This is a genomic window from Streptomyces sp. NPDC032198 (genome assembly GCF_040636975.1).
In the GTDB taxonomy this organism is placed as follows: Bacteria; Actinomycetota; Actinomycetes; order Streptomycetales; family Streptomycetaceae; genus Streptomyces.
Genome location: NZ_JBEZVL010000012.1, coordinates 228844 through 286514 on the forward strand (window position 1 = coordinate 228844; position 57671 = coordinate 286514).

General features: G+C 71.0%; 45 protein-coding genes and 1 pseudogene (2 of these 46 only partly in view). 24 read left to right on the plus strand and 22 right to left on the minus strand.

Annotated elements, in window-relative coordinates:
* Positions 1–392, plus strand: the 3' portion of a protein-coding gene (locus AB0E78_RS30285) for an SRPBCC family protein (protein WP_361838983.1). It extends 67 nt beyond the left edge of the window; the window shows 392 of its 459 coding nt (coding positions 68–459); its start codon lies beyond the left edge, outside the window; it ends in the stop codon at positions 390–392.
* Between the two features lie 57 nt (positions 393–449).
* On the opposite strand, the gene AB0E78_RS30290 is transcribed toward AB0E78_RS30285, so the two are convergent.
* The 6 genes from AB0E78_RS30290 to AB0E78_RS30315 all read right to left on the minus strand — a co-directional run bounded on the left by AB0E78_RS30290 (position 450) and on the right by AB0E78_RS30315 (position 8594).
* A complete protein-coding gene (locus AB0E78_RS30290) occupies positions 450–1670 on the minus strand; it encodes an FAD-dependent monooxygenase (RefSeq protein ID WP_361838986.1) in 1221 nt (406 codons plus the stop codon).
* Between the two features lie 93 nt (positions 1671–1763).
* Positions 1764–2921, minus strand: coding sequence for an XdhC/CoxI family protein (locus AB0E78_RS30295; RefSeq protein WP_361838989.1), 1158 nt, complete (start codon positions 2919–2921; stop codon positions 1764–1766).
* A gap of 40 nt (positions 2922–2961) precedes the next feature.
* The gene (locus AB0E78_RS30300; RefSeq protein WP_361838991.1) at positions 2962–4440 is read right to left on the minus strand and encodes an NCS2 family permease; all 1479 of its coding nucleotides are present in this window, start codon (positions 4438–4440) and stop codon (positions 2962–2964) included.
* A gap of 277 nt (positions 4441–4717) precedes the next feature.
* On the minus strand, positions 4718–7108 hold the full coding sequence (locus AB0E78_RS30305; RefSeq protein WP_361838993.1) for a molybdopterin cofactor-binding domain-containing protein: 2391 nt from the start codon (positions 7106–7108) through the stop codon (positions 4718–4720).
* 2 nt (positions 7109–7110) lie between these two features.
* A complete protein-coding gene (locus tag AB0E78_RS30310; protein WP_361838996.1) occupies positions 7111–7704 on the minus strand; it encodes a (2Fe-2S)-binding protein in 594 nt (197 codons plus the stop codon).
* The gene (locus AB0E78_RS30315) at positions 7704–8594 is read right to left on the minus strand and encodes an FAD binding domain-containing protein (RefSeq protein WP_361838999.1); all 891 of its coding nucleotides are present in this window, start codon (positions 8592–8594) and stop codon (positions 7704–7706) included. Before AB0E78_RS30315 ends, AB0E78_RS30310 begins: the two co-directional genes overlap by 1 nt.
* Positions 8595–8965: 371 nt before the next feature.
* On the opposite strand from AB0E78_RS30315, the gene AB0E78_RS30320 reads away from it, so the two are divergent.
* The gene (locus tag AB0E78_RS30320) at positions 8966–10666 is read left to right on the plus strand and encodes a PucR family transcriptional regulator ligand-binding domain-containing protein (protein ID WP_361839002.1); all 1701 of its coding nucleotides are present in this window, start codon (positions 8966–8968) and stop codon (positions 10664–10666) included.
* A gap of 154 nt (positions 10667–10820) precedes the next feature.
* Positions 10821–11582: a hypothetical protein gene (locus tag AB0E78_RS30325; protein WP_361839005.1), complete on the plus strand. Its 762-nt coding sequence runs from the start codon at positions 10821–10823 to the stop codon at positions 11580–11582.
* A 47-nt stretch (positions 11583–11629) separates the two neighbouring features.
* On the opposite strand, the gene AB0E78_RS30330 is transcribed toward AB0E78_RS30325, so the two are convergent.
* Positions 11630–12385, minus strand: a complete 756-nt coding sequence (locus tag AB0E78_RS30330; protein ID WP_361839208.1) for a GntR family transcriptional regulator — start codon at positions 12383–12385, stop codon at positions 11630–11632.
* 180 nt (positions 12386–12565) lie between these two features.
* On the opposite strand from AB0E78_RS30330, the gene AB0E78_RS30335 reads away from it, so the two are divergent.
* Both AB0E78_RS30335 and AB0E78_RS30340 read left to right on the plus strand, forming a co-directional pair.
* A complete protein-coding gene (locus AB0E78_RS30335; protein ID WP_361839007.1) occupies positions 12566–13417 on the plus strand; it encodes a (2Fe-2S)-binding protein in 852 nt (283 codons plus the stop codon).
* Between the two features lie 232 nt (positions 13418–13649).
* Entirely contained in the window at positions 13650–14714 is a 1065-nt protein-coding gene (locus AB0E78_RS30340) for a DUF2637 domain-containing protein (RefSeq protein WP_361839010.1), read from the plus strand.
* A gap of 39 nt (positions 14715–14753) precedes the next feature.
* Here AB0E78_RS30340 and AB0E78_RS30345 read toward each other — a convergent pair whose 3' ends face one another.
* Positions 14754–15236: an ATP-binding protein gene (locus AB0E78_RS30345; protein WP_361839012.1), complete on the minus strand. Its 483-nt coding sequence runs from the start codon at positions 15234–15236 to the stop codon at positions 14754–14756.
* A gap of 216 nt (positions 15237–15452) precedes the next feature.
* Between AB0E78_RS30345 and AB0E78_RS30350 the strand changes: the two genes are divergently transcribed.
* Positions 15453–18512 (plus strand): glycoside hydrolase family 38 C-terminal domain-containing protein, encoded by a 3060-nt coding sequence (locus AB0E78_RS30350; protein WP_361839016.1) that lies wholly within the window; start codon positions 15453–15455, stop codon positions 18510–18512.
* A 7-nt stretch (positions 18513–18519) separates the two neighbouring features.
* Here AB0E78_RS30350 and AB0E78_RS30355 read toward each other — a convergent pair whose 3' ends face one another.
* From AB0E78_RS30355 to AB0E78_RS30365, 3 genes are all read right to left on the minus strand, one after another.
* Positions 18520–20262: a pyruvate dehydrogenase gene (locus AB0E78_RS30355; RefSeq protein WP_361839019.1), complete on the minus strand. Its 1743-nt coding sequence runs from the start codon at positions 20260–20262 to the stop codon at positions 18520–18522.
* 63 nt (positions 20263–20325) lie between these two features.
* The gene (locus AB0E78_RS30360) at positions 20326–21996 is read right to left on the minus strand and encodes a protein phosphatase 2C domain-containing protein (protein ID WP_361839022.1); all 1671 of its coding nucleotides are present in this window, start codon (positions 21994–21996) and stop codon (positions 20326–20328) included.
* Positions 21997–22125: 129 nt separating this feature from the next.
* Complete coding sequence (locus AB0E78_RS30365; protein ID WP_361839025.1) at positions 22126–25887, minus strand: S8 family serine peptidase; 3762 nt, start codon at positions 25885–25887, stop codon at positions 22126–22128.
* Positions 25888–26093: 206 nt separating this feature from the next.
* Between AB0E78_RS30365 and AB0E78_RS30370 the strand changes: the two genes are divergently transcribed.
* The 4 genes and pseudogenes from AB0E78_RS30370 (at position 26094) to AB0E78_RS30385 (ending at position 28310) form a co-directional block, all read left to right on the plus strand.
* Entirely contained in the window at positions 26094–27077 is a 984-nt protein-coding gene (locus AB0E78_RS30370; protein WP_361839027.1) for a helix-turn-helix transcriptional regulator, read from the plus strand.
* A 69-nt stretch (positions 27078–27146) separates the two neighbouring features.
* Complete coding sequence (locus AB0E78_RS30375) at positions 27147–27629, plus strand: DUF456 domain-containing protein (RefSeq protein ID WP_361839030.1); 483 nt, start codon at positions 27147–27149, stop codon at positions 27627–27629.
* 56 nt (positions 27630–27685) lie between these two features.
* Positions 27686–27880: pseudogene (locus AB0E78_RS30380) on the plus strand (hypothetical protein); the annotation flags it as partial.
* A gap of 61 nt (positions 27881–27941) precedes the next feature.
* A complete protein-coding gene (locus AB0E78_RS30385) occupies positions 27942–28310 on the plus strand; it encodes a PPOX class F420-dependent oxidoreductase (protein ID WP_361839032.1) in 369 nt (122 codons plus the stop codon).
* Between the two features lie 144 nt (positions 28311–28454).
* Here the strand turns inward: AB0E78_RS30385 and AB0E78_RS30390 are convergent, their stop codons facing one another.
* The 3 genes from AB0E78_RS30390 to AB0E78_RS30400 form a co-directional block, all read right to left on the minus strand.
* Positions 28455–29807 (minus strand): AlkA N-terminal domain-containing protein, encoded by a 1353-nt coding sequence (locus AB0E78_RS30390; RefSeq protein ID WP_361839210.1) that lies wholly within the window; start codon positions 29805–29807, stop codon positions 28455–28457.
* 112 nt (positions 29808–29919) lie between these two features.
* Positions 29920–31044 carry a ribosome small subunit-dependent GTPase A gene (rsgA, locus tag AB0E78_RS30395; RefSeq protein ID WP_361839035.1) on the minus strand — a complete coding sequence of 375 codons (1125 nt, stop codon included), beginning with the start codon at positions 31042–31044 and terminating at the stop codon, positions 29920–29922.
* Between the two features lie 242 nt (positions 31045–31286).
* Positions 31287–32879, minus strand: coding sequence for an NAD(P)/FAD-dependent oxidoreductase (locus AB0E78_RS30400; protein WP_361839038.1), 1593 nt, complete (start codon positions 32877–32879; stop codon positions 31287–31289).
* A 69-nt stretch (positions 32880–32948) separates the two neighbouring features.
* Here AB0E78_RS30400 and AB0E78_RS30405 point away from each other — a divergent pair, with 69 nt between their 5' ends.
* From AB0E78_RS30405 to AB0E78_RS30420, 4 genes are all read left to right on the plus strand, one after another.
* Positions 32949–33983, plus strand: coding sequence for an AraC family transcriptional regulator (locus AB0E78_RS30405; protein ID WP_361839040.1), 1035 nt, complete (start codon positions 32949–32951; stop codon positions 33981–33983).
* Positions 33984–34055: 72 nt separating this feature from the next.
* On the plus strand, positions 34056–34553 hold the full coding sequence (locus tag AB0E78_RS30410) for a hypothetical protein (RefSeq protein WP_361839043.1): 498 nt from the start codon (positions 34056–34058) through the stop codon (positions 34551–34553).
* 214 nt (positions 34554–34767) lie between these two features.
* Positions 34768–35538, plus strand: a complete 771-nt coding sequence (locus AB0E78_RS30415; protein ID WP_361839046.1) for a serine protease — start codon at positions 34768–34770, stop codon at positions 35536–35538.
* Between the two features lie 43 nt (positions 35539–35581).
* A complete protein-coding gene (locus tag AB0E78_RS30420) occupies positions 35582–37279 on the plus strand; it encodes a hypothetical protein (protein ID WP_361839048.1) in 1698 nt (565 codons plus the stop codon).
* Here the strand turns inward: AB0E78_RS30420 and AB0E78_RS30425 are convergent.
* Entirely contained in the window at positions 37251–37661 is a 411-nt protein-coding gene (locus AB0E78_RS30425) for an NUDIX domain-containing protein (RefSeq protein ID WP_361839051.1), read from the minus strand. The two genes, AB0E78_RS30420 and AB0E78_RS30425, sit on opposite strands and share 29 nt — an antisense overlap.
* Before the next feature lie 25 nt (positions 37662–37686).
* Positions 37687–38565, minus strand: a complete 879-nt coding sequence (locus AB0E78_RS30430; protein ID WP_361839053.1) for a radical SAM protein — start codon at positions 38563–38565, stop codon at positions 37687–37689.
* A 251-nt stretch (positions 38566–38816) separates the two neighbouring features.
* Between AB0E78_RS30430 and AB0E78_RS30435 the strand changes: the two genes are divergently transcribed.
* Together AB0E78_RS30435 and AB0E78_RS30440 are read left to right on the plus strand one after the other, a co-directional pair.
* On the plus strand, positions 38817–40019 hold the full coding sequence (locus tag AB0E78_RS30435) for a cytochrome P450 (protein ID WP_361839055.1): 1203 nt from the start codon (positions 38817–38819) through the stop codon (positions 40017–40019).
* Between the two features lie 9 nt (positions 40020–40028).
* Complete coding sequence (locus tag AB0E78_RS30440) at positions 40029–40220, plus strand: ferredoxin (RefSeq protein ID WP_361839058.1); 192 nt, start codon at positions 40029–40031, stop codon at positions 40218–40220.
* Positions 40221–40256: 36 nt separating this feature from the next.
* On the opposite strand, the gene AB0E78_RS30445 is transcribed toward AB0E78_RS30440, so the two are convergent.
* Positions 40257–42800 (minus strand): polysaccharide lyase family 8 super-sandwich domain-containing protein, encoded by a 2544-nt coding sequence (locus AB0E78_RS30445; protein ID WP_361839061.1) that lies wholly within the window; start codon positions 42798–42800, stop codon positions 40257–40259.
* Positions 42801–42955: 155 nt separating this feature from the next.
* Between AB0E78_RS30445 and AB0E78_RS30450 the strand changes: the two genes are divergently transcribed.
* The 5 genes from AB0E78_RS30450 (at position 42956) to AB0E78_RS30470 (ending at position 49016) form a co-directional block, all read left to right on the plus strand.
* Entirely contained in the window at positions 42956–43552 is a 597-nt protein-coding gene (locus AB0E78_RS30450) for a chemotaxis protein CheB (RefSeq protein WP_361839064.1), read from the plus strand.
* On the plus strand, positions 43552–45474 hold the full coding sequence (locus AB0E78_RS30455) for a CheR family methyltransferase (RefSeq protein WP_361839067.1): 1923 nt from the start codon (positions 43552–43554) through the stop codon (positions 45472–45474). Before AB0E78_RS30450 ends, AB0E78_RS30455 begins: the two co-directional genes overlap by 1 nt.
* A 24-nt stretch (positions 45475–45498) precedes the next feature.
* Positions 45499–46389 (plus strand): ANTAR domain-containing protein, encoded by an 891-nt coding sequence (locus tag AB0E78_RS30460; protein ID WP_361839069.1) that lies wholly within the window; start codon positions 45499–45501, stop codon positions 46387–46389.
* Positions 46390–46521: 132 nt separating this feature from the next.
* Complete coding sequence (locus tag AB0E78_RS30465) at positions 46522–47757, plus strand: hypothetical protein (protein ID WP_361839072.1); 1236 nt, start codon at positions 46522–46524, stop codon at positions 47755–47757.
* Positions 47745–49016, plus strand: coding sequence for a hypothetical protein (locus tag AB0E78_RS30470; RefSeq protein WP_361839074.1), 1272 nt, complete (start codon positions 47745–47747; stop codon positions 49014–49016). The genes AB0E78_RS30465 and AB0E78_RS30470 overlap by 13 nt, the downstream gene beginning before the upstream one ends.
* Before the next feature lie 5 nt (positions 49017–49021).
* On the opposite strand, the gene AB0E78_RS30475 is transcribed toward AB0E78_RS30470, so the two are convergent.
* Positions 49022–49702: a pyridoxamine 5'-phosphate oxidase family protein gene (locus tag AB0E78_RS30475; protein ID WP_361839078.1), complete on the minus strand. Its 681-nt coding sequence runs from the start codon at positions 49700–49702 to the stop codon at positions 49022–49024.
* Positions 49703–49888: 186 nt separating this feature from the next.
* Here AB0E78_RS30475 and AB0E78_RS30480 point away from each other — a divergent pair, with 186 nt between their 5' ends.
* Positions 49889–52801, plus strand: coding sequence for a glycoside hydrolase family 2 TIM barrel-domain containing protein (locus AB0E78_RS30480; protein WP_361839081.1), 2913 nt, complete (start codon positions 49889–49891; stop codon positions 52799–52801).
* On the opposite strand, the gene AB0E78_RS30485 is transcribed toward AB0E78_RS30480, so the two are convergent.
* On the minus strand, positions 52762–53421 hold the full coding sequence (locus AB0E78_RS30485) for a DUF4389 domain-containing protein (protein ID WP_361839084.1): 660 nt from the start codon (positions 53419–53421) through the stop codon (positions 52762–52764). The genes AB0E78_RS30480 and AB0E78_RS30485 overlap by 40 nt on opposite strands.
* A 155-nt stretch (positions 53422–53576) precedes the next feature.
* Here AB0E78_RS30485 and AB0E78_RS30490 point away from each other — a divergent pair, with 155 nt between their 5' ends.
* On the plus strand, positions 53577–53984 hold the full coding sequence (locus tag AB0E78_RS30490; protein ID WP_361839213.1) for a VOC family protein: 408 nt from the start codon (positions 53577–53579) through the stop codon (positions 53982–53984).
* Here the strand turns inward: AB0E78_RS30490 and AB0E78_RS30495 are convergent.
* Positions 53965–54684, minus strand: coding sequence for a helix-turn-helix transcriptional regulator (locus AB0E78_RS30495; RefSeq protein WP_361839087.1), 720 nt, complete (start codon positions 54682–54684; stop codon positions 53965–53967). The genes AB0E78_RS30490 and AB0E78_RS30495 overlap by 20 nt on opposite strands.
* Before the next feature lie 26 nt (positions 54685–54710).
* Complete coding sequence (locus AB0E78_RS30500) at positions 54711–55646, minus strand: AraC family transcriptional regulator (protein WP_361839090.1); 936 nt, start codon at positions 55644–55646, stop codon at positions 54711–54713.
* Between the two features lie 80 nt (positions 55647–55726).
* Between AB0E78_RS30500 and AB0E78_RS30505 the strand changes: the two genes are divergently transcribed.
* On the plus strand, positions 55727–56584 hold the full coding sequence (locus AB0E78_RS30505; RefSeq protein WP_361839093.1) for an NAD(P)H-binding protein: 858 nt from the start codon (positions 55727–55729) through the stop codon (positions 56582–56584).
* Between the two features lie 118 nt (positions 56585–56702).
* Here the strand turns inward: AB0E78_RS30505 and AB0E78_RS30510 are convergent, their stop codons facing one another.
* On the minus strand, positions 56703–57671 hold the 3' portion of the coding sequence (locus AB0E78_RS30510; protein WP_361839095.1) for a YihY/virulence factor BrkB family protein. Its footprint extends 183 nt past the window's final position; only the last 969 of its 1152 coding nucleotides appear in the window; its start codon lies off the right edge, out of view; it ends in the stop codon at positions 56703–56705.

Below are 57671 nucleotides of genomic sequence, written 5' to 3' on the forward strand. Positions count from 1 at the left end.
CGTGGGAGCGGCACGCCGATGTCGTCCCGCTGACGCGGATTGTCATCCGCACGCCGCCGCCCAGCGGGGAGGGAACGGTGTTCGTCGCCCGCAGCGCCCTCGGCCCCGTCGGGTTCGACGACGTGATGGAGGTCGTGACCTGGCGCCCCGCCGCGGCGGGCGGGGGCCTGTGCCGGCTGGAGAAGCGGGGGTCGTTCGTGACCGGGTGGGCGGAGATCCAGGTGTCCGCCCGGCCAGGGGCGGACGGTTCGGTGGTCGCCTGGCGGGAGGATCTGCGCGTGCGATGGCTGCCGAAGGCCTTCGACCGGGTGCTCGTGGCCGCGGCGCGCCGGATGTTCGGCCGGGCGGTGGACGGGCTGCTCACCTCTCCCCCGCCCCGCCCCCACGCGTGAGCGGACTGCCCGCCGCCCGCAGGACGGGCGAAGCCGCCCGTCCTGGACCACGGAGACCTACGAGGTCGGCACACCCCGCTGAGAGCGCCCGTGCAGGGTCCGCGCCACCCGCGGGCCCAGCCACCGCTTCATCCTCCGCAGCGGCTCCAACTGCTCGGCGGCGCGGTCGATCCGGTAGTACAGCTGCGGCGGGATGTGCGGCAGGAGCGGTGAGTGGCGCTGGCCGAGGAGCGCGAACATCTGGGCGGGTTCGAGGCCGATGTAGCGCGGCAGGTTCTCGTACCACTGGGCGCTGTAGCGGGCCGCGCTCTGCACGGAGAGGAGCGCGGACCGCCGCTCGCGTTCGTAGCGCGCGAGGGCGGGAGTGAGTTCCGGGCTCCCGCGCAGCGCGTCCGCGAGGGCGATCGCGTCCTCCAGGGCGAGCGTCGTGCCCGCGCCGATGGAGTAGTGCGTGGTGTGTGCGGCGTCGCCGAGCAGAACCACGTTGCCGCGGTGCCAGGTCCGGTTGGTCAGGGTCCGGAAGTTGAGCCACTGCGCGCTGCCGTCGGACTGTGCGCGGCCGATCAGGCGGTGCCCGTCCAGCGGCCCGGCGAAGAGCCGCTCCAGGAGGGCAATTCCTTCGGCCTCGCTTGCCTCGTGCAGGCCGAGGCCCGTCCAGGTCTCCGGCGAGCACTCCATGACGCAGGTGCTCCGCTCGTCGCTGAAGCGGTAGCCGTAGCACCAGATCCAGCCGTGCGCGGTCTCCACGAACGCGAAGGTGAAGGAGTCGAAGACCTTGGTGGTACCGAGCCAGATGTACTTGTTGCGGCCGAGCGCGACCTCCGCGCCGAAGTGATCGGTGTGACGCTCGCGCAGTGCGCTGCGGACGCCGTCGCCCGCGACGATCAGATCGGCGTCGGGCAGCTGGGCCGCGTCCGTGATCTCCCGCTCGAACTCGACGCGTACGCCGAGCGACCGGGCCCGGCTCGCGAGGATGTCGAGGAGCCGGTGGCGCCCGATGCCGTGGCCCTCGTCGCCGTGGTGGACCGTCGTGCGGTCGCCGACGTGCGCGACCCCGTCGCTCCAGCGGACCGAGTGCTCGCTGATGGCGTGCGCGGACTCCGGGTCACCGGCCCGGAGCTTCTCCAGCAGGCCGCCCCAGTAGGTGACTCCCCAGCCGTACGTCGACCCGGCCGGGTTGCGCTCGTGGACGGTGATGTCGTGGGACGGGTCCTGCCGCTTGAGCAGGATCGAGAGATACAGGGCGGCGGGCCCGCCACCGACGCAGGCGACCTTCACGGATGCTCCTGTTGTGTCACAAAGTGATCAATTCGTGACGCAAGGTAGCAGCAATGGAGGGCGGGTCCATGGACCCCGGGCGGGGCCGGGGCGTCAGGCCACGGATCCTATGCGCCCGGCAGGACGCCGCGAGGCGTCGTGGTGGATCGGCGTGTGCGCGCCGGTCAGCGAGACCCCGCTGCCGCCCCGCCGGTTGGCGACGATCTCCGCCGCGATCGAGAGGGCCGTCTCCTCGGGGGTGCGCGCACCCAGGTCGAGGCCGATGGGCGAGCGCAGCCGGGCCAGCTCCAGTTCGCTGACGCCGACTTCCCGCAGCCGCTTGTTGCGCTCCTCGTGGGTGCGGCGCGAACCCATCGCGCCCACGTAGGCGACCGGGAGGCGCAGGGCCAGTTCGAGCAGCGGCACGTCGAACTTGGCGTCGTGCGTCAGGACGCACAGCACGGTGCGGCCGTCGACGTCCGTGCGCTCCAGGTACTTGTGGGGCCACTCGACGACGACCTCGTCCGCGTCGGGGAAGCGCGCCGCCGTGGCGAACACGGGCCGCGCGTCGCAGACGGTCACGCGGTAGCCGAGGAACGTGCCGATCCTGACGAGCGCCGAGGCGAAGTCGATCGCGCCGAACACGATCATGCGGGGCGGCGGGACGCTCGACTCGACGAGGAGCGTGAGCGGCTGCCCGCAGCGCGAGCCGTCCTCGCCGATCTCCACCGTGCCGGTGCGCCCCGCGTCCAGCATCGCGCGGGCCTCGCCCGCCGCGGTGCGGTCCAGCTCGGGATGTCCGCCGAGCCCGCCCTCATGAGGGGCGTCGGCGTCGGAACGTACGAGAAGGGCCCGGCCCACGAGTTCCGCGGGGCCGGAGGTGATGCGGGCGACGGCCGAGGCCTCGCCCGATGCCGCCGCCGCCAGCGCTGCGGCGACGACCGGCCGCACGGAGGAGTCCGCGCGGACCGGGGTGACGAGGATGTCGATGATGCCTCCGCAGGTCAGGCCCACGGCGAAGGCGTCCTCGTCGCTGTATCCAAAGCGTTCGAGGACGCTCTCGCCGTCTTCGAGGGCCTGTTGGCACAGTTCGTAGACGGCGCCCTCCACACACCCGCCGGAGACGGAGCCGATCGCCGTGCCGTCGGAGTCGACGGCCAGGGCCGCGCCGGGCTGCCGGGGCGCGCTGCCGCCGACCGCCACCACGGTGGCGACGGCGAAGTCGCGTCCCTGCTCGACCCACCGGTCCAGCTCTTCGGCGATGTCCAGCATGTCCGTCTCCTAACGGGTGTGTGTTCAACAGGATGAGCGGCTACTTGACGCCCATCCAGCTCTCGATCGGATGGAGCGCGAAGAAGGCGAGGAACACGAGCGCGAGCACCCACATCAGCCAGCCGATCTCACGGACCTTGCCCTGCGCGGCCTTGATCAGGACGTGGGCGATGACACCGGCCGCGATACCGACCGTGATGGAGTACGTGAACGGCATCAGGACGGTGGTCAGGAACACCGGAATGGCGGTGGCCTGGTCGGTCCAGTCGATGTGCCGGGCGTTGGTCAGCATCATCGCGCCGATGACCACGAGCGCGGCGGCCGCGACCTGCGTCGGGATGAGCTGGGCCAGCGGGGTGAAGAAGAGGCACAGGGCGAAGCCGAGACCGGTGATCACGCTCGCGAAGCCGGTGCGCGCGCCGTCGCCGACGCCCGCGGTGGACTCGACGAACACGGTCTGTCCTGAGGCACCGGCGAGACCGCCGACGACACCGCCGGCACCGTCGATGGCCAGGGCCTTGTTCAGGCCCGGCATCTTGCCGTCCTTGTCGGCGAGGTTGGCCTGCTGGCCGATGCCGATGATGGTGCCCATGGCGTCGAAGAAGCCGGCCAGGACCAGGGTGAAGACGATGACGCCCACGGTGATGGCGCCGATGTCACCGATGCCGCTGAAGGACACCTCGCCGAAGAGCCCGAAGTCCGGCGACGAGACGACGGAACCCTTGAGCTCCGGGGCGTTCAGGCCCCAGTCCTGCTGGCTCATGCCCGCGACCTGGTTGACGATCGCGGCGAACACGGTGCCGCCGACGATGCCGATGAGGATCGCGCCCGGGACCTTGCGGACCTGGAGCACGAAGATCAGCAGGACGGTGACGGCGAAGCACAGGACGGGCCAGCCGATGAGCTTGTCGTCGATGCCCATCTGGATCGGCTTTGCGCCCATGTCGCCGTGCTTGGACGGCATGGAGGTGACGAAGCCCGCCTGGACCAGGCCGATCAGCGTGACGAACATGCCGATGCCCATGGTGATGGCGTGCTTCAGCGCCAGCGGGATCGCGTCCATGATCAGGGTCCGCAGACCGGTCAGGACCAGCAGGATGATGATGACGCCGTAGATGACGCACATCGCCATCGCGTTGCCCCAGGTCATCTCCGGGGCGACCTGGAAGGCCATCACCGCGGAGACACCGAGTCCCGCCGCCAGGGCCAGCGGCACATTGCCGAGGATGCCCATGACGATGGTGGTGGCGGCCGCCGCGAAGACGGTGGCGGTGGTGAGCTGATCACCGTCGAGGCGGTGACCCGTGGCATCGGGCACCGAGAGGATCACCGGGTTCAGAAGGATGATGTAGGCCATCGCCATGAAGGTGGTGATGCCGCCACGCACCTCCCGGCCGACGGTCGACCCTCTCTGCGTTATGTGGAAATACCGGTCCAGCCAAGACCTGCCGGCGGGGACGCGCGAGCCGTTGCCCGCGTCCTCCGCAGTGGTCTTCGGCTCCGTTGACTGCTGGGTCATGGTGCCTAACTCCCAAGGTTCAAAGGGGCACCCGCAACAGGCTGGTCGAACAAGGGTTGGGCCTGTGGAGACTGCGGGATTTGGGATGGTGCGTTGGGCGCACGACCCGGGGGACGGCCCGAGACGAACTGGGGCTCCGAAGAGCGTGGGTGCTGCGTGGGTGCTGCGAGTACTGCCATGACCGCGAGCGGTGCGGTACTGGGGTTCTCCGGGCGGCACGGGCGACGGAAGTGTGACGTTCCATGGGAGGCACGCGCCGCCCGGAGAGATCGTGGGATCAGGTGCCGGTGAGGTGCTCCGGGCGTACCGGCGTCCTGTTCAGCTCCAGACCCGTCGCGTTCCGGATGGCCGCGAGGACCGCCGGGGTCGAGGAGAGGGTCGGGGCCTCGCCCATGCCGCGCAGGCCGTAGGGCGCGTTCGGGTCGGCCAGTTCGAGCACGTCGACGGGGATGGTCGGCGTGTCGAGGATGGTCGGGATCAGGTAGTCCGTGAAGGAGGGGTTGCGCACCTTCGCGGTCTTCGGGTCGACGATGATCTCCTCCATCACCGCGACGCCCAGGCCCTGGGTGGTACCACCCTGGATCTGGCCGACCACGGAGAGCGGGTTGAGCGCCTTGCCGACGTCCTGGGCGGTGGCGAGCTCGATGACCTTGACCAGGCCGAGCTCGGTGTCCACCTCGACGACCGCGCGGTGCGCGGCGAACGAGTACTGGACGTGGCCGTTGCCCTGACCGGTCTTGAGGTCGAAGGGCACGGTGGGGCGGTGCCGCCACTCGGCCTCGACCTCGACGGTCTCGCCCTCGAGCAGCTCGGCCAGGTCCGCGAGTGCCTCGCCGCCGTCGGTGAGGACCTTGCCGCCTTCGAGGACCAGTTCGGCGGTGGCCCACGCGGGGTGGTACGAGCCGAACTTGCGGCGGCCGATCTCCAGGACCTTCTCGCGGACGAGCTCGCAGGAGTTCTTGACCGCGCCACCGGTGACGTACGTCTGACGGGACGCGGACGTCGAACCGGCGCTGCCCACCTGGGTGTCGGCGGGGTGGATGGTCACCTGCTGGACGCCGAGCTCGGTGCGGGCGATCTGCGCGTGGACGGTGATGCCGCCTTGGCCGACCTCCGCCATCGCGGTGTGCACGGTCGCGACCGGCTCACCGTTGATGACCTCCATGCGCACCTTGGCGGTGGAGTAGTCGTCGAAGCCCTCGGAGAAGCCGACGTTCTTGATGCCGACCGCGTAGCCGACACCTCGTACGACACCTTCGCCGTGCGTGGTGTTGGAGAGGCCGCCGGGCAGCGCGCGAACGTCCGCGCCCTCGCTGGACTCCCACTGGCGCTCGGGCGGCATCGGACGGGCCTTGACGCGGCGCAGGATCTCGGCGACCGGGGCCGGCGAGTCGACCGACTGGCCCGTCGGCAGGAGCGTGCCCTGCGACATGGCGTTGAGCTGGCGGAACTCGACCCGGTCCATGCCCACCTTGTCGGCGAGCTTGTCCATCTGGGCCTCGTAGGCGAAGCAGGCCTGGACGGCGCCGAAGCCGCGCATCGCGCCGCAGGGCGGGTTGTTCGAGTAGAGGGCGATCGCCTCGATGTCGACGTCCTCGATCACGTACGGACCGACCGACAGGGACGAGGCGTTGCCCACGACCGCCGGGGAGGCCGACGCGTAGGCGCCGCCGTCCAGGACGATCTTGCACTTCATGTGCGTGAGCTTGCCGTCCTTGGTGGCGCCGTGCTCGTAGTAGAGCTTCGCCGGGTGGCGGTGGACGTGACCGAAGAAGGACTCGAAGCGGTTGTAGACGATCTTGACCGGCTTGCCGGTGCGCAGCGCCAGGAGGCAGGCGTGGATCTGCATCGAGATGTCTTCACGGCCGCCGAACGCGCCGCCGACGCCGGAGAGCGTCATGCGCACCTTGTCCTCGGGCAGGCCGAGTACGGGGGCGATCTGGCCGAGGTCCGAGTGCAGCCACTGGGTGGCGACGTACAGCTCGACACCGCCGTCCTCGGAGGGCACGGCGAGGCCGGACTCCGGGCCGAGGAAGGCCTGGTCCTGCATGCCGAAGGTGTACTCGCCCTTGACGATGAAGTCGGCCCTCTTGGCGGCCTCGTCGGCGTTGCCGCGGACGATCGGCTGGCGGTGCACGATGTTGGGGTGCGGGACGTGACCGATGTGGTGGTCGTCGCGGCCCTCGTGCACGAGCACGGCGTCGGGAGCGGTCGCCGACGCCTCATCGGTGATGAGGGGCAGCTCCTTGTACTCGACCACGATCTTCGCGGCGGCACGGCGGGCCGTCTCCGGGTGGTCGGCGGCCACGAGGGCGACCGGCTCACCGTGGTGACGGACCTTGCCGTGGGCGAGGACCGGGGTGTCCTGGATCTCCAGGCCGTAGTTCTTCATCTCGGCCGGCAGGTCGTCGTACGTCAGGACGGCGTAGACGCCGGGCGTCTTGAGCGCCTCGACGGTGTCGATCGAGACGATCTCGGCGTGTGCCACCGGGCTGCGGAGCGTCTGGCCCCAGAGCATGTCCTCGTGCCACATGTCCGAGGAGTAGGCGAACTCGCCGGTGACCTTCAGGGTGCCGTCCGGGCGCAGCGTGGACTCGCCGATGCCGCCCTTGTTGTGCTTCTGGGTGACTTCGGTGGGCGCGCCCGTGGTGGTCTTGGTTCCAGCCATGATCAGACCGTCTCTTCCTGACGGGCGGCCGCCAGGCGGACCGCGTCCAGGATCTTCTCGTAACCGGTGCAGCGGCAGAGGTTGCCGGAGAGCGCCTCGCGGATGTCGGCGTCCGACGGCGAGGCATTGCGCTCGAGGAGCTCGTCGGCCGCGACGAGGAGACCGGGGGTGCAGAAGCCGCACTGGACGGCGCCGGCGTCGATGAACGCCTGCTGGATCGCGGAGAGTCCGCCGCCCTCACCGGTCTGGCCGTCGGTGCCCTTGGCCTGCCACTGGCGGGCCTCCTGGAGGCTGGTGCCACCGCAGACGGAGCCGCAGGCACCGCCCGGGTGGGAGTCCTCGCGGTGCTTGGCGTAATCCGCCAGGCCCTCGACGGTGACGACCTCGCGGCCCTGGACCTGACCGGCGGCGACCAGACACGAGCACACCGGTACGCCGTCGAGGCGGACGGTGCAGGATCCGCACTCGCCCTGCTCACAGGCGTTCTTCGAACCCGGGAGCCCCATGCGCTCGCGCAGGACGTAGAGGAGGGACTCGCCCTCCCAGACGTCGTCGGCTTCCTGCTGACGGCCGTTGACCGTGAAGTTCACGCGCATTATGCGACTCCCTCAGTGCTGCGGCCTTCGCCGCGGTACGACTCCCAGGTCCAGCCGAGCGTGCGGCGGGCCATGATGCCGACGGCGTGGCGGCGGTAGTTCGCCGTGCCGCGGACGTCGTCGATCGGGTTGGCGGCACCGGAGGCGAGCTCCGCGAACTGCTTGGCGATCGAGGGGGTGATGATCTTCTTGCTGTCCCAGAAGCCGCCCTCTTCGAGCGCCGCGTTCAGGAACTCCTCGGCGGCCTTGGCCCGGATGGGGGTCGGGGCCGCGGAGCCGATGCCGGTCCGTACGGTCCGGGTCTCGGGGTGCAGGGCGATGCCGAAGGCGCACACGGCGATGACCATCGCGTTGCGGGTGCCGACCTTCGAGTACTGCTGCGGGCCGTCCGCCTTCTTGATGTGGACGGACTTGATCAGCTCGTCCTGGGCGAGGGCGTTGCGCTTCACGCCGGTGTAGAACTCGTCGATCGGGATGAGGCGCGTGCCGCGCACGGACTCCACCTCGACCTCGCAGTCGGCGGCGAGCAGCGCGGGGTGGGCGTCACCGGCCGGGGACGCCGTGCCGAGGTTGCCGCCGACGCCGCCGCGGTTACGGATCTGCGGCGAGGCGACCGTGTGCGAGGCGAGGGCGAGGCCGGGGAGCTCCGTGCGCAGCTCCTCCATGATCCGCGTGTAGGGAACCGAGGCGCCCAGCTGGACCGTCTTCTCGCCCACCGACCACTCGCTCAGCTCGGCGACGCGGTTGAGGTCAAGCAGGTACTCGGGACGGCGGTGGTCGAAGTTGATCTCGACCATCACGTCGGTGCCACCCGCAATCGGCACAGCTGTCGGGTGCTCGGCCTTGGCGGCGAGCGCCTCCTCCCAGCTGGCGGGGCGAAGGAAGTCCATGAGGCTCTCTTCTTCGTATCGTGGGTCGTTCGCTTCAAGGGACTTCATTCCGGCCACTCGGGCCATTCGTCCCTCGACTGCTCGTTCATGTGCTGTTAACGCGGAGTGGGCCAAGTACACCGCTCCTGCGTCCGATGGGGTCAGTCACCGAAACCATGAAGGAGTTGGCTGGCCAAGCCGCGCGTCTTGTAGATTCGTATGAAGAACGGGCCTCAGTAACCTCGCGGATTCCCCCTGGAAACCGGAGGTCCCCCAGGACACGAGGGGCCACGAGGGGGACACGAGGGCCCGGGTCGACCGCTGGCAACACAGAGTCGACAGATCTGAACTGTCTGTACATCCCATTCGAGACAAGATCGGCGGCGACCACCATGCGGCTGCGCGCACTCCTTGACACCGACGCGCTGGGCCTGCGACTGCTCGGCGGCGAGGACGAGCTCGACCGCACCGTGCGCGGTGTGATGACCACGGACCTGCGCGACCCCAGCCGGTACCTCGCGGGCGGTGAGCTGGTCCTGACCGGCCTCGCCTGGCGCCACGACGCCTCGGACACGGAACCCTTCGTACGGATCCTCGCGAGCGCCGGAGTGGCGGCGCTGGCCGCGGGCGAGGCCGAGCTGGGCGACATCCCGGACGACATCGTCGACGCCTGTGAGCGGCACCGCCTGCCGCTGTTCGCCGTGAACGAGTCGGTCGCCTTCGCGACGATCACCGAGCACGTCGTCCGGCAGGTCTCCGGTGAGCGTGCCGGTGACCTGGCGGCCGTCGTGGACCGGCACCGCCGCCTGATGACCTCGGGCCCCACCGGCGGCGGCCCCGACGTCGTCCTCGACCTGCTCGGCTCCGACCTGGACCTGCGGGCCTGGGTCCTTTCCTCCGCGGGCCGCGCCATCGCGGGTTCGAGCGCGGCGGGCCCCGCCCTGCCCGCGGCCGTGTGCGCGCGCCTGGCGGGCGAACACCTGGCCGCGGCCCGCACGGGCCGCCGGGGCCCGCACCGGGTCCAGGTGGACGGCACGACGTACTCCCTGTTCCCCATCCGGAGCAATGGGCGCGGTCCGGCTTCCGCCGCGGCGGCGGCGAGCACGGCGGCGCTGCGTGACGTACGCGAGACGGTCCTGTCGGACTGGCTCCTGGCGGTCGAGGCGGACGCGGGCGACTGGCCCGAGGAGCGCCTTGACCTGCTGCAGGGTGTCACCCAGCTGATCGCGGTGGAGCGTGACCGGCGCGACGCCGCGCGCACCGTGCGGCGCAGGCTGGCCCAGGAGGTCCTGGAGCTGGTCCAGACGGGCGCGGCCCCGGCGGAGATCGCGGCGCGCCTGCGGGTCGCCGCCCCCGTGCTGCTGCCCGGCCTGGGCGCCGCGCCACACTGGCAGGTCGTGGTGGCCCGCGTGGAGTGGGACGGCGGCGAGATCGAGGGCGGTCCGGTGGCCCAGTCCCTCCTGGAGGAGATCCTCGTGGACCCGCTGTCGGCGGGGCCCGAGCCGTCCGACCGCATCGCGGTGGCCCATACGGGTGACGAGGCGATCGCGCTCGTGCCGCTGCCCGCGGTCTCCTCGGAGCACGACGGCCCGGAGACGGGACTGCTGGCCGATTCCCTCCTGGAGTCCGTCCGCGACCCCCTGTCGGCGGGCCTGGACGGCGACGGCCGCCTCACACTCGGTGTCAGCGCCTCCGTGCACTCGGCGGAGGGCCTGCGCGGCGCCCTGGAGGAGGCGCGGCACGCCCGCCGGGTCGCCGCGGCGCGTCCGGGGCGGGTCTGCGCGGCCGGCCATCAGGAGCTCGCCTCGCACGTCCTGCTGCTGCCGTTCGTCCCGGACGACGTGCGCCGGGCGTTCACGGCGCGCCTCCTGGACCCGCTGCGGGACTACGACCGGCGTCACCGGGCGGAGCTCATTCCGACCCTGGAGGCGTTCCTGGACTGCGACGGTTCCTGGACGCGGTGCGCGGCTCGGCTGCACCTGCACGTCAACACGTTGCGCTACCGAGTGGGCCGTATCGAGCAGTTGACGAGTCGTGACCTTTCACGGCTCGAGGACAAGCTCGATTTCTTCCTGGCGCTGCGGATGAGCTGACGCGGGCGGCCCCGGTCGAACACCTTTCATGACACGCCCTTTGTGAATTCTTTCACCCAGCCCCTTGGCCGGGTGCGCCGATCCATGCTGAGATGCGCCCACGACTCAACAGCTCAATGGCGTGCTCGGGGAGGGCAACGTGGCGCATACCGCCATGTCTGGTTCCGGAACGACTGCAGGGGACGATCCACTCCAGACCGCGGTATGGCGGCTGCGCTCGCGCGGCTGTTGGACCGACGCGGCCGCGCTGCTGGCCTCACGCGAGGGGCCGGGGCCGGCGCTCCAGAGGACCTCGCTCCTGGTGGAGCGGTGCCTGTTCACGGGTGAGGGCTGGGCCGAGGCGGAGGACGGACTGCGGACGGCGGAGGCGCTGGCCGTGGAGGACGACGACCGCGGGGCGGCGGCCTGCGAGCGCGGCCAGCTGGCGTACGCGTCCACGGTGCTCGCCGTGCGGGACCGGGCGGACGAGGCGCGTACGGCGCTGGGGCGGGCGGCGGCGCTGCTGGCCCCGAACGCTTCGGGGCGCCCTCTCCTCGACTTCCGCCGGGGACTCATCGCCGAGCACATCGCGGATTCGCCGCAGGCGGCGCGGGCGGCGTACCGCAGGGCCCATGCGGGCGCGACGGCACACTCGGACTCCCTTCTCCTCTCCTTCACCTGGCGCCATCTGGCCGGACTCGCCCTGCGCGAGGGGGAGTTGGCGGAGGCGCGGCACGGATTCGGGGAGTCCCTCCGGATCCGGGAGGAGCTGGGCTATCTGGTGGGTACGGCGCCCGCGCTGGCCGCACTGGCCGACACGGAACCCGAGCCGGAGGCCGGCCGCCTGCGGGCCGAGGCCGCGCGCCTCTTCCGCCTGATGGGCGGGGTGCCGTCGTGGCTGGCCCAACATCTGACACCACCGGCGCCGGCGGCGTAGGCCTCCGGCCTCGGCGCACCGTCATCACGGCTCCGCCGAGTTCGTCCTCAAACGCCGGACGGGCTGGATCCGGACCCGGCGAAATGCTCCCTCACCAAGGACTGGACGACCCCCAGGTCCTGTGCCACCAGCGCCTCAAGCAGAGCCATGTGCTCCGCCGCGTCGGCGACGAGATCGGCGCGGCGGCCGTGGACGGGACCGCTCACCAGGGGCCACTGCGAGCGCCGGTGCAGATCATCGGCCACCTGCACGAGCTGCTGATTACCCGAAAGGCCCAGTACCGCCCCGTGAAAAGCCCGGTCCGCCTCCGCGTACCGGGCCAGGTCGCCGCCCGCCGCCGCCATCGCGGTCGCCTCGGCAAGGGGCCGCAGCTCGCACCAGCGCGCGGCGGGCACCGTGCGGGCGAGCCGCAGCATCACCGGCACCTCGATCAGCGCCCGCACCTCCGCCAGCTCCCCCAGCTCGCGCGCGCTCCGCTCGGTGACCCGGAAGCCGCGGTTCGGCACGACCTCCACCGCGCCCTCGATCGCCAGTTGCTGCATCGCCTCGCGCACCGGGGTCGCCGAGACGCCGAAGCGCTCGCCGAGCACGGGCGCCGAGTACACCTCGCCGGGCGCGAGGTCGCCCCCGACGAGCGCGGCCCGCAGGGCGTCAAGGATCTGCCCGCGGACCGAGTTCCGCTGCACCGTCCTGCGCGGCGCGGGCACAGGCACCGCCGCTTCCCCGTGCGTGTGCTCACCGCGGGCCGGGGGCGGCGCGGGGACCGTGTCCCGGGCCGTCGAGGCCTGCACCTGCGCCGGCACCCGGGCGGCGAGGCGGTACGCGTCATGCGCTCTGGCCTGCTCCACGAGGTCCACCCCAAAGTCCGCTCGGTCCGAAAGGTACGAGAGGCACCATAGGCGGACAGCCCCGCAGTTGAAACCTCGATCATTCTGGGTAAGGTTAGGCTTACCTGTAATCGATCGTGATTCGGTGGTTCTCGCATGTCCGTTCCCACCTTGGCGAAGCGCGCCCCGAGCGCCCTCGCGGACGCCTACGCCCGCCTCACCGAAGTGTTCCCCGGACTGCGCGTGACCGAGCTCGGCGACGAGGAGCAGGCCCCACAGGGCGGCGGCTGGGTCACCGCCGCCCGGCTCGCGGAGGGCGGGGCCGACCTCGACGCTTTTCTCGCGTGGGACGAGGCGCAGGTACTGAAGGACTACGGGCAGGCGGCGCGTCCGGACGTCATCGCCGGCTTCGCCCTGCACCGCTACGCCTGGCCGGCCACCCTCCTCATCACCCTGCCGTGGTTCCTGCACCGCCGGGTGCCGCGCTACCCCGTACAGAACGTCTCCTTCCAGCGCACCCTCGGCCGCCTCGCCGTCCGTGACGCGGGCTTCGCCTGCCTGCCCGGCGATCCGGCCGCCGCACTGCCGGGCGCCCGCGTCGTGCCGGACGAGGAGGCACTGCGCGCGGAGGTGCGGGCCGCCGTCGCCGAGCACCTGGGACCGCTCCTCGACGCCTTCGGGCCCCGCATGCGGCGCCGCTCGCGCGCCCTGTGGAGCGTCGCCACGGACGAGATCGTCGAGGGCCTCTGGTACATCGCCCATCTCCTGGGCGAGGAGCGGCGCGCAACGACCGAGCTGGAGCGACTACTGCCGGGCGCCACCAAGCCGTACGTGGGCACGGCGGGGTTCCGTGAGCTGACGGGACCGAACGGCGAGTCCCTGCCGACACGGGACCGCGCGAGCTGCTGCATGTTCTACACGCTGCGTCCCGAGGACACCTGTGTGACCTGCCCGCGCACCTGTGACGCGGACCGCGTCGCACGGCTGAGCGCCGCCGCGGCGGCCTGACCGGGGCCCCGCCCCGAGCCGAAATCGCAGCCCCTCCCCTTTGAACCACCCTTTCGTGTTCGTTTAATCGAACTCAACTCCCCTTACCAAGGCTTGAGTTCGAGCAAAACGGCGCGCGTCGCACCCCTTTGCACCCCCCTTGGCGTTCTCTTGCCCGGAAACCCCTCTGGGGGCCATCGGGATTGGGTCACTATGGCGCCCGAACGCCCTACCGCGACGCAAGGGACCCCAGATGAGACTGACCGACATATCGCTGGACTGGCTGCTTCCGGGCTGCGTCCTGCTCCTGGGCATGCTGGTGGCGGTGGCGGTACTCGCACGCGGCAAACGCGCCGGGCAGAAAGCGGCCGCCAATGCCTCCAGCGACGAATCCTGGGAACGCAGCGAGGAGCGCCGCAGGCGCAAGGAAGCCGTCTATGGAACGGCCTCGTACGTTCTGCTGTTCTGCTGTGCGGCGGTCGCCGCCGCACTCTCCTTCCACGGGCTGGTCGGCTTCGGCCGCCAGAATCTCAACCTCACCGACGGCTGGGAGTACCTCGTCCCGTTCGGCCTCGACGGCGCGGCGATGTTCTGCTCCGTGCTCGCCGTGCGCGAGGCGAGCCACGGTGACGCGGCGCTCGGTTCACGGCTCCTGGTGTGGACGTTCGCGGGCGCGGCCGCCTGGTTCAACTGGGTGCACGCGCCCAGGGGACTCGGCCACGCGGGCGCCCCGCAGTTCTTCTCCGGCATGTCGCTCTCGGCGGCGGTGCTCTTCGACCGCGCGCTGAAGCAGACCCGCCGGGCGGCACTGCGCGAACAGGGCCTGGTGCCGAGGCCGTTGCCGCAGATCCGGATCGTCCGGTGGCTGCGCGCGCCCCGGGAGACCTTCGCCGCCTGGTCGCTGATGCTCCTCGAGGGCGTACGCACCCTGGACGAGGCGGTCGAGGAGGTCCGCGAGGACCGGCGCGAGAAGCAGCGCACCCGGATCACCAGGCGAGGCAGGGAGAAGCTGGAACGTGCGCAGCTCAAGGCGATCAGCAGGGGCCATCGCGGCCTGCCGGGCCGAGGCGGCGCCCGGCAGGTCGACCTGCCGGCCGTCGCACCGGCCGGCGGGGCCGCGCAGGTCGGCACGGACCCTGCCATAGCCCCGCCGGAACAGGAACAGCTGCCGCTGCGTTCCCGTCCCTCCCTCCAGGCCGTGAAGAACGGCACTGAACCCGTCACCGTCGACCTCACCGCCGAGGACGACACGCAGGCGCTGCCGCGGCTCGACTCCCTGGAGCGCAAGCTCAAGGATCTGGAGCAGCAGTTCGGCTGATGTCAGCAGCGCAGGACGGGAGTTGACCGGCGGCCCGGTTCATGCCGGGCCGCCGTCCAGCTCGAACCACACCGCCTTCCCGACCCCGTGCGCCCGCACACCCCACGCGTCGGCGAGGGACTGCACGAGCATCAGGCCCCGGCCGTGCGTGCTGTCGTCGGCGTCCGGCACGCAGAGCTTCGGGCGGCGTCCGACGAAGTCCCTGACCTCGACGCGCAGCCTGCCCGGCCGCACGGTCGCCGTCAGAACGGCGTCGCGGTCGGTATGCACCAGTGCGTTGGTGACCAGTTCGCTGGTCAGCAGCTCGGCTATCTCGGATCGTCCGGGCCTCCCCCAGGTCCGGAGCAATTCGCGCAACGCGCCCCTGACCTCAGGGACCGCGCGTAGGTCGGATCTCCCCAATCTGCGCCGGAGTTGAGCCCTATGGAGCTCCACCGGCCTGCCGTCGATCGGCTCATCCCTTGCTTTCGGCGAGGAAGCCCCCAAATGAAGGTGACCTCCGTCTCTTACCTGCCTTGTCATGACCCCCGCCCACAAACGAGTCCATTCCTCCCTGGTCGAACGCGCTCACGGAATGCATGCCCCACTCGGATGGCGGCACTCATGTCGAAGCGTCAACCATGGAAGTGGGTGCGCCCGAGCTCGGCGGGGAAGTGAAGCGATGGACCGTTTCTTCTTGATCCTGACCGGGCCCGGCAGCGCCGCACGGGGCCCGCCCGAACATTCCGAGGAGCCGCCGTGCACGACGACCGACTGCTGGTGGAGGGACGCCTGGAGCGCGCCCTGCGGCAGTTCATCCGCCCCGCCCAGTACGCGGACCGTGTGCCGCTCACCCTCTCGGTCTGGCACGCGCCGGGCGAACCCGTCCCCGTCGCCGAGGCCCTCGACGCCTCGTACGAGCCCTTCGAGACGGGCACCGCCTGGGGAAAACCCTGGTCAACGAGTTGGTTCCGGCTGCGCGGTCAGGTGCCGGACGCCTGGCGCGGACGGCACGTCGAGGTGGTCGTCGACCCCGGCTTCACCGGGGACGGACCCGGCTTCCAGGCGGAGGGCCTGGTGTATGACGCGGCGGGCGTCCCCCTCAAGGGGATTCACCCCCGCAACCGGCACATCCCCGTGGCAGCTTCCGCACGGGGCGGCGAGCCGGTGCACCTCCTGCTGGAGGCGGCGGCCAATCCCCTCGTTCTGCACGACTTCGAACCGACCCCCCTGGGCGACGTACTGACCGCGGGCGATGGCCTCATCTACCGATTCGCGTCTGCCGATCTCGCCGTACTGGACGAGGACGTCTGGCGATTGACCCTGGACATCGAGGTCCTGTCCGAGCTGATGTACGAACTGGACGCCGCCCGTCCGCGGCGCCACGAGATCCTGCGCGCCCTGGAGCGCGCGCTCGACGCGCTCGATCTGCACGACGTGTCGGGCACGGCGGCAGCGGCCCGGGCCGAGCTGGCGGAGGTCCTCGCGCGTCCCGCCCACGCCAGCGCACACCGGGTCTCGGCCACCGGGCACGCCCACATCGACTCGGCATGGCTGTGGCCGCTGCGCGAGACGGTGCGCAAGGCGTCCCGCACCTTTGCCAATGTGACGGCTCTCGCCCAGGACTATCCCGAGCTGGTCTTCGCCTGCTCACAGGCCCAGCAGTACGCCTGGGTCAAGGAGCACCAGCCGCACATCTGGGAGCGCATCAAGAAGGCCGTCGCGGACGGGAACTGGGCGCCGGTGGGCTCCATGTGGGTCGAGTCGGACGCCAACATGCCGGGCGGCGAGGCACTGGCCCGGCAGATCACGCACGGCATGCGGTTCTTCCGCGAGGAGCTGGGCGTGGAGACGGAGGAGATCTGGCTGCCGGACTCCTTCGGCTACACGGCGGCGTTCCCGCAGCTGGCGAAGCTCGCGGGCATCCGCTGGTTCCTCACCCAGAAGCTGAGCTGGAACCAGTCCAACAAGATGCCGCACCACACCTTCTGGTGGGAGGGCATCGACGGCACCCGGGTCTTCACGCACTTCCCTCCGGTGGACACCTACAACTCCCAGATCCACGGCGCCGAACTCGCCCACGCGGAAAGGAACTTCGCCGAGAAGGGCCACGCGTCCCGCTCCCTGGTGCCGTTCGGCTGGGGCGACGGCGGCGGCGGTCCGACGCGCGAGATGCTGGAGAAGGCGCGGCGCACGCGCTCCCTGGAGGGTTCACCGCGCGTCGAGATCGAGAAGCCGTCCGCGTTCTTCGCCGCCGCCGAGGAGGAGTACGGGGCCAAGGCGCCGGTCTGGTCGGGCGAGCTCTACCTGGAGCTGCACCGCGCGACGTACACGACGCAGGCGGCCACCAAGCGTGGCAACCGTCGCACCGAACACGCCTTGCGCGAGGCCGAGTTGTGGTGCACGGCCGCCGCGGTGCGCGACCCCGCGTACGTCTACCCCTACGCGACCCTCGACCGGCTCTGGAAGACCGTGCTGCTGCACCAGTTCCACGACATCCTGCCGGGCTCGTCGATCGCCTGGGTGCACCGCGAGGCCCGCGACACCTATGCGCGCGTGCTCGCCGAGCTCGATGAGCTCACCGCGGCGGCGGTCCGTTCCCTCGGCCCGGGCGGCCCCACCGCGCTCAACGCGTCGCCGTACGCGCGCAGTGAGGTCGTCGCGGCCGAGGACGGCACCCTGGTGCACGTCAATGTTCCGGCCCTGGGGAGCAAGGGTCTTGCGGAGGCCGCCTCGTACACGCGGGAGACCGGGGCGACCGCGCTGCTCGCCGACGGCCACATCCAGCTGCTGAACGAGCATCTGCGCGTCGCCATCGACGCGGACGGACTGCTGACCTCCGTGCACGACATCGACGCGCACCGCGAGGTCCTCTCCCCCGGCACGCGCGGCAACCTCCTCCAGCTGCACCCCGACCACCCCACGCACTACGACGCCTGGGACCTGGACAAGCACTACCGCAACACGCACACCGACCTCACCGAGGCCGAGTCCGTGGAGCTGGTCGAGGACGGGCCGCTGCGGGTCGCCGTGCGCGTGGTGCGGTCCTTCGGGGCGTCGCGGATCGCCCAGGAGATCCGTCTCGCGGCGGGCAGCCGTCGCGTCGACGTCGTCACGGACGTCGACTGGCAGGAGTCGGAGAAGGTCCTCAAGGCCGCCTTCCCCCTCGACGTGCACGCCGAACGGTCCGCGGCCGAGATCCAGTTCGGGCACGTGCACCGCTCCACGCACGCCAACACCGGCTGGGACGCGGCCCGTTTCGAGATCTGCGCGCACCGGTGGCTGCGGGTCGCCGAGGAGGCGTACGGCGTGGCGGTGCTCAATGACTCGACGTACGGCCATGACGTGACGCGCTCCCCGCACGGCGACGGGCTCGGCACCACCGTGCGGCTGACGCTGCTTCGCGCCCCGCACAGTCCGGACCCGGAGACGGACCTGGGCACGCACCGGTTCACGTACGCCCTGCTGCCCGGCGCGACGACGGGCGACGCGGTCGCGGAGGGGCTCGCGCTCAATCTGCCGCTGCGGGTGGCCGACGCGCCCGTGCTGCCCTCCCTGGTGAGCGTCGACAATCCGGCGGTGACCGTGGAGTCGGTGAAGCTCGCGGACGACGGGAGCGGCGATGTCGTGGTGCGGCTCTACGAATCGCGGGGCGGACGCGCCGCGGCCACGCTCACCACGTCGTTCGCGGTGGGCGCGGCCGAGGTGACCGACCTCCTGGAGCGTCCGCTCGAACCGGCCCACACCGATGACGCGGGGCTCGTGCTGGCGCTGCGTCCATTCCAGATCGTGACGCTGCGGCTGCGGCCGAGGCGCTGACGCGACGTCAGGGGCGGGGCACGTTCCGCAGGTTGGAGCGTGCCATCTGCACCATGCGGCCGACACCGCCGTCCAGGACGATCTTGCTGGCGGAGAGCGCGAAGCCGGTCACCATCTCGGAGCTGATCTTGGGCGGGATGGAGAGGGCGTTCGGGTCGGTGACGATGTCGACGAGGGCGGGGCCCTTGTGCGCGAAGGCGTCCTTCAGGGCGCCGACGAGCTGCTTGGGCTTCTCCACCCGCACGCCGTAGGCACCGGCGGCGCGGGCGACGGCGGCGAAGTCGGGGTTGTGGTTGGCCGTGCCGAACGAAGGGAGCCCGGCCACCAGCATCTCCAGCTCGACCATGCCGAGCGCCGAGTTGTTGAAGAGGACGACCTTCACCGGCAGGTCGTACTGGACGAGGGTGAGGAAGTCGCCCATCAGCATGGAGAATCCCCCGTCGCCGGACATCGAGACGACCTGGCGCTTGCGGTCGGTGAACTGGGCACCGATCGCCTGCGGCAGGGCGTTGGCCATCGAGCCGTGGCTGAAGGAGCCGATGATGCGGCGCTTGCCGTTCGGGGTGAGATAGCGGGCGGCCCAGACGTTGCACATGCCCGTGTCGACGGTGAACACCGCGTCGTCCGCGGCCAGTTCGTCGACGACGGACGCCACGTACTCGGGGTGGATCGGGATGTGCTTCTCGACCTTGCGCGTGTAGGCCTTGATGACGCCTTCGAGGGCGTCCGCGTGCTTCTTGAGCATCTTGTCGAGGAACTTGCGGTTGGTCTTGGGCGTGACGCGCGGGGTGAGACAGCGCAGGGTCTCGCGTACGTCTCCCCAGACGGCGAGGTCCAGCTTCGAGCGGCGGCCGAGGCGTTCGGGGCGCACGTCGACCTGGGCGATCTTGACGTCGTCGGGCAGGAAGGCGTTGTAGGGGAAGTCGGTGCCGAGCAGGATGAGCAGGTCGCACTCATGGGTGGCCTCGTACGCGGCGCCGTAGCCGAGCAGACCGCTCATGCCCACGTCGTAGGGGTTGTCGTACTGAATCCATTCCTTGCCGCGCAGGGCGTGACCCACCGGGGACTTGATCTTCTCGGCGAACTCCATGACCTCGGCGTGCGCGCCCGCTGTGCCGCTGCCGCAGAACAGGGTGACCTTGCCGGCCTTGTCGATCATCTCGGCGAGCTTGTCGATCTCCGTGTCGCCGGGGCGCACGGTGGGGCGCGAGGTGACGAGCGCGCTCTCCGGGGACTTGTCGGGGGCCTGCTGGTCGGCGATGTCTCCCGGCAGGGTGACGACACTGACACCGGACTGCCCGATCGCGTGCTGGATGGCGGTCTGGAGCAGCCGCGGCATCTGCTGCGGGTTGGAGATCATCTCGCTGTAGTGACTGCACTCGCGGAAGAGCTGATCGGGGTGGGTCTCCTGGAAGAAGCTCAGGCCGATCTCGCTGGAGGGGATGTGGGATGCGAGGGCCAGGACGGGCGCCATGGAGCGGTGGGCGTCGTAGAGGCCGTTGATCAGGTGCAGGTTGCCCGGGCCGCAGGAACCCGCGCAGACGGCGAGGCTGCCGGTGATCTGGGCCTCGGCGCCCGCGGCGAAGGCGGCGGTCTCCTCGTGCCTGACCTGCACCCAGTCGATGCCCTTGGTGCGCCTGATCGCGTCCACGACCGGATTGAGGCTGTCGCCCACGACTCCGTACATCCGGCGCACACCGGCGCGGTGGAGGATGTCGACGAACTGTTCGGCGACGTTCTGCTTGGCCATGGCTTCACGAACCCTTCAGTCCCCTTGACTCTCTTGGGTTCCATGAATTCACAGGCCGGGCCCTCACGCCTCCCAAACGGCGGCCGCCGTTCGGTCGTCCGCGTACCCCTTGACCCGGACCTGGACGTCCGCGAGGAAGGTCGCGAGGCCCGGTGGGCCGCTCTTCGCCCACCGCTGGGTGAGGTGGGCGGCGAGGTCGGGCTCACCGCGCAGGGGCTCGGCGAGGCCGCCGCTGCAGAGCATCAGGGCATCACCCGGCCGGGCTACGGAGGCCCGGAAGCGGAACGGCTCGCGGGGCGGCGGCTCGGGGGCGGGCTCGTACGGGCTCGGGGGCGTGATGATCCCCATGTCCATGGTGAGCCGGTCGCCCTCGGGGGTCTCCGGCGGCACGGAACCGAACCCGACGACGGGCGGGCCCGCGTCACCGGCCGTGTCGCTGATGCGGGGCTCGATGTCCTGCCAGGTGCCGTCCCGCAGCCGGAAGAGCCCGCCGCCGCCGACACCGAAGAAGACGCGCGTACGGCATTCGGGGTCAGCCGGCAGGAGGAGGCAGCGCAGGGACGCGGCGTACTCCTCGGGCTCGATGCCGAGGTCGACCGCATGGGCGCGGAGCTTGCCGAGGCTGCGGTCCGTGAGCCGGTGCAGACCGCTCTTGAGGTCGCCGCGCCGGGCGGCCCTGATGTCCTCGGAGAGCCGCTGATGGCTGCGGCCCACGGCCCGCCCGATCCAGGCGCAGGCCTCGGCCGCGGCGCGATGGGCGCCGGGCGTGGCGCGCGCTCCGGTGGCCATCGCCACCAGGACGAGCGCGGCATCGCCGGTCCCGAAGCGCGCGGTGAGCAGCGAGTCACGGCGCGGCTCGCCCCGGTAGCGCGCGGAGTCCCCGCGCACGGAGACGGCCCGCAGGGTGGAGGTGCCGTAGCGGGCGCCGTCGAGCACGGTGTCGGCGACCAGGTCGCCCAGGTCGTCGGGGTCGGCGGCGGGCAGGACGGTGGGCTCGGCGTCGTAGGTGGGCGGCCCGTCGCCCACGTACGAGACGGCTTCGATGGCCGTTGCCGTCACGGTCGGCTCCCGCTCCACCGGGTCGGGTGCCTGCGGCTCCGGGGCCGCGGATTCCTCGGGTGGGCGGGGAGCGGGGACGGCGGTGGTGCGGCTCGGGTCGCCGGGCAGCTTCGTCGGTCCCGCCGGGAAGGTGACCGGCCCCGCGGGCGCGGCGGGCGGCTCCCAGGGGGCGGCGGCCGGGCGAATGCGAGGGGCGGGTGGGGGTGAGGGCGGGGTCGGAGGCGGGGGTGGGGGCTCGTACATCGGCGCCGATGCGGGCGGCGCCGATGGCTTGCGTGGCATGAACGGTTCGTCTTGCGCAGTTCCGGTCCCGGTTCCGGTTCCGGCCCCGGCGTCCAGGCCGGGCGGCTCCCCCGCGGGCGCGGGATCCGGCGTCCGCGGAGCCAGGTCCCGGGCGGCGCCCGGCGTGCCCCGCCGGTCCTGGAACTCCGGGGGCGGCGGCTCCGGGTCGGGGAAGCGGCCGGGGCGCGGAAGTGTTCCTTCCGCGACCTCGCCCGCGGGCGAGGGATCGGCCGCGCCCTCGCCCGCCGCGGTGACCGCCGACGCGAACCTGTCGTCGAGGGTGTCGGCCGCCTCGGCCGGACCCGTGTCATGAGCGGAGTCGTCGTAGAGCTGACCCCACCAGTCGTCCTCCTGGCCGGAGGCCCCGTCGTGCCTCTCCCCCTGCTGGCTCATGCCCCTATTGTCCACCGCAAAGGCCGTACGAAAACGGTGCATCCGGAAATTCCGGCCACCGGAAGAGTGATGAGGGCCGCCGGGCGGACCCACCCCCCACGGGAGGACCGCCCGGCGGTGTCTGTGTGTTTATCGCACGTCGTAGGCGCGGGCCACCGTCTGAGTGACGGAAATTCCGTTCGCATCCCGCAGTTCGGTCCTGAGCCAAACGTGCTTGCCCGAGGCGCCCGCGTGGTCGACGGTGGCGGTCCACCTGCCTCCGGAGGCGGACGTCTTCGCCTCGGTCCAGGTCCTGCCCTCGTCGTACGAGTAGGACAGGGCCGCCGACTTGAGCGCGCCGGGCTTGTAGCCCGCGTGCCCCGTAGCCGTGAGCTCAATCCTCTGGCCGTCCTCGGCGGCCAGGGTCTTCATGCCGTCCTCTGGCAGCCCGTAGCGCGGGAACAGCATCGGGATCCCCTGCGAGTAGGCCTCCTCGTCGAGGTGCGAACGGAACGCCCAGGTGGTCTGCGTGCCCGTGGACCGCTGCCACACCCTCGACCCGATCTTCTGGGTGCTCAGGGTGAGTTCGTACGCGGAGTCCGCGGCCGGGACCGTGAAGACCCCGAACGGCCAGCCCGACTCCCCCACGACCTCGCCGTCACGCTTCAGCTCCACGCTGCCGATGTCGCCGAACCCGCCCTGGATCCCTGCGTGTTCACTGTCGCCCCAGAATCCGGGCGCGACACCGATCAGGTTGCCCTGCCGCTCCCCCGCGAGACCGAGCCCCCCGTCGGCGTCACGTGGCGCGGCCGGGGTGAGCACGCCCTCGTACCACTTCTCGGTGCGCCGCTCCCCCTTCTCGTACGTCCGCACCGGGTCGATCATGAACTCCCCGAACGGGAAGCTGCTGGACACCTGGTGGCCCCAGCCGGTCGTGCCCGCCGAGTAGTACTCGGTGCGCTTGCCGGGGGCCGGGACCGACTCGATGTCGGCGAAGTAGACCTCAAGACCCGAGGGGCGGACGGCGGACGGCAGGTCCACGTAGTCCGTGGCCGTGCCCATCGCGCGGTACGTGGCCTCGTTCGCGGCGAGGTCCTTGTCCCGCACCCGGTAGGTGCGGTCGTCGCGGATCTGGCCGGTCTCGGGGAAGGCGAGGTTGTAGATGTAGGGGCTCTTCGCCGTTCCTTTCCACTTCAACTCGACGGGTCCGTCGGCCAGTTGGGCGAGGAGCGAGGCCGCCTCCGGGGCCTGGATGCCGAGGACCGGCAGCGGGGCGCCGGTGAGGCCCGCCGAGGGGAACCAGCGCCCCGGTGCCGTGCGGTGGGCGATGACCGCGACCGCTCCCGCGGCCTTCGCGTCGGCCGCCACGGCACTCATGCCGCCGCTGTCCGGGGCCTTGACCAGGGCGATCCTGCCCTTGACCCCTGCTGCTCCCAGCTCGGCGGGCGTGCCGGAACCGGCGTCCACGAGAGCCGCCCTGCCCGTGCCGTCGAGGTTGGCCGAGCCGGTGGACGCGGTCACGGGGTGCAGCTGCTTGCCGCCGGTGACGGAGAGTTCGGAGAGCAGGGGTGCCGCGGCGCGCCAGTAGGTGCTGGATTCGAAGGTGCCGTCGGTCGCCTTGCCCTCGACGGACTGGTAGAAGCCGCGGATGGAGCGCGGTCCGGCCGCGGTGCCCGCGTGCAGCCAGTGGTCGCTGCCCCAGGTGCGGGCGAACCCGAGGGTGGCGCCGCGCACTTCGGACTTCTTGTCCGTCCTGACCGTGAGGCGGTGTGCCTTGCGGGCGTCGAGCGTGACGGTCATGTCCTTCTTCACCTCGACCTGGGGCCGGGCGATGTGGGTGAGCGAGTCGGTCAGCGTGCCGCCGTCCGCGTCCGGCGTGGCGATGAAGCCGGTCAGGAAGTAGGCGCCGGGGCGGACTTGGTACGTCTGGTCGTTGGCGCCCTCGTTGAAGCGCCGCTCGCCGCTCGCGTCGTCGGTGCCGATGAGGTCGACGGACGAGGGCCCGTCGGCGGGCTTCCCGGCGCGGTCGACGAGCTTCACGCGGAGGCTGACGGTCTCCGGCTGTACGTAGAGGGAGAAGGGGGTGGAGACCGCGACGCCGCCGGCCTTCGCCAGGACGCGGCCGGTCACGTCGCCGTACTGGGAGCGCTTGAGGTCCGCGTCGGGGTCGAGCTTCAGCGGGACCTTGACGCTCGCGCCCGCCGGGACCTTCACCGTGGGTGCGCCGAGCCTGGCGATGCCGGACCGTACGGCGGAGCCGTCGTTACCGGTGACGCCCTGCACGGACAGCTTCAACTCCACTGCCTTGTCAGTGGCGTTGGTGTACGGAACGTCGACCGTGGTGCGGTCCGAGTGGTCCTGGGGCCAGCCGAAGGTGCCGCCCTGTACGGCGGGCGAACCGAGGACCTTCTGGTCGACGGCGGCCTTCACGTCGAGCCGCCCGCCGCCTGTCTCGGTCACATCCCCGGGAATGGCGCTGTCCGCCGACGACACGAGGGCCGACTTGATCTGCTGGGCGCTCCACTCCGGGTGGCGCTGCTTGACCAGGGCGGCGGCGCCCGCGACGTGCGGGGTCGCCATCGACGTACCGCTCATGGACTGGTAGGCGTAGACGCCTCGGCCGCCCGCCGCCGCCGCGGAGATGTCGACTCCGGGAGCGGCGATCTCCGGCTTGAGGGTGTGCGAGCCGTACGCGGGACCCCGGCTGGAGAAGGAGGCCGTCGCGTCGTCGCGGTCGACGGCGCCGACGGTCAGGACGCTCGGCGCGCAGCCGGGCGAGGACACGGAGTTGAGGCTCGGTCCTGTGTTGCCCGCCGCGAGGACGAAGAGGGTGTCCTTGCTCGACCGCGCGAGCTCCTCCGTGGCCGTGCTCATCGGGTCCGTGCAGTCGGTGCGCGCCGGGTTGCCGAGGCTCATGGAGACGACGTCGGCCTTCTCGTCGACGGCCCACTGCATGCCCGCGATGATCCAGGAGGTGGCGCCGGAGCCGCTGTCATCGAGGACCTTGCCGTGCAGCAGCTCGGTGGCGGGCGCGACGCCCTTCTTCTTGCCGCCGCTCGCCGCGCCGGTACCGCCGACGGTGGAGGTGGTGTGGGTGCCGTGGCCCTGGCGGTCCTCGTTGTCCGGGGACTCGGTGAAGTTCTTGACCGCGCCGATGCGGCCCTTCAGGTCGGGGTGTCCGGCGTCGGCGCCGGTGTCGAGCACGGCGACCTTGGTGCCCTTGCCGTCGTAGCCCGCGGCCCACGCCTCGGGGGCGTGCACCTGCTTCGTCGACCGGTCGAGGGTGGCCTTGACCTTGGCGTCGAGCCAGAGCTTCTTCATCCCCGACGCGCCGTATCCGGAGCGGGACTTGGCGGAGGTGAAGTCCGCCCAGAACTCCGCGGCCTTCTTCTTGTCGGCCTTCAGCGCGATCCCGCCGACAGGGTCGAGGACGAGTCCGCGTTCGGCACCGCGCGGCGTGGCGGGCACCGCGCGCGTGACGTCGACGGACGTGCCGTACACGGCGATCAGCGGGAGCTTCTTGGCGTGCGCGTCGTCGTAGCCCTGCCGGACGAGGCCGGTGACGTTGAAGAGCTCCTCGTCGACCCTGCCCTCGGCGATCGCGTGGACGGCGCCCTCGGGGTAGACATACAGGTCCTTGCCGGACTGCCGGGTCTGGACGACGGGCACCGTGCCGTCCGCGCCGGGCAGGGCGCTCGCACCGGCGCGGCCCTTGCCGTCGGACGTCACGAGGACGCGGTCACCGGTGACGAGGGTGACGACGGAGCTCCCTTCGCCGCGTGGGGCACTCCCCACCAGCGGACTCGTGTCCGCCGTGGCCGGGCGTGGCGCGGCCACGGACGGGACGGCCGCGGTGACGGCGAGGACGGCGGCGGACGCCGCCCCCAAGGCCGTGCGCGATATCGGGCGCATCGCTCTCCCCAGGGGTTGATGGGCATGCGGAACCACAGCCGAAAAGGGACCAAAGGCCCTAATCCCGGCTGCCGTTGGTGCTGCGGTGGCGTCACCTTGGCAGAGAGGCGGGGGGTGCGGGGATGATGTCCTGGGGCGGGTTTACGCCGTGGCTCTTTTCCGCCAGGGCGCCGTCCGAACGGATCCTTGGGGAGGGACGTCGCCGCATGCTGGCTGCGATAGGTCTGGATGAGCTGCACGAATCGGCGTACCGCGCACTGGTGGCGGTGGGCGCCGCCGACGTGCCCGATCTCGCGCGGCGGCTCTCGCTGGGCGAGCCGGAGACGGTGCGCGCGCTGCGCCGCCTGGAACTGCACGGCCTCGCGGCCCAGGCCTCCGGCAAGGCGGGCCGGTGGGTGGCGGCCCCGCCCGGCGTCGCACTCGGCGCGCTCCTGACCCAGCAGCGGCACGAGCTGGAGAAGGCGGAGCTCGCGGCGAAGCTCCTCGCCGAGGAATACCGCGCACAGGCCGCCGAGCCCGCGGTGCACGACCTGGTCGAGGTGGTCACCGGCGCGGGCGCGGTCTCCCAGCGCTTCCTCCAGCTCCAGCTCGGCGCGAGCGACGAAGTGTGCGCCCTGGTGACCGGCAGCCCCGTGGCGGTCACCGGCATGGAGAACGACGCGGAGGAGCAGGCCGCGGGCCGTGGCGTCACCTACCGCGTGGTGGTCGAACGCTCCGTCCTCGCCCTCCCGAACGGACTCGTCGAGCTGTCGACGGCGATCGGCCGCAACGAACAGGTGCGCGTCGTGGACCGCGTCCCGACGAAGCTGGTGATCGCCGACGGCTCGCTCGCGATGGTGCCGCTGACCTCGCGCAGGGCGGAGCCCGCCGCACTCGTGGTGCACGCGAGCGGCCTGCTCGAATCCCTGACGGGGCTCTTCGAGGCGGTGTGGCGTGGCGCGCTGCCGCTGCGGCTGGGCGAGGACGGCCACTCGGTCACCGAGGACGCCCCCGAGGGACCCGACGGCGCGGACCTGGAGATCCTTTCGCTGCTGCTCGCGGGCCTGACGGACGCGAGCGTCGCCAAACAGCTCGATCTGGGGCTGCGGACGGTGCAGCGCCGGGTCAAGCGGCTGATGGAGCTGACGGGCGTGACGACGCGGCTGCAGCTGGGCTGGCACGCGTACGAGCGGGGCTGGGTGGCGCGCTAGACCCCGGAAGTACCGGCTGCTGGACTTGCGCGACCTGCGGTTTTGCCGGTTGTCCGGCACGCTTGACAGATGGGAGCGTGGGAACTCCTGCTGGTCGGAGTGGTGCTGCTGCTCGGGATCGGCGGAGTGCTTGTGCCCGGTGTGCCGGGGCCGTGGCTGGTGTGGGCCGCGGTTCTCTGGTGGGCGCTGCAGGACCCGGAGCCGGTCGCCTGGTGGGTCCTGGTCGGCGCGTCCGTCGTACTCCTCGTGGCGCAGGGCGTCCGATGGCTGCTGCCGCCACGGCGCTTCCGGGAGAGCGGAGCCACGCGGCGGACGGCTGTGTACGCGGGGGCCGGGGCTCTTGTCGGGTTCTGCCTGGTGCCGGTGATCGGGTCGCTGCCGGGGTTCGTCGCAGGGATCTACCTGGGCGAACGGCTGCGGCTCGGCGGGCACGGGGAGGCGGTGACGTCGACGAGGACGGCCATGCGGGCGGGCGGCTGGAGCGTGCTGACGGAGCTGTTCGCGTGCCTGCTGATCGCGGGCGCCTGGCTGGGGGCCGTGATCTGGGGCTGAGCTCCCGTCCGACGCCGCCGGTACGGCGTGGTCGGCCCACCCACGGCCCACCCTTGGCTCTGCTCGGCAAGGGCAAGGACGCGCTGAAGTACCTCGGGCAGCTGATGTCCCGCTTCATCCAGCCCAACACCATGTACAAGGAGTCCGTCTTCCTTGCGCTGCCATCGGCGTGGGCGGACCTCACGGTGCACGACTTCCGTACGCAGGGGGCGTTCCTGCTCAGCGCGGTACGCAAGGGCGGAGCGAGTCGGCCCTGATCACCGCCAAGACAAGATCCGTGCATGGGCGGGGTACGCGTGCGAGGCTCGCGGCATGACCGAATTCAGCGAGGCCGAGCGGGCGTACCTCAAGTCCCAGCGTCTGGGCCGGATGGCCAGCGTCGACGCGACGGGGCAGCCGCAGGCGAATCCCGTCGGGTTCTTCCCGCAGGACGACGGGACGATCCTGATCGGCGGGTACGCGCTGGGCGCCACCAAGAAGTGGCGCAACCTCCAGAAGAACCCGAAGGTGTCGCTGGTCGTCGACGACATCGTGAGCGAGCGGCCGTGGAAGGTGCGGGGAGTCGACATCAGGGGCGAGGCCGAACTCCTCACGGGGCCACATGAGTTGGGCCCTGACTTCAGCGAGGAGCTGATCCGGATTCATCCTCGGCGGATCCATAGCTGGGGCTTGGAGGAGTGAGGTGACATGCGCCGCGGCGCGGGGAAACATCAGCCCGTCCGGCGTTTGAGGACGAACTCGGCGGAGCCGGTGATTGCGGCACGCAAGGCCCCCGCGCCGAGCGGGTTTTCGGGAAGGGGTGGGGTTGGGGAAAGGGAAAGTCTTCTACCCCGCGGTCAGCACATGCCGCACCCCATACGACCGCCAAGGCCGCCACCCCTCAGGCACATCCACCCCCGGCAACCCCACATCCGGGTCCCCGAGAGCCCGCATCCGAACAACCGCCACGACCCCCGCATCCACCCCCGCCAACCCCAAAAGCCCAGCCTCCGCATCCTCCCGGTCCGCCCCCGCATCAAGCCGCACCCGCCCATCGGCCAGCGCGGCGGCCAGTTCCCCCACGGGCCCCGGCTCCCCGGCGAGCGTGCCCGGCTCGGGGAACACGTGGGTGAGGGATCCGCACGGCGCGTCCAGCGCCTTCCCGTACCGCTCCACCAGGAGCGACGCCGCCGAACGCCCCACCAGCGCCCGCACCGCGAACTCCTCCGGATCGGCCGCGCCCGGCGACCGCAGGCCGGGCCGGGCCGCGACCAGCGGGGCGAGCCGTGGATCGGCGCCGAGCCGTTCGTCGACGGCGTACGGATCCGCGTCGAGGTCGAAGAGGCGCCGCAGCCGCTGCACGGCGGTCGTGAGGTCCCGCAGATCGGTCAGGTGGAGCCGCGCGTCAAGCCACCCGCCGACCCCGTGGTCACTCTCCTCGACGGCCACGATCCCGGCGCCGTACGGCAGCCGCAGCGTACGGCGGTAGGTCCGCCCGCCCCGCTCCCCGCCGACCTCCTCGATCCCGGCGACGGCCTCGTCGGCGAGCAGGTCGAAGAGGGCCCCGGCCTGGTAGGCCCCCCGGTAGGCGAGCCGCAGCGGAACCCCGGCGGCCGGGGTCGCCTGCCCCGCTCCCCCGCCACGCGGCGCGGCGGCCCGCAGCGCGGTGGGCGTCAGGGCGTACACCGCCCGGATCGTGTCGTTGAACTGCCGGACGCTCGCGAACCCCGCGGCGAACGCGATCTCCGTGATCGGCAGAGCCGTGGTCTGCAGCAACACCCGTGCGGTGTGTGCCCGTTGGGCCCGAGCGAGGGCGACAGGCCCGGCCCCCAGCTCGGCGGTGAGCTGCCGCTGCACCTGCCGGGAGCTGTAGCCGAGCCGCACGGCCAGACCGGAGACACCCTCGCGGTCGACGACGCCGTCGCCGATCATCCGCATGGCGCGCCCCACGACGTCCGCGCGTACGTTCCACTCCGCGGACCCCGGCACGGCGTCCGGGCGGCAGCGTCGGCAGGCCCGGAAGCCGGAGCCCTGGGCGGCGGCCGCGGTGGCGTAGAAGCGGACGTTCCGGCGCTTGGGTGTGACGGCGGGGCAGCTGGGCCGGCAGTAGATGCCGGTGGTCTGGACGGCGAAGAAGAACTCACCGTCGAAGCGCCCGTCACGGCTGCGAACCGCCTCGTACCTGGTCTCTTCATCGATCACGTCTTCCAGTGTGCGACGCCACCGGCACTTCGGCTGGCGGAATTCGGACACCACGTTGCGGGGGCGCGCGAGCACCCCCGCAACACTGCTGCCGCTTGGCGGACGCCGACTAGCGGATCCGGCCCCGCTTGGCCTCCATGGCCGCCTTCCCCTCCGCGCCCCGCAGCTTCCACTGGCGCCGCATGTCGGCCCGGAGCTTCGCGTCCGTCTTGGCGACGATGCGCTGGTTCTCGCGGATCAGCTTGCGGTAGCTGTCGAGGCGGCGGTCCGGGAGCGTGCCGTCCTCCACTGCCGCGAGCACCGCACAGCCGGGCTCGGCCGTGTGGGCGCAGTCCTGGAAGCGGCAGTCTGCCGCCAGCTCCTCGATCTCGGAGAAGACCTGGCCGACACCTGTCCCGGCGTCGAACAGACCGACCCCGCGCAGTCCCGGCGTATCGATGAGGACACCACCGGCCGGGAGCACGAGGAGGTTGCGGGTCGTCGTGGTGTGGCGGCCCTTGCCGTCCACGTCACGGGCCGCGTTGACGAGCATGACGTCCTCGCCGACCAGCGCGTTGGCCAGTGTCGACTTGCCCGCGCCGGACTGGCCGAGCAGGACGGACGTGCCGCCGGCGACGACGGCGCACAGGACGTCGACGCCTTCGCCGGTGGTGGCGCTGACCGGGAGCACCTGGACGCCCGGGGACGACGTCTCGACGTCCTCGACCAGGTAGGAAAGCCCCGTCGCGTCCGGGACCAGGTCGGCCTTGGTCAGGACGACCAGCGGCTGGGCCCCGGACTCCCAGGCCAGGGCCAGGAACCGCTCGATACGGCCGAGGTCGAGCTCGACGGCGAGCGAGATCGCGATGATCGCGTGGTCGACGTTGGCCGCGAGGATCTGCCCCTCGGACCGCTTGGACGAGGTGGAGCGCACGAAGGCGGTACGGCGCGGCAGCAGCGTCCGCACGTACCGCGGATCGCCGCCCTCGGGGTCGACGGCGACCCAGTCGCCGGTGCACACGACCTTCATCGGGTCGCGGGGCACGACGAACTCGGTGTCGGCACGCATCGTGCCGTCGGGCGTGACGACGTCGCACTGACCGCGGTCGACGCGCAGGACACGGCCGGGCAGCAGACCCTGCGCCGCGTACGGGGTGAACTCGGCTTCCCAGCTCTCGTCCCAGCCGTAGGGCGCGAGAGAGTACCGCGGAGAAGGAGAAAGTGAAGAAGGCTGCGAAGACGCAGAGGAAGACAAGGGGTGACCCTTCACAGGGGTGGCCCCGGCGCACGCGCACTTCGGCGCGTGGAAAAGAGGAAGGTCAGCCGGTGGCCACGGAGGTGGAATGAACGGACTTCTCGATGCGGGCAGCGCCCATCTCAACGACAGCCATCGGTCACACCTCCTGGATCACACACTCGGCCTGCACCGGCGGCCAACAGGCCGCCGGAAGAACAGGACCAACCCTAGCCGCGGGCTCGGCCGGAGCGCCAACGTTTTTAGCGTCCGGCCGGGGCGGGCTCCTCGGCGGTGGCCGCGCGGGCCCGGCGTACGGCGGACAGCGGCGTGGGGGCGAGGGTCTTGCGCAGGTTGGTGCGCATCGTCGACGCGGCGTCGAGCACGTAGTTCTGCCGGACCTTCCAGGGGCTGCGGTCGCCCTGCCGGGGGAAGGCGTCGATGGAGCGCTGGACGTATCCGGAGGCGAGGTCGAGCAGCGGGCGTTCGGTGAGCGTGCTCGTCGGCCTCGGTTCCACCGCCGCGTAGTCGTTGTCGCGCAGGTGGTTGAGCACCTTGCACACGAGGCGGGACGTGAGGTCGGCGCGCAGCGTCCAGGAGGCGTTGGTGTAGCCGATGCACACGGCGAAGTTCGGTACGCCCGTCATCATCGCGCCGCGCCACACGAACTGCTTGTTCAGAGCGACCGGTTGGCCGTCGACGCGCGGGGCGATGCCGCCGAAGGCGAGCAGTTGGAGTCCGGTGGCGGTCACGATCACGTCGGCCTCGATGACGCGGCCGGACCTGAGCCGGATGCCCTCGGGGACGAAGCGGTCGATGTGGTCGGTGACGATCTCCGCGTCGCCGGTCTTCAGCACCTCGAACAGGTCGGCGTCGGGCACCGCGCACAGCCGCTGGTCCCAGGGGTCGTAGGACGGCGTCAGGTGGTCGGCGACGAGCTTGTCGTCCTTGACGATGCGCTTGTTGAGTCCGGTGAGCAGGCGCCGTGCGGCCTTCGGGCTGCGGCGGCAGAACTGGTAGAGGCCGATGGTGAAGAGGATGTTCTTCGTCCGCACGACCCGGTGGGCGGCGCCCGCGGGCAGTACGGCGCGGATGCCGTCGGCCAGCCTGTCCCGCGAGGGGAGCGAGCCGATCCACGTCGGGGTGCGCTGCAGCATGGTGACGTGGGCGGCGCTCCGTGCCATCGCGGGCACGAGCGTGACGGCGGTGGCGCCGCTGCCGATGACGACCACGCGCTTGCCCGCGTGGTCCAGGTCCTCGGGCCAGAACTGCGGGTGCACGACCCGGCCGGTGAAGGAGTCGGCGCCGGGGAACTCGGGAGCGTGGCCCTGGTCGTAGTTGTAGTAGCCCGCGCAGGAGTACAGGAAGTCGCAGGTGACGGTGGTCAGGGTGCGGCTGCCGTCCTCGGCGGTGCGCTCAAGCGTCACCGTCCAGCGGGCCGTCGCGGTGGACCAGTCGGCGCCGACGACCTTGGTCCCGTAGCGGATGTGACGGTCGATGCCGAACTCCGCGGCCGTCTCCTTGATGTAGCCGAGGATCGACCGGCCGTCGGCGAGCACCTTCGAGTCCCGCCAGGGCTTGAAGGCGTAGCCGAGGGTGAACATGTCGGAGTCCGAACGCACACCCGGGTAGCGGAACAGGTCCCAGGTACCGCCCATGGACTGCCGCGCCTCGATGAGCGCGTACGAACGCTCGGGGCACTCGGTCTGCAGCCGGTAGGCGGCGCCGACACCGGACAGACCGGCGCCCACGATGACGACGTCGATGTGCTCGATGGGCTCGGCCGGGGCACCGGTGGCGGTGGTGTCGGCCGTGGCGCCCGTGTCGGCGGTGCTTGAGTCTGCGGAGTACGTCATTCCTCCAGTGTCCGGAAGCACACCCGGCAGGAATTGACCCGGGACGACAGATCTTTGACCCTGGACGACATGTCCGTGATCAGATCGGCGGGGCTCCGTGGTTTCCGCGCCACGGTGGCGGAGCTCGGCGGCGACGCCGAGTCGTACGCCCGGCAGGCGGGCTGCCCCACGGCCGCGCTCGACGCGGACGACCTCCTGGTGCCCGAGGAGGCGATGGCCACCGTACTCGAGCTGGCCGCGGAGGATCTCGGCTGTCCTGATCTCGGCCTGCGCATCGCGGCCCGGCAGGACCTGGGCATGCTCGGCGCCCTGGCGCTCGCCATCCAGAACTCCGCCACCCTCGGGGACGCCCTGGAGTGCACCACACGCTATCTGTTCGTCCACGCGCGCTCGCTGAGCCTGAGCCTGGAGCCGGACCCGTACGGCACTCCGGGGGTGGCCGCCCTGCGCTACGGCGTGCGCGAGGGGGTCGAGGCGCCGCCGCAGGGCATCGATCTCTCCCTGGGGTTCATGCACCGGGCGATCGTCTACCTGGTCGGTCCGTACGGCCTCGGCTCGGTCGAGCTGCCGCACCCGCTGCTCGCGCCTTTGCCGGTGTACGAGGAGTTCTTCGGCGTCCCCGTGAAGGCGGACCGCCCCGCGGCCCTGCTGCGCGTCCCGCTCAGCCTGGCCGACCGGCCCCTCGGCGGCGGCAACGCGCATCTGCGGCGCCTCGCGCTCGCGTACCTGGACGAGCAGCTGCCCGCCGAGCGTACGGATGTCGTCAGCGGCGTCCGCGCCGTGGTGGGGCGGTCGCTTGGCACGTCGCCGCCCGAGATCGGGACCGTCGCCCACCTGCTGAACGTCCATCCGCGAACCCTGCAACGCAGGCTGCGCGCCGTGGGCACGACGTTCGCGGAGGTCATCGACGAGGAACGCCGCAGCGCGGCGCGGCGCTACCTCACCGAGACCGACCTGCCGCTGGGCCAGGTCGCCCTGCTCCTGGGCCTCTCCGAGCAGTCGGCCCTGAACCGCTGCTGCCGACGTTGGTGGGGCACGACGCCACGCGCGGTGCGGGTGCATGGACAGGGGGCCGGGGAGCCGCCGGTTTCCTCAAGCACCTGAAGCACCTGAAGCACCTGAAGCACCTGAAGCGAACGTCTGGGCGCCGTCGCGGCGAGCCCTCATGCTGGCGGGGTGGGACTCAATCCGGCCGAAGCGGCGATCACCGGCACGACCCTGGGCGCCATCGCCTCGTTCTCCGGCGCCTGGCTCACCCAGCACGCGACGGACAGGCGCGAGCGCGAGAACCGGGTGTGGGCGCGGTGCATGGACGTCTACGAAGAAGCCATGATCGCTGTGCACCGGGTCGGTGATCTGCGCGCGCAGTTGTCGGACACCGGGGACTGGCCGGACGGCACCGGCGCGGCGGTGAGCGACGTCCATGTCCTCGCGGCCCGGCTGGAGATCTACGCCACGGCTCCGGTCCTCGAAGCGCACTGGAACGCCCTCCAGGCGACACGTGCGTGGATCAAGGCGTGGCACGACTGGGACAACCAGGAGGGGACCAATCCCCGGGTCAGCCAAACGGACCCGCTGTGGCAGAAATTCACGGAGCACGTAAAGGAATCAGAGGATTCCGACCAACTGCTCTTGGGCATCCTGCGCGAGGAGGTGCGCGGAAGGAAGAAATGAAGACGATCGTGGTGCAAGGGGCGTCGTTACGGCGCACACCCTCGGAGGGATCTCCTCAGAGATCTCCTCAACTCGGCTCCTGAGAACGTTTATTGTGCGGTCACTCCCGCTCGGGAACCGTTCGTGGCTACCATTGCATATTCACGGCGCATGAGCAGTCGGCCTCCGGACGAGGCAGCTGCTCGTTCCTGGGATCGGACGGGGGGACGAACCCATGACGCAACACGAGCCGCACCAGAAGCACTTGATCCAGATATTCCAGAACAACGATCGCATCGGCTCCGGTGTACGGCTCACCAGGCATTTCGCGCTGACCGCCGCGCACTGCCTGGGAGATGACAAAGAGAATCGCATGCGGCCGGTCCTCCTGCGGCTTCCGGACGGCAGGCGGCTGGCGGGCGAGGTCCAGCAATTCGATCTCCTCTCCGACATGGCGCTCGTGAAGATCGTGTTCCAGAAGGGCGAGAAAGTACCGCTGCCGGGCATCCATTTCGACGCGGCACGCGAAGGAGAAGCGTGGACCGCGGCACGCCGCCCTTCGGGCAACGGCAGGCTGCGGGGAACCGTCAGCCACGTATCGGTCATCTATCAGAGCACGGGCGAGCAGGCGGTCAACAGTCACCGGCTGCGGCCCGACGGTTCGTGCGACGACGTACGGAAGTTCTCCGGCAGCCCCGTCGACCGCGGAGTTCCCGAACCCGACCGCCCCGCGGTCGTCCTCGGGCTCCTCGTCGCACGGCCCGCCACCACGGACGCGCCGGAGGGCACGCTGTTCGCCGGCACGATCGACGAGGCGGTGCGCCGCTTCGACACCTTCAAGTTCCGCCCCGAACGACAACAGCCGCTGTCCGACTCCGAACGCATCTACGAAGTGCGCCAGGACCACGAGGCGGAAGCACTGGCCCGCAAGGACCGCACGGTGCCGGCCGGACTGGCCGCCGTGACCAGCTATGTGAACCTGCGCTGGCACCGGCCCCGGCCGTGACGAGCATGCCGCACACCATGGCGGCCCGTCTCCTGGAGGGGACATGACGACGATCGCGAACGTCAGCGAGGCGCTGGCGACTGCGGAGGACGCCTTGGAGGCGCACGGGGCGGCCCGGTCCGACCTGAAGGAATCCCTCGCGGGATACGTGGAACGCCTCACCACTCCGGAGGGGCCCTACGCCCTCCTTCGGCCCCACGCCCGCCAGCACATCAACCTCGCGCAACTGCTTCTCGCGCTGGACCTGAAGGAACGCTCGCACGCTCTCGCCGCGGTGACCCTGCGCCACATGGAGCTGGCCGAGGCGGACCAGGAACTGTTCGCGGCCGATACCTGGAACGAACTGGGCTCGCTGCTCGCGGAGCACGACGATCTCGACCGGGCCCGCATGGTCCTGAACTACGCCCTCAACCGTGCGCAGCGCGCCGCCGCACCCGAACTGGCAAGGATTCTCGCCAATTTGAGCGCGGTGAGCCTGCGGGCCGGGCACCTGGAGGACGCCAAGGTCTGGGCACAGAAGGCCGTCGCCGTCCTCGGCAGGTATTACGGCGGCGATCCGGAAGCGCGGCTGACCGCCGACTGGGTGCGGGTCGAAGTGGCGTCGATCCGGCGGGACACCGCCGAACTCAGCCGCACACTCGACGACTTCGCGGCTTCGGTCGACTGGTTCACGAGCTTCAAGGACGACGACCCGAAGGCCGTCGCGGCCCGTTCGGCGCTGGCCCAGGCACGGTTCCAGGCCGCCAAGGCCGTGCAGGACGAGGCAGGGATCGAGGCGGAACTCGGCGAGCTGGAAATCGCCCATCTTCGCGCCGCCGCGCTCCTCGGCGCCGATCACCAGGAGACGCTGGTCGCCCAAGCGGCTCTCGCCACGGCGGAGTTCGACGCGGCCGACGGCACGGCGTGCTGTGCGACGCGCAGGCTCCAGGCGGTGTCCCTGCTCGACTCGGCCACCGCGAGGGCGGCGGCGACCCTTGGCCGTGACCACTCCCAGACGCTCGCCCTGCGCGCGGCGCTCGCGGACATGCGCGGTGCCACCGCACCGTCGGACGAACTCCCTTATCTCATCGAGCATGTGTACACACCCCAGGAGAACAGCGCCCGCAACAAGGCCAAGGGCGACGCCCTCCGGCAAGAGCGCAATGTGATCAGGCTGATCGCGCACGCGGGCGCGTCGTTCTTCCTGAAAGACCTGAAGCTCTTCCATCCGCAGGTCATTCACGCCCTGAATCAGGGCAGTTATTTCTACGCCATCATCAGCAGCCCTTGGAACAACCTCGGCATTTTCACCAAGCACGATGCGACGGCGGAGCGCCCCAACTCGCACAACATCGTGGACATCATCGCGGCGAGCGACTACTACTCGAAGACTTTCCTGCATGTGATAGACGCCTACCGCACGCTGCGCGAGACATATCACGACCGGATCGAGTTACGGCTGACGCACATCGACATCCCCGGTTCGACCCTGCTCACCACGGGCCGCGGATTCTTCGAGCCCTACATCACGTCCAATCCGGAACGCAGGACCCGCCGCAAGCTCAATGTCCTCGAAGTGGAGTTCCACCAGGACAGCAGGTACTACGCGGACAGCCGGGCGGAATTCGACATCCAGTGGGAACTCGCCAGCACCCTTGACCAGTTCGAGGCGAGCGAGGACCAGCACAAGACGGCGCTACGGGACGCGGTGCGCGCCCAGTCGGACGACCGTTTCAAGGGAGATGGAGAGCCCCGTCCCTGATGCTGCGGAGCACGCCCGCCGAGCCGACGAACAGCGGGTCGGGCAGCGCGTCCAGGGGCCAGAACTCCCAGCGCAGGCACCGCTCGGGCTCCAGGACCCGGGGTTCGCCGGTGAAGTCGAGGATCTCCACCCCGACCTGCATGTGGTGATTGGCCGCCGGGTCGGGGTCGGTGACGCAGGCGACGCGCGTGCCGAGCGCCCGCAGGCCCGTCTCCTCCGCCAGCTCACGGCAGGCGGCGCCGGCCAGCGACTCGCCCACTTCGAGATGCCCGCCGGGCAGCCCCCAGGTCCCGTCGCCGAAGGTGTTGGCCCGCAGGCCGAGCAGCACGCGGTCGCCCGCGCGGACGATCGCCTGGACCCCTACGCGTACCTGTGCCGTCATCGTGGACTCCTCACGTGTCCGGCTCTCACGTGTCCGGGCTCTCGTCCGGGTAAGTGCCGGTGAAATTCTCGGCGTTCCTGGCCCCCTCGACCGGAGCGGGCAGGTCGGCGAAGCTCTCCGCGAGCCGGTCGAAGAAGTTGCCGATCCGCCGCTCCCCGCCCTCGTCGACGACGACGACCTCGCAGTCCGGGTCGATGAAGAAGTAGCTGCCCGTGCGAGTGCGATTGCGGTACACCCGCAGGGCGACGCCGCGCTCGCGGGCGGCGTCCGCGCACCGGTGGACCACGTCCTCGAACTCCTCGTCGCCGATGGAGAGCCAGCCCCGGTTGTCCGCACCATAGTTGGTTTCGGACATTTGGTACACCTTCCACACGTCGGGCAGGCAGTTGTCGTCGATCAGGCTCAGGACCTCGGGTGCCCCTTTGACGTTGAGCCTGGTCACGACCGTGCCGAGCTTCACCTTGACGTGCGTGTGGTTCCGGCGCACCTCGCCGAGCAGGGCGAGCATCCGCTCCCGGTGCGGCGCCACGCCGGTGCGCAGCGCCCGGTGTTCGTCCGCGTCGGCGGACTCCAGGGGCAGCGCGATCCAGGACAGGTGGGGCAGCACGCGCTCCATCGTCCGCAGCGGCGCGAGGCCGTTGGTGCTCAGGACGACTTTCGGGGGGCCGCCGCTCTCGCCGGGTTCCCGCAGTACGGCAGCGAGCTCGTCGAGATAGGGGAGCAGGGTCGGTTCGCCCCCGGAGATGACGACGCCCCGCACACCCGCGTCCTTCAGGGCCGCCGCGACCTTGAGCGCGTCACCCCGGGACATGGTGGGGACCTCGTGCCTCGGACCGAAACAAAAGGGACAGTCGAGGTTGCATCGCCCAATAGGTCGCATGTCGACGAAGGCGGGGATGAGCATGGGGGGACCTTAGCGACCCTCGAGACCAAAGGCCGGGTGAATCCCCCAAGGAGTCGCCCCCGAACACCTGCGCTCAGCACGCGCCCGCCCCGCAAACCCGGACGCGACCCGGTTGAGCGGACGGGGTGATTCCGGCCAGATTCCCGTGGCGAAAGTGGCGCCATCTGGCTTGTCTTGTCGTGGACCAAGTAGATGCCCCAGGCATCCAATGGAAGAGGTAAACGGAGCCCCTCCGCTTGTGAGGTAAGTCCATGACGGAATCAGTCGCGTCCGAACCAGTCGCCTTCCCGCAGGACCGCACCTGCCCCTACCGCCCGCCGGAGTCGTACGAGCCGCTCCGCGAGGCCCGGCCGCTCTCCCGGGTCCGCCTCTTCGACGGGCGGTCCGTATGGGTCGTCACCGGTCAGGGAACCGCCCGTGACCTGCTCGTCGACCCCCGCCTCTCCACCAACCGCGAGAACGAGGCGTTCCCCGCGCCGACCGAACGCTTCGCGAAGGTGCGCAACCGCAGCGTCGCCCTGCTCGGCGTCGACGACCCCGTGCACAACAGGCAGCGCCGCATGCTGATCCCCAGCTTCTCGGTCAAACGGATCGCCGCGCTGCGCCCCCAGATCCAGGAGACGGTCGACCAACTCCTGGACGCCATGGAGGCCAAGGGGGCACCGGCCGAGCTGGTCGGCGCGTTCGCGCTGCCGGTTCCGTCCATGGTGATCTGCGCCCTCCTCGGCGTGCCCTACGCCGACCACGAGTTCTTCGAGGAGCAGTCGCGCCGCCTGCTGCGCGGCCCCCGCGCCGAGGACACCGAGCGGGCCCGGGACGAACTGGACGCGCACTTCCACGCGTTGATCGACCACAAGACGCGTGAGCCCGGTGCCGGGCTCCTCGACGAGCTGATCCACCGGCAGCTCGCCGAGGGCGCGCTGGACCGCGAGGAACTGGTCAGCCTGGCGACGATCCTGCTGATCGCGGGCCACGAGACCACGGCGAACATGATCTCCCTGGGCACCTTCACTCTCCTCCAGCACCCCGAGCAGCTCGCCGAACTGCGCTCCGAGCAGAGCCTGATGCCCGCCGCCGTGGAGGAGCTGCTGCGCTTCCTGTCCATCGCGGACGGCATGCTGCGGGTGGCGAAGGAGGACATCGACGTCGCAGGCAGCACCATTCGCGCGGACGACGGCGTCATCTTCTCCACCTCCCTCATCAACCGCGACGGCATGGCCTACGAGACGCCGGAGGAACTGGACTTCCACCGCGCCGACCGCCACCACCTCGCCTTCGGGTTCGGCATCCACCAGTGCCTCGGCCAGAACCTCGCCCGCGCCGAGATCGACATCGCCCTGCGCACGCTCTTCGAGCGGATGCCGGACCTGCGTCTCGCGGTACCCGCGCGCGAGATTCCGTTCAAACCGGGCGACACCATTCAGGGGATGCTCGAACTCCCCGTCATTTGGTAGGAGTTGAGCGTGCACGTAAAGGTAGACACGGAACGGTGCGTGGGCGCGGGCATGTGCGCGCTCACCGCCCCGAGCGTCTTCACCCAGGACGACGACGGCTTCAGCGAGGTGCTCCCCGGACGCGAGGACGGCGGCGGCGACCCGCTGGTGCGCGAGGCCGTACGGGCCTGCCCGGTGCAGGCCGTCACCCTCGACGAATGAGGACCGGCACGGGCACCGCGGGCAGTCCGGCCGCCGTCAGTCCCGCAGCGTCACCGTGAAGCTCCGCCCGTACGCGTGGTGGGTGTCGACGTCGATCCGGGTCCCGCCGTGGGCCCGGCTCACGCGCACCCCCTCGTCGGCCCGCACCGCCCGCAGGGGACGGCCGCGGAGCAGCACGCTGATCCTGTCGCGGTCCATCGTCGGGTCGGACACCGCCACGGTGGTCGGGCCGCGCCGCTCGCGTCGTACGAGGACCGAGGCCGGGCCGTCGATGTGGAGACCGGCGGCCTCGTGGCGGCCCGCCGTGAAGCTGTTCGCGGCGGTCAGGCCGAGCCCGGCGTGGGCGACCGCCTGCAGCCGCACCGTGTTCGCGAGGACCTTCAGCGGCTGCCCGCCCCGGTACGACCTCAGCCCGGCCTCGCCCGCGTTCGGCACCAGGGCGTAGGCGAGGGAGACGGGCCGGGCCCCCGCCGCCCGGTCCACCGTCACGCCGAGGACCGTGCGCGTCACCGGGGTATCCGGGTTCGCGGTGCGGACGACCCGGCGGCTCCGGGTGACCTTGTCCAGGGCGACCCGCACCTTCGGGGTGTCCAGGAAGACGTAGCCGACACAGGTGCGCAGCGTGGCGTTGGTGTAGCGCAGCCACCGGAGGTCGGCCGTGCCCGCGCCGGTCCACGGGCGGCCGTCACGCAGCTCCCCCGTCACGGAGACCTGGTCGTCCGGCGCCGCGGTCCTGGCGTCGACCGTCGTCGTCACGGCCCGCCCCGCACCGTCGCCCACCCCCGCGGCGAGCACCACGATCTCGTCGTCGAGCAGGAACCACGACTTCGTCGCCGTGGCGTTCCGGTAGACCACGAAGTCGTCCGGCAGCAACGCGCGGTCCTGGAAGGCGACATCGCTTGACTGCACCGCCCCTGCCGCGCCGTATGCCCCGAGGACGACGCCACCCGAGTACGGGTTGGTGCCGCGCGGGAAGTAGACGTACTTGTTCTGCGACTCGGAGGACGAGGTGAAGTTCAGGGGGTGGCCGGGGTTGTCGTAGTACGGCTTTCCGTACAGTTCGGGGATCGTCCCGCGATGCTCGACCGGCGCGGTGGCCCCGGCGAGGCCGTACGGCGAGACCGTGGTGAAGTAGTCGACCCCGTACGCCTGTGTCTGGTCCTGGCCGGAGAGATAGAGGTAGTACGCGCCGTCGCCCTGGAACCACGGCATGAGGTTCTCGCCGCTCATGTACTCGTACTTGCTGATCCGGTCGGAGCTGCGTGCGAGCGCGAAGGCGTAGCCCGGTCTGCGGTGGACGGTCTTGTCCATGGCGTTGAAGGCGACGCTGCGGGACGCGGGGTTCAGGTCGGCGGGCGGCACCGACGCGTCGCCGATGATGTCGGCGTAGCGCACGATGCTGACCGGCGAGACGAAGCCGGTCGGGTCGAGGGCGTCGCGCGAGGTCGACCGGATGTGCTTCACATAGCTCTTCAGGGCGGTGGCCTCGGCGCCGGCGGAGAGGGAGGAGAGGTCGACGACAGCCTCCACGACGACCGCGACGTCCGTGTAGCCGCCGTCCGGCCGTGACACCGCGCGCCCCTTGACGATCTCCATCATCCAGCCCTCGAAGATGAGCGGCGCGAAGCCGTCGCGCACCCACCTCTGGACGGTCGGCACCAGCTCCTCGCCGTGCGCGAAGCCCGTGCCGTCGAGGATCTTCAGCGTCTGCACGACCCGGGTGAGCAGGCCCTTTCCGTACGAGCCCGTGTACGCGACGGAGGCGTGCTGGATGAAGGAGCCGTCGGCGTAGTAGCCGTCCGTCACGCCGTGGTTCAGGCGGTAGGGGTCGATGGTGACGAAGACCGTGAGCTGGTCGGTGAGGGCCTTGCGGATGCGGGCCTCTCCCCCGGCGCCGAGGAGCGCGCCCTGGAGGATCCGGTTGGTGGTGATGTCGGCGAGGTTGGCGCCGGTGTGGAACCGCGAGTCCAGGTTCACGTCGCCGTCGGTGCCGTTGCGCAGATAGGCGTCCATCGAGGCGACGTACGTGGTGATGAGGGCGGGCCGGTAGGTCCGCACCTCGTCGACGAGCAGGGCGAGGGTCTTGCTGACGTGCTGGGAGATGCCGATCTCCCAGTTGAACCAGTTGCCGTAGTACCCCTTGGACTGGTCGCCGTAGTAGCGCTCGTGCAGCCAGACCAGGCCGTCGATCACGCGGTGCTGCACGGCGGTGTTCCCGTGGAGGTCGGAGAGGGAGCCCGGGGTGCGGGTCGCGAGGGCGATCTCGTACAGCCGTTTGAAGGCCGTGTTGAGGTTGGCGTCGTCCGTGCCTAGCGTCAGTCCCGCGAAGAGCTCACCCTCGCCCGCGTCGTCCATCGACTTCAGGTTCGTCCGAGCGGTCCTGTCGATCGCGGCGAGCTTGGCGGCCGTCTCGGGGCGTGCGTTGGACTCGGTGGTCCCCGCGAAGACCGCCACGGTGTTGTCCAGGAGGCGTGCGGTGTCCGCGGCTGCCGCCGCGGCGCTCGCCGGCAGCGTGGGGATCACCGCCAGGAGACCGGCGGCCGAGAGAGCGGACAACAGGCGTCTGCGGGTGATCTCCATGGCGTCCTCCGCCGGTGCGTTGGCGATGTGGCGTTCTGGTGCTCTGGCGTTCGGGGCGGGCGGAGTCAAGCAGATGCCCCGACCGTCGACAAGGGCCGGTGCCCGGCCGTCCATGTGCAGCTTGCCGGACCACCAGCGGCTAGGCTCGTCATGTGATGTCGGAACAGCACACTTCAGGGCCGTACGCCGTCGTAGCTGTCGCGTCATCAGCCGGTGGCATCCAAGGCCTGGCAGCCCTCCTGGGCGGCCTCGGCCCTGAACTGACCGTGCCCGTGCTGGTGGTCCAGCACCTCGATCCACGCCACAGGACCCTCCTGGCCGAGGTGCTCTCGCGGCGCACGGAGCTGGCTGTGAAGCTGGCGGAGGACCAGGACCACGTGGAGCCGGGGACGGTGTATCTCGCGCCGCCCGACCGGCACCTTCTCGTCGGGCCCGACGGGGTTCTCGCCCTGTCGAGCAGCGACCCGGTGCACTTCGTGCGCCCCTCCGGCGACCTGCTCTTCGAGTCGGTGGCCGACTCGTACGGGTCGCGGGCCATCGCCTGCGTCCTGACCGGCACGGGCGTGGACGGCGCGACGGGCGTGGCCGCGGTCAAGCACCGGGGCGGCACCGTGATCGTCGAGGATCCGGAGACCGCGCAGTTCGCGGGGATGCCCCGGGCGGCGGTCGAGACGGGAGCAGCGGACTTCGTACTCCGTCTTGAGAAAATCGCCGCGGCGGTCCGCGGACTTGTCGAGGACAAGAGGCAGTGATGAGTGAGTCATCCGGCGCCGGTACCGATGAGGGCGCCGAGCCGCGAGCCGGACAACCCGAGCGCGCGCCCGGCCCAGCGTTCGACCAGGGTCTTGAAGACCTGCTCGGCTTCATCCGCGACTCGCGCGGATTCGACTTCACCGGCTACAAGCGGTCCACTCTCGGCCGCCGCATCCGCAAGCGGATGGACGACGTCGGCACGCGTGACTACGCCGACTACCGCGATCTGCTCGAGGCCGACACGGTGGAGTTCCGCACTCTCTTCAACACGATCCTGATCAACGTCACCTCCATGTTCCGCGACCCGGAAGCCTGGGAGCTTCTCCAGCGTGAGGTGGTGCCGGAGCTGATCGCGGACCTGGGTGCCGACGACGAGATCCGGGTGTGGAGCGCGGGCTGTTCCAGCGGCGAGGAGGCATACTCCCTGGCCATCATCTTCGCGGAGGCGCTCGGCATCGAGGAGAGCCTGAACCGCGTCAAGATCTACGCCACGGACGTCGACGAGGAGGCTCTGCGCGATGCCCGCGCCGGGCAGTACCCGGAAAAGAGCCTCGAATCGCTCGCGGTCGAGCTGCGCGACAAGTACTTCGAGAAGCATGACAACCAATACGTCTTCCGCCCCGACCTGCGGCGCCGGGTGATCTTCGGCCGCCACGACATCACCCGCGACGCCCCGATCTCCCGCCTGGACCTCCTCGTCTGCCGCAACGCCCTGATGTACTTCAACGTCGAGGCGCAGGCCCAGATCGTCGACCGCTTCCACTTCGCCCTGCGCGAGGGCCGCTACCTCTTCCTCGGCAAGGCCGAGATGCTCCTGAATGACGGTGAGCGGTTCGAGGCGGTCAGCATCCGCCAGCGCGTCTTCCGGCGCCGGCCGGGCGGCAGCGCCGCTCCCTACCCCTCGATTCCCGTGAAGATCAGACCCGGTGTGGGCATCGAGATGCAGGCGGCCACACGCACCCGCCAGCTGCGCGACCTCATCCTCGACGCGGCTCCGGGTGCCGCTGTCGCCCTGGACGGCGACGGCATTCTGGTGGTGATCAACAACGAGGCCCGGTCCCAGTTCGGCCTCACGGCCCATGACGTGGGACGCCCCTTCCAGGACCTGGAGCTCTCCTACCGGCCCACCGAGCTCCGCTCCCTGATCGACCAGGCCCTCCATGAGCGCCGGACCTTGCGGGTGAACGGCGCCGAGCGGCGCATCGGCAACGAGATCCAGTACTTCGACATCGTCATCCAGCCGATCGTGATCGGCCCCGGCCTTCCGGTCGCCACCAACATCACGTTCACGGACGTCACCTTGGCCATGCAGCTCAAGGCCGAGGTCAAGCGCGTACGCGAGGACCTGGAGACCGCGTACGAGGAACTCCAGTCCACGAACGAGGAGCTGGAGACCACCAACGAGGAACTCCAGTCGAGCATCGAGGAGCTGGAGACCACCAATGAAGAGCTCCAGTCCACGAACGAGGAACTGGAGACGACGAACGAAGAGCTCCAGTCCGGCAACGAAGAGCTCGAAACCATGAACGACGAGATGCGCCTGCGCACCACCGACCTGGACGAGGCCCGCGCCTTCCTGGAGGGCGTGGTGAGCAGCATCGCGGCGGGGGTGGTGGTGCTCTCCGCCGACATGCGGGCCAAGAGCTGGAACCGCGGCGCGGTCGACCTGTGGGGGCTTCGTCCCGACGAGGTCCTTGGCGAACACTTCTTCGCCCTGGACTTCGGGCTCCCCACCGACAGCCTGCGCGGGATCGTCCAGGAGTGCGTCGCGTCCGGTAAGCGCGCGGGCCCGGTGACGATCCCGGCTGTGAACCGCATCGGGCGGAGCATCAACTGTTCGATCATCTGTTCTCCGTTCGATGGCCACAACGGCGGCGTCGTCCTCCTGATGGAAGACGTCGCCAACGGAGAGGGCAGCTGACGGCCCCCGTCGTATTCTGTGAACATGGGCGCCATGAAGGACAGTTCACGCTCAGGTGACGGCCGGGCGGACGCCGCCTGGCAGCGTGCTGTATCGGCGGGCGAACGCGCGGCGCTGGCGGCGGTGACCGCCGAGCGGCACGAGAGGCTCTACGCGCAGTCCGGACGCGAGTTCCACGCGACGATGGCGGCGCGGCACCGCGCGGTCGAGGAGCGGCATCGCACGGCGGCCAGGCTCCAGGAGACGTACGCCCGCCGGGTAAGGGCATGGGCGGCGGGCCGCACCGACACTCCGCTCGCGGGAAGCGAGGACGACCACCGCCCTCTGTTCATGGCCGGGGTCGCGGAGGCCTGCGGGACGCTCAGTGCCGCGCTCGCGCTCGTCGGGGTGGACCTGAATCAGCTCGCGGTCGCCGCTTCGGACCGGCCTTCCCGCGGCGCCCAAGATCTGGAGTACATCCTGACTTCGGGCCCCGGGCGGGACGCGACCCGCAGCCGCCGTGCGGTCCACGCGTCGGGGGCGGACCTGGAGAGACGCTGGCCCGGCTATGGCTCCGGCCTCATGGCTCTCGGCCTGAACTCGGTCGCCGCGCTGCCGCTGCGGGTGCCCAGTGGCTGTCTCGGGGCACTCACCGTCTTCGATCCCCCGCCCGCACTGGTCCGGGCCGGGGCTTTCGACGCCGTAGCCGACGCGCTGACCGAGTCCGTCCTGCTCGGCCCGGACGCGGACCCGGGCCTGTACGGCGGCACGGATCTGCGGGCGGTGGTCCACCAGGCCGCGGGCGTGCTGTCCTATCAGACGGGCAGTTCGGTCGATAACGCCCTGGCTCTCATCCGGGCGCGGGCGTACGCCGTGGGTGAGTCACTCGATTCGGTGGCCCGGCGGGTCATCTCCGGGGAACTGAAGCTCGCCTGACCCCCGTCCGGGAGGCCCGCCCCCGGTTGATAGCGTCGCTCCTCTGATCTTGACATGTCATCTCGACGTCTCGCCAGGACGAGTCGTCTCGACCTGTCGTCGTGACGTGGCTCGCGGGGGAAGGGGAGCGCCATGCCCAGGGTGCGTGAGGTCCGGAGGCGTACGTGGCTTGTGGTCTCCGGAGTGGCCGTCCTCGCGCTCGCGGCCACCGGGACCGGGATCGCCGTATCGCAGTCTCAGGGGCGTGACGACCGCACCGCCGCCAACCGGGACCAGCTGAACCGGGCCTGCGCGGGCCTGCTCCCCCAGGAGCTGAGCTCCTTCGTGCCTGACGACTCGGCGGGTGTACTGGACGAGTACGGCACGCTCCTGACGTCACGGCAGCAGAGCAGGGCGCTGCTGGACTGCACGCTGTCGTGGGGCGGTCACGCCGACGGCCTTGAGCCTGACGCACAGGTGCGGGTCCGGGCCGAGGCCGTGCTCGGCAAGACCCAAGCACCGACCGGAGACTTCGAACTACCCCTGCCGAGCGGCACGTTGGGTGGCACAGGCTCCAGCGAGGGCCGGCTCGACGGCAGTCAGGTGTCGGCCACCCTGCTCACCGAGTGCCCGAAGGGGCTGAGCGGTCGGGTCCGGCCGTCGAAGGACCTGCTCGTCTCCGTGGACCTGCCCTCACGCGCCGACAACGAGTACGACATCCCCAAGTCCGACCGGCTCTTGGCGTCCCGCACCGCGGTCCGGGTCGCCGACTGGGTGAGCCGTGAACAGGGCTGCGGCACAGAGCCGTTGGCCGATGCCGAGAGGCCGAGGAGCGCCGACGCGCTCTGCGACTGGCTCTCCCCCAAGGCCCTGCAGTTCGCGCGGGGCAACTGGCGGTTCGACGAGAACGACACGGTGTACAGCGAGCGCGCCGGGGCGTGCGGCGGTAAGTGGGACGACACGGCAGGCTGGGCCACCGATCTGGAGGTCACGGCGGCGGGCGCTCAGAGCTGGTCCGGTGTCCTCGCGCCGGGCGCGTACGAGAGCTTCGGCGGCAGCGGATACGTCCCCGGGACCGAACAGAGCCGCCATGAGCGGGGCACTGAGGGCCAGTTGACCTTTGACATGCCGGGTGACGATCCGCTGCTCGCGCTCTGGGCGCGGTCGGTGTGCGACGGCGGTCCGACGTTCCACCGGGTCACGGTCACGCCCGCCCTGGACTTCCGGCACCAGGACGAGGTCGTCGTGGACAAGAAGGAATGGCAGCGGATCTCGGCGGACGCGCGGGCCGTGCTCGACCGCTATCTGGCCGCGGACGACGGCTGGCCCCGGCGCTCGCACTGCCGTGACACGGAGATCATGGGAGAGGTGGAGCAGTGGCAGGGCTGACCTGGCGGTCCGGGGCGGGAAGGAAGCTCACCACGGCGGCCGGGGCGGTGTTCGCCCTCGCGCTGGTGGCGGGCGGGTACTTCTGGTTCAGCGGGGGCTACGACCGGTGGGTGGCGCAGCGCCTGGTGGCCGGTGCCTGCGACGGGGTGCTCCCGGCCGCCGAAGTGCGTGACGTACTGGGCGAGGGGCCTTTCCAGGACGACACGCGCGACCGGGCGGAAGGCGAGCTGAGCGATGCCTCGCTGCGTGTGGACTGCACGATCGCCCGCGACACCGAGCACCCCACGGGCACGTCCACGCGCGTCGGCTCGGTGAAGGTGAACGTGCGGGCGGTGCCGGAGCGGGTCGCGAAGGACGACACCGGCTTTGCGGCACGGGAGCGGCGGCGCGAGGACTTCACCGGCGAGTACGCCGGAGTCTACCCGGACGTGTACTCCTCCCTGCCGCCGGTCGCGGTCGGCCCCGGCTGGAACGGCGTCTTCTCCGCGGACGAGTCGAGCGGCGGCAAGGCGTCGGCCACCACCGCCGTCGTGCTCGACTGCGCGCGCGGCCGTGGCGGGCTCCTGGTCACGGTCGACGCCAAGGACGAAGGCGTGACCCTCGACGCCCCCCGGCAGCGCACCGCCTTCGCCAAGATCGCCACCACCACGGCGGCGAACGCCTCCGGCCACTGGGGCTGCGACGCCGACCTGGGCAAGCCCCCGCGCACGGTGGCACTGCCCGTGAACTCGGACGAGGCGGTGCCGTCGGCCGAGGCCACCGCTTCCTGCCGGGGCGTTCCGGTGCGCGGCTCCGAGGTCGCGCGGGCATGGGAGGGCTCGCGGCGCGGGACGCCGGTCGAGGTCTGCGTACTGGGACCCGGGACGGTGAGGGAAGACGGCCTGCCGGTCGCCAGGTCGACCGACGACGTGGGCGGGCACTACCGTCTGAGCGCCTCCTACGGCCCGTACGCGCAGGACGAGCGGTATCGCTACCAGGACCGCTACGGCTACAGGGCGCAGGACCGCATCCCCGGTGTGGCGCCCTCCGGCCGCCTCCCGGAGGGCGGCTACTGGGTGAGCGCGGAGTGCGAGAAGGGCGGTGAGCGCGCCCTGTTCACCGTCGAGCCGCCGGGGGCCCGTTCCCCCTCGTACCAACGGGACGGGAAGGACAAGCCCACGCCTGCCGACCGGGCCTATCAGCGCGCCGCGCTCAAGGCCTTCGCGGAAGGCTCGGCGAAGGCGCACGGCTGCGGGACGCCTGATTCCGTCAAGCCTTGACCTGATCAGCCGTGCCGCGTCCCGCCGCGCTCGGCGATGTGCGGCGGGACCGCGATGCCGGGCGGGAGCAGCGGGTCGGCGACCGGGGTGCCCCAACGGGCCGCCAGGGGAAGGTTTCCGGCCCAGATGCCGAGCTCCGCGTCCGGCCCTTCACCGTCGTCCGGAGGGCCCGCGCTCGTCTTGACCGAGGCCTCCTCCAGGGAGAGGGCGAGCAGCGTCGTGGCGGCGAGCTCCTTGCGGCTGGGGCGCCTGGCGTGGTCCCACTGGCCGGGGGCCGCGTGTTCGGTGAGCAGACGCAGGCCCGTCAGCTTCTCGTCCGGGTCGGTGACCTTGCGGGGGACGCCGTAGATCATCGCGCTGCGGTAGTTGACGCCGTGCTCGAAGACGGAGCGAGCCAGGATCAGGCCGTCCACGTGGGTGACGGTGACGCAGACCGTGACATCTGGGTCGGCGGCCAGGCTGCGGCTCGCGACCGAGCCGTGCAGATACAGCTGCTTGTCGTCGCGGCCGTAGACGGTGGGCACCACCATGGGGTGGCCGTCGACGACGACGCCCAGATGGCAGATGAACCCCGCGTCGAGGATCGCTTCGAGGTCGGCGCGGTCCAGGCTGCCCTGTTCGCGCAGGCGGCTGTGGCGGGTGCGGTCGGTCTCCGCGAGCGTGGTCTGCTGCTTGCTGGTGGTCACGCCTCCGCAAGCTACCGATATCGCGTACGAAATGCCAGACCTCAACGAATTACAACCGAAACATCGGCAGCGTACGACGAAATCCGCATCCCATGCACCTTTCGTCCAACCCCGCCGCCGAGAATCCAACAACCCCCGGCGCGCGACTGTTGTGACGTCCCACCTCCCCGCTGTCTGATGGAAGCCATGGAGCTCCCCTACTTCGAGGACGTATCCCCCGGTTCCGGCAGCCTCCCGCCCCGCGCGTGGTATGCGCGGTCGGACGCCATCTCCCTCTCCCTGAACGGCAGTTGGCGCTTCCGGCTCTCCCCGGCCGCCGACACCGCCGACGACTCCTTCGCCTCGGACGGCTTCGACGCCAGGGCCTGGGACACCGTGGCGGTGCCCGGCCACTGGGTGCTGCAGGGCCACGGCGCGCCCACCTACACGAACATGGTCTATCCGTTCCCGGTCGACCCGCCCCGCGTGCCCACCGAGAACCCGACCGGCGACCACCTGCGCACCTTCGACCTGCCCGCCCACTGGCCCAAGACCGGCGGCGGCACACTCCGCTTCGACGGCGTCGAGTCCTGCGCCCGCGTCTGGCTGAACGGCACGGAACTCGGCGAGTTCAAGGGCTCCCGGCTGCCGCACGAGTTCACCGTCGGCCACCTCCTGAAGCCCTCGGGCAACGTCCTGGCGGTCCGCGTCCACCAGTGGTCGTCCGGCTCCTACCTGGAGGACCAGGACCAGTGGTGGCTGCCGGGCATCTTCCGGGACGTGACCCTGCTGCACCGCCCCGAGGGCGGCGCCCTCGACTTCTTCACGCACGCCTCGTACGACCACGTCGCGGGGACGGGGACACTGCGGGTGGACTCGGACGTCGACGGCCGGATCACCGTGCCCGAGCTGGGGGTCGACGTCGCCACGGGCGAGCCGGTGACGGTGGCCGTCGAGCCCTGGACCGCCGAGACGCCCCGGCTGTACGACGGGGTCCTGGCCACGGCGGGCGAGCGCGTCCCCCTGCGGATCGGCTTCCGCACGGTCGCCGTCGAGGACGGGGTCATCAAGGTCAACGGCCGCCGCATCCTGTTCCGCGGCGTGAACCGGCACGAGTTCCACCCGGAGACGGGCCGCGCACTCGACCTCGACACGATGCGCACCGACGTCCTGCTGATGAAGCAGCACAACATCAACGCCGTGCGCACCAGCCACTATCCGCCGCACCCCGCCTTTCTCGACCTCTGCGACGAGCTGGGCCTGTGGGTCATCGACGAGTGCGACCTGGAGACCCACGGCTTCACCGAGCAGGGGTGGCGCGACAACCCCGTCGACGACGACCGCTGGACGCCCGCCCTCCTGGACCGCGCGGCCCGCATGGTCGAGCGCGACAAGAACCACGCCTCGGTGATCATCTGGTCCCTCGGCAACGAGTGCGGCACGGGCCGGGGCCTGACCGCCATGGCCCGCTGGATCCGCGCACGGGACGCGGGACGCCTCATCCACTACGAGGGCGACCGGTCCTGCACGGACACCGACATGTACTCACGCATGTACGCCGACCATGCCGAGGTCGAGCGCATCGGCCACCGGGCGGACACCGACGGACCACCCGCACGGCGTCAACTCCCCTTCATCCTCTGCGAGTACGGGCACGCCATGGGCAACGGCCCCGGCGGCCTGAGCGAGTACCAGGAGCTCTTCGACGCGCACGAGCGCAATCAGGGCGGCTTCATCTGGGAGTGGATCGACCACGGCCTCGAGCACCCGGAGTTCGGCTACGCGTATGGCGGCGACTTCGGCGAGGAGCTGCACGACGGGAACTTCGTCTGCGACGGCCTGGTCTTCCCCGACCGGCTGCCGTCGCCGGGCCTCGACGCGTACGCGCGGGTCATCCAGCCGGTGCGTTTCGCGTACGACGAGGACGCGGGGACGGTCCGGGTGACCAACCTGCACGACTTCGCGGACCTGTCCCACCTGTCCTTCGAGTGGTCGTACAGCTGCGACAACGACGAGGCGTCCGAAGCCGGGGAGCTGGCCGTGCCATCGGAGCTCGGTCCCGGTGAATCCGTCGAACTGAAGCTGCCGGACGCGCCATTGGCCGCCCGTGACTCCGAGACCTTCCTGCACCTCACGGCAACGGTCGGCGTGGAGACGAACTGGACGAAGCTGGACCACCTCGTCGCGCGGGCCGAGTTCCCCGTCACGCCACGCCCCTCCCTCCGGCCCGCCACCGGTGAACGCCCCGCGCGCGACGGCGACTTCATCACCCTCGGCCCCGGAACCTTCGACGCCCGTACCGGCGAGCTGCTCACGCTGCACGACATCCCGCTGTCCAGCGCACCCCGCCTGGACATCTGGCGCGCCCCCACGGACAACGACAACGGGGCGTCCTGGCAGGGCGGTCAGCGCAACGGCCTCGTCTGGCGCGAGCTCGGCCTGCACCGGATGCAGCACCGGCTCGACGCGGTCGAGCCGTCGGGCGACGCCCTCACCGTCCGCACCCGCGTGGCACCCGCCGCGCGCGACATCGGCCTGCGCACCGTCTACCGCTGGACGTCCGACGGAACCCACCTGCGCCTCACCGTCTCCGTCGTGCCCGAGGGCGAGTGGACGGTGCCGCTGCCACGCCTCGGCATCCGGCTCGGACTGCCCGCCGCGTACGGGTACGCGCGCTGGTTCGGCGGCAGGGACGAGGCCTACCCGGACACGGCAGCGGCATCCTTCACCGGTCGGCACTTCGCACTGGTGGACCGCATGCAGACCCCGTACGTCCGCCCCCAGGAGAACGGCGCCCGGCCGAACGTCCGTTGGGCCGAGTTGCGGACGGACTTCGCCGGCGAGGGAGTACGCGTCGTCGGCGAGCCCGCGTTCTGGTTCACGGCACGCCGCTGGACGACGGAGCAGCTCGACGCTGCCACGCACCGCACGGATCTCGTCCCCGGCGACACGGTGTGGGTCCACCTCGACCACGGGCAGCACGGCATCGGCTCGCAGTCGTGCGGTCCCGGGGTGCTTCCGCGGTATGAACTCCACGCCGCGCCCGCAGAGTTCACGTTGACGTTCTCGCATCGGGAGAGTCAGCCGGACGGCTCCCGCTCGCCCTGGTCGAGCCGGTAGGGCGGATAGACGTCCGTGAGCAGCAGACCGTAGGCCATGACGCGCGCGACCCAGCGGTGCAGGCCGATGTTGAGGTCGTACATGCCGCGGGGGTAGCGGCCGGTGAAGAGCAGGGACACACCCGCGTAGAAGGTGAGGAGCCCGGTGAGGCCGCCGTTGAAGCGGTAGCCGCCCGACATCAGCGCCGCCACCAGGAGCTGCGGCAGGACCAGGAGCCAGCTCTTGACGAGCACGAGCCCCCTGGAGAGGTGCTCGGGGTAGGCGATCTCCAGGCGGGCCGGGTAGTCGGGGACGTCACCCAGGGAGAAGGGCGGATAGCGGTCGGTGCCGAGCGCTCCGTACGCGTAGTACTCGACGCGCCAGCTCCAGCGCAGCACACCGACGTTGAAGTCGAACAGCAGCCGTGGATAGGACCCGGTGATCAGGACGGCGAAGAAGGCGACGAAGGTGACGAGGAGGACGCCGACCCACAGGAAGGCGAGGACGATGAAGTGCGGGATCGCGAGCAGCCATTTCACCAGCCAGAGCCAGCGGGAAAGACCGGCGTCGTACCGCGCCTCCAGGCGGACCGGACCGACCGGGTGCTTGCCGAGATCGGTCGCCGTGGGCATGGCGGACATGGCAGTCAACTCCCCTCGTCTCCGTACGGGCGGCACGCACGTGCCTTGCCCACATGTACGACCGGGCGCGGGCGGCGGCAAGGAGTGGCACGGCGTCCGTTTTCTTCAAGACAGACGAAGGGCGGCTGCCTAGGCTCCGAGGCATGAACACGAACATCACGCCCCGTTTCGATCTGGTCGGCATCGTCGTCTCCGACATGGCCGCCACGCTCGCCTTCTACCGCCGCCTCGGCCTGGAGTTTCCCGCGGGTTCCGAGGGCCGGCCGCATGTCGAGGCGGCGCTCCCCGGCGGTCTGCGCATCGCCTTCGACACGGAGGAGACCATCAAGTCCTTCACCGAGAACTGGGAGCCGCCGCGGAGCGCGGGCCGCATCGGGCTCGCCTTCCACTGCGAGACCCCCGAGGGCGTCGACGCGGTGTACGCGGAGCTGGTGGGCGCCGGACACCACGGCGAGCTCAAGCCGTGGGACGCCTTCTGGGGCCAGCGGTACGCCTCGGTCCTCGACCCGGACGGCAACGGCGTCGACCTGTTCGCGCCGCTGGCTAGTGAGGCCGCGGGCTGAGCAGTTCGCCCAGCGGCATCCCCGTCAACTCCTTGACGTCACGCGCCAGATGGGCCTGGTCGGCGAAGCCCGAGACCACCGCGGTCTCCGCGAACGCCAGGCCCGACCTGGCCAGGGCGAGCGCGCGCTGCAGCCGCAGCACACGGGCCAGCGTCTTGGGCCCGTAGCCGAAAGCCGCCAGTGAACGCCGGTGCAGGAGGCGGGCGTTGATGCCCGCCTCCGCGGCGGTCGACGCGATGCTCCGCCCCGCGTCCAGTGCCTTGACGACGTGCGCGAGCAGCGGATCGGGCGGTCCCGCACCGTCCGCCCGCGCCAGGGCGACGGACTCCAGGACGGCCGCCGGATCGCCGGCCGCGTCCATGCGTTCGGTCAGCCGGCGTGCCTCGGCGGACGGCCACAGGTCGGCGAGGTCGACGCGCCGGTCACGGAGCTCGTGCGCGGGCACGCCGAGGAAGGCGGGGGCGGTGCCGGGATAGAAGCGGATGCCCACGTACCGGGCGGCGCCATCCGGCTCGGGGCGGTACGCGCGGGTGTCGGGGCCCGCGACCAGGAGCCTGCCGCCGCTCCACAGCAGGTCCATGCAGCCGTCGGGCAGGACGGGGTAGACGGGGGCGTCCGAGCCACCGGCGGTACGGGTCCACAGGACCGCGCCCGCGACCCGGGACGGCCGCTCCGCGTACTCCACGGTCTCGTACGACACGCCTTCAAGGCTACGCCGCCCAGGGACTAGGCGGCCGGCGAGCGGTGCTCCTGCGGGCTGACCCCGTAGACCCGCTTGAAGGCGCTGGACAGGGCGAACGCGCTGCCGTACCCGACACGGCGGGCGATCGCGGCGATCGTCTGTTCGCTGTCCCGCAGCAGGTCGGCGGCGAGCGCGAGCCGCCAGCCCGTCAGGTACGCCATCGGCGGCTCGCCCACGAGTTCGGTGAACCGCCGGGCGAGCGCGGCCCGCGACACACCCGCCTTCGCGGCGAGCTCGGCGATCGTCCAGGGGTGTGCGGGATCGTCCTGGAGCAGCCGGATCGCCTGCCCGACGACGGGGTCCCCCATCGCGCGGTACCAGGCGGGGGCCTCCGCCTCCGGCCGGGAGAACCAGGCGCGCAGCGAGGCGATCATCAGCAGGTCGAGCAGCCGGTCGAGCACGACGTCCTGCCCCGGCTCGTCCTTGGCGATCTCGTCGGCGAGCAGCGGGGTGAGCGGGCAGTCCCACACCTCGGTGGGCAGGACGAGGAGCTGGGGCAGCGCGTCGAGGAGCCGCCCGGTAATCTCGCCGCGCGCCTGATAGGTGCCGATCAGCATCTCCACGGGGCCATCGGGCAGTTGGCCCCAGGTGCGCTGCCCGAGGTCGCGGTACCGGTCGGGCGGGGTGTCACCGAGGGGCACGCAGTTCTCGCCCGGCTGAATCTCGACGTGGGGCTTGCGCGTCCGGTCGTCGGCGACCGTGTAGTGGTCAGGGCCGCGGGCGATGGCGACGTCGCCGGGACGGATCAGCTGGGGTTCGCCGTCGTCGGGCACGATCCAGGCGGTGCCCCGCACCATGATCATGACCGAGAGCGGTGCCTCGTCCGCGATACGGACGGACCAGGGCGGGTCGAAGCACGCGCGGATCATGAAGGCTCCCCGCGCGCGGGGGCCTTCCAGCAAGCCTGCGAGTACGTCCATGCCCAGAGCGTAGACGCACGCGTATGGGGGCGAGGCCCTGACGGATGGTTCCTTGTGGCGCGGGGCAGTTCACTGAGGTCATGACAGAGACGGCAGTGCATACGCAGAGCACGCAGAACATGACGGTGCTGGTCACGGGTGCGTCCGGCAAGACCGGGCGCCGGGTCGCGGAGGCCGCGGAGGCGGCCGGATACACGGTGAGGGCCGCCTCGCGGTCGGGTGCGGTGCGGTTCGACTGGTACGACCCCACGACGTGGGAGGACGCGCTGCGGGGCGCGGACGCCGCGTACCTCGCCTACATGCCGGACGTCGGGGCGCCCGGCGCGGGCGACACGGTGGGCGCGCTGGCCCGGCAGGCGGTGGCGCTCGGGGTGCGGCGGCTCGTGCTGCTCTCGGCCCGGGGCGAGGACCAGGCGGAGCCGGCCGAGCGGGCGGTGCGGGAGTCCGGGGCCGAGTGGACCGTCGTACGGGCGAGTTGGTTCGCCCAGAACCTCAGCGAGGGGCCGCTGCTCGACGGCATGCGGGCCGGGGAGCTGGTGTTCCCGGCCGGGGAGGTGCTCGAACCGTTCATCGACGCGCGGGACATCGCCGATGTGGTGGTGGCGGTGCTCCGCCCCGGTTCGGGATACGCGGGGCGGGTGGTGGAGATATCGGGGCCGCGCCTCATCTCGTTCCGTGACGCGGTGGCCGAGGTGTCGGCGGCGGCCGGGCGGGAGATCCGCTATGTCCCCGTCTCGGCCCAGGAGTACGGGAGCGCGCTCGCGGAGTTCGGGGTGCCGCCGCAGGAGACGGAGTTCCTCATCGAGCTCTTCGAGACGAACCTGGACGGCCGCAACGCGCACCTCTCGGACGGGGTGCGGCAGGTCCTGGGTCGGGCACCCCGCGACTTCGCCGAGTTCGCCAGGGAGCATGCGGAAGCAGGCGTCTGGAAGGCCTGAGCGGGCTCCGGAGCCTAGCGGGACGGTCGGTCACCGGCCACCCGCCGGGTTCGTCCTCACACGCCGGACGGGCTGAAACACCAAGCCGGACGGGCTGGACATCCAGCCCGTCCCGGACCTACTCGGGGGGCGGCTCTTCCCCGCCGCCGTTCCGCTTCCCGTGGCCCCGCAGCCGGGACGTCACGTCGTCCGGCGGCAGGAAGCGTGACCACCGCTCGGGGAACTCGGACGGCATGTCCGGGTCGTCCGGGTCGTAGGGGTCCTGCGAAGCCTCCCGTGCCGCCACCGCGCGGGCCACCACCTCCACCGCGCGCGCCTCCCGTATCCGGTCGTTGGCCGCGCGCGCGGCCGCCGTGGCGACGGAGGGCCATACCCGGTCGATCGCGGCGTTCACCGCGGCCCCCACAAGGACCGCGAACGCCGACACGCCGATCCACAGGAGCACCGCCACCGGCGCCGCCAACGAACCGTAGATCGTGGGTCCTTCGACCGTGCTCGTCAGGTAGATGCGGAGCAGGAAGCTGCCGAGGACCCACATCCCCAGGGCGATGAGCGCGCCGGGCATGTCCTCCACCCAGGGCGAACGCACCGGCACCGACACGTGGTAGAGCGTCGTCAGGAACACCACCGACAGCAGCGTCACCACCGGCCAGTACAGGATCTGCACCACCGTCGTGGAGCCGGGCACCAGCTTCACCACCGCGTCCGGCCCCGCCACCATCAGCGGCAGCGCCACCGAACCGATCAGCAGCGCCACGATGAACAGGCCGAACGCGAGGAGGCGGGTCTTGACGATGCCGCGCGCGCCGTCCAGCCCGTACATCACCGTGATCGTGTCGATGAAGACGTTCACGGCGCGCGAGCCCGACCACAGGGCGAAGACGAAGCCGATGGAGATGACGTCGGGCCGGCCGACCCGCATGACGTCCTCCAGTATCGGCTGCGCGATCTGGCTGACGCCCTTGTCGGAGAGGACCGTGCGGGACGCCTCCAGGATGTTGTTCTCGACGCTGGCGATGGTGTTCGCGCCGGTCCAGCGGTCCACGTAGGCGAGCAGGCCGATCAGGCTCAGGAGCAGCGGCGGCAC

Coding starts and splice junctions, on each gene's coding strand:
- AB0E78_RS30295 (WP_361838989.1), bottom strand. CDS start 2,921: ATGCTGGACATCGCCGAAGAGCTGGACCGGTGGGTCGAGCAGGGACGC.
- AB0E78_RS30300 (WP_361838991.1), bottom strand. CDS start 4,440: ATGACCCAGCAGTCAACGGAGCCGAAGACCACTGCGGAGGACGCGGGC.
- AB0E78_RS30305 (WP_361838993.1), bottom strand. CDS start 7,108: ATGGCTGGAACCAAGACCACCACGGGCGCGCCCACCGAAGTCACCCAG.
- AB0E78_RS30310 (WP_361838996.1), bottom strand. CDS start 7,704: ATGCGCGTGAACTTCACGGTCAACGGCCGTCAGCAGGAAGCCGACGAC.
- AB0E78_RS30315 (WP_361838999.1), bottom strand. CDS start 8,594: ATGGACTTCCTTCGCCCCGCCAGCTGGGAGGAGGCGCTCGCCGCCAAG.
- AB0E78_RS30320 (WP_361839002.1), top strand. CDS start 8,966: ATGCGGCTGCGCGCACTCCTTGACACCGACGCGCTGGGCCTGCGACTG.
- AB0E78_RS30325 (WP_361839005.1), top strand. CDS start 10,821: ATGTCTGGTTCCGGAACGACTGCAGGGGACGATCCACTCCAGACCGCG.
- AB0E78_RS30335 (WP_361839007.1), top strand. CDS start 12,566: ATGTCCGTTCCCACCTTGGCGAAGCGCGCCCCGAGCGCCCTCGCGGAC.
- AB0E78_RS30340 (WP_361839010.1), top strand. CDS start 13,650: ATGAGACTGACCGACATATCGCTGGACTGGCTGCTTCCGGGCTGCGTC.
- AB0E78_RS30345 (WP_361839012.1), bottom strand. CDS start 15,236: ATGACAAGGCAGGTAAGAGACGGAGGTCACCTTCATTTGGGGGCTTCC.
- AB0E78_RS30355 (WP_361839019.1), bottom strand. CDS start 20,262: ATGGCCAAGCAGAACGTCGCCGAACAGTTCGTCGACATCCTCCACCGC.
- AB0E78_RS30360 (WP_361839022.1), bottom strand. CDS start 21,996: ATGAGCCAGCAGGGGGAGAGGCACGACGGGGCCTCCGGCCAGGAGGAC.
- AB0E78_RS30365 (WP_361839025.1), bottom strand. CDS start 25,887: ATGCGCCCGATATCGCGCACGGCCTTGGGGGCGGCGTCCGCCGCCGTC.
- AB0E78_RS30370 (WP_361839027.1), top strand. CDS start 26,094: ATGCTGGCTGCGATAGGTCTGGATGAGCTGCACGAATCGGCGTACCGC.
- AB0E78_RS30375 (WP_361839030.1), top strand. CDS start 27,147: ATGGGAGCGTGGGAACTCCTGCTGGTCGGAGTGGTGCTGCTGCTCGGG.
- AB0E78_RS30385 (WP_361839032.1), top strand. CDS start 27,942: ATGACCGAATTCAGCGAGGCCGAGCGGGCGTACCTCAAGTCCCAGCGT.
- AB0E78_RS30400 (WP_361839038.1), bottom strand. CDS start 32,879: ATGACGTACTCCGCAGACTCAAGCACCGCCGACACGGGCGCCACGGCC.
- AB0E78_RS30405 (WP_361839040.1), top strand. CDS start 32,949: ATGTCCGTGATCAGATCGGCGGGGCTCCGTGGTTTCCGCGCCACGGTG.
- AB0E78_RS30415 (WP_361839046.1), top strand. CDS start 34,768: ATGACGCAACACGAGCCGCACCAGAAGCACTTGATCCAGATATTCCAG.
- AB0E78_RS30420 (WP_361839048.1), top strand. CDS start 35,582: ATGACGACGATCGCGAACGTCAGCGAGGCGCTGGCGACTGCGGAGGAC.
- AB0E78_RS30425 (WP_361839051.1), bottom strand. CDS start 37,661: ATGACGGCACAGGTACGCGTAGGGGTCCAGGCGATCGTCCGCGCGGGC.
- AB0E78_RS30430 (WP_361839053.1), bottom strand. CDS start 38,565: ATGCTCATCCCCGCCTTCGTCGACATGCGACCTATTGGGCGATGCAAC.
- AB0E78_RS30435 (WP_361839055.1), top strand. CDS start 38,817: ATGACGGAATCAGTCGCGTCCGAACCAGTCGCCTTCCCGCAGGACCGC.
- AB0E78_RS30445 (WP_361839061.1), bottom strand. CDS start 42,800: ATGGAGATCACCCGCAGACGCCTGTTGTCCGCTCTCTCGGCCGCCGGT.
- AB0E78_RS30450 (WP_361839064.1), top strand. CDS start 42,956: ATGTCGGAACAGCACACTTCAGGGCCGTACGCCGTCGTAGCTGTCGCG.
- AB0E78_RS30455 (WP_361839067.1), top strand. CDS start 43,552: ATGAGTGAGTCATCCGGCGCCGGTACCGATGAGGGCGCCGAGCCGCGA.
- AB0E78_RS30460 (WP_361839069.1), top strand. CDS start 45,499: ATGGGCGCCATGAAGGACAGTTCACGCTCAGGTGACGGCCGGGCGGAC.
- AB0E78_RS30465 (WP_361839072.1), top strand. CDS start 46,522: ATGCCCAGGGTGCGTGAGGTCCGGAGGCGTACGTGGCTTGTGGTCTCC.
- AB0E78_RS30480 (WP_361839081.1), top strand. CDS start 49,889: ATGGAGCTCCCCTACTTCGAGGACGTATCCCCCGGTTCCGGCAGCCTC.
- AB0E78_RS30485 (WP_361839084.1), bottom strand. CDS start 53,421: ATGTCCGCCATGCCCACGGCGACCGATCTCGGCAAGCACCCGGTCGGT.
- AB0E78_RS30500 (WP_361839090.1), bottom strand. CDS start 55,646: ATGGACGTACTCGCAGGCTTGCTGGAAGGCCCCCGCGCGCGGGGAGCC.
- AB0E78_RS30505 (WP_361839093.1), top strand. CDS start 55,727: ATGACAGAGACGGCAGTGCATACGCAGAGCACGCAGAACATGACGGTG.